This is a genomic window from Streptacidiphilus jeojiense, assembly GCF_000719095.1.
GTDB classification, from domain to species: domain Bacteria; phylum Actinomycetota; class Actinomycetes; order Streptomycetales; family Streptomycetaceae; genus Streptacidiphilus; species Streptacidiphilus jeojiensis.
This window is the reverse complement of sequence record NZ_JOEH01000015.1, coordinates 1-57,392: the sequence shown is the minus strand read 5'-3', so window position 1 is coordinate 57,392 and position 57,392 is coordinate 1. Positions and strand designations below refer to the sequence as shown.

Genomic DNA, 57,392 nt, shown 5'->3' with positions numbered 1-57,392 from the left:
GCCTCCCCGGCCTTGCGCTCGCTCTCGCCGAACAGCTTCGGCCGCACGACGGTGGACAGCGCCATCGCGATCGGCGGGACCATGCCGGCCGCCATCACGGCGGCCATGACCTTGAGGTCGCCGCTGGCGAGGCTGCCGACACCGAAGGTGTAGGCGACCTTGTTGACCGGGCCACCGAGGTCGAAGGCCATCATCAGCCCCAGCAGCGCGCCCAGCAGGATCGCATTGGTGCCGGAGAGGCCGCCGAGCCAGTCGGTGAGCCCCCGCTGGGCCGCGGCGATCGGCTCGCCGATCACCACCAGCATCAGCACGCCCATGATCAGGGTGGAGACCAGTGGGATCACCACCACCGGCATGATGCCGGCGATCGCACGCGGCGGCTTGTACCTGGTCAGTGCCAGCACCAGGGCACCGGCCAGCAGGCCGCCGACCAGGCCGCCGAGGAAGCCGGCGCCGATCGCCGAGGCCAGCAGCCCGGAGACGATTCCGGGCACCAGGCCCTGACGGTCCGCCATGGCGTAGGCGATGAAGCCGGCCAGGACCGGCACCAGCATGGAGAACGCGGTGGAGCCGATCTTGAACAGCACCCCGGCGTACCCGGCCTGGTCGATGAGCTTGGACAGGTCGGTCACGCCCGGGTAGGTGTGGCCCTGGAACACGCCGCCGTTGACCTTCATGGCGACCTCGGCGCCGCCGAACATGAAGGCCAGCGCGATCAGGATGCCGCCCGCCGCGACGAACGGGATCATGTAGCTGACGCCGGTCATCATCCACTGGCGCAGATGGGTGCCGAAGCGGGCGGCCGAGGAGCGCTGGTCCGACGGGGCGGCTGCGCCGGCCGGGGCCGCCGGGGCCGGGGCCGGCGCGTCACCGGGAGCAGCCGCCGCGTTCGCGGGGGCGGCCTGCCGGACGGCCTCCTCGGCGCGGGCCAGCAGTTCGGCCGAGCCGCTGATGGCCTTCTTGACCGGCACCTCGACGGTCGGCTTGCCGGCGAACCGGTCCCGGCCGCGTACCTCGACGTCGACCGCGAAGATCACGGCGTCGGCCGCGGCGATCTGATCCGGCGTCAGTGGGACGGCGCCCGCCGCCCCCTGGGTCTCCACGCTGATCTGGTGGCCGGCGTCCTTGGCCGCCTGCTCCAGGGCCTCGGCGGCCATGTAGGTGTGGGCGATGCCGGTGGGGCATGCGGTGACGGCTACGAGTCTCATCTGCCCAGCACCTCCTTGTTGACGAGGTCGACGACGGCCTGCGGGTCGGATGCGTCGCGCAGCGCCTGCCGGAAGGAGGCGTGCACCAGGCGGCGGGCCAGCGAGGCCAGGATGGTGAGGTGGTCGGTGTCCCCGCCCGCCGGGGCGGCGATGAGGAACACCAGGTCGGCGGGGCCGTCCTCGGCGCCGAAGTCGACTCCGCCGGTGCTGCGGCCGAACGCCAGCGAGGGTTCGGTGACATGGGCGGAGCGGGCATGGGGGATGCCGATGCCGCCCTCGATGCCGGTGGGCATCTGCTCCTCGCGGGCCCGCACGTCGGCGAGGAACCCGGCGAGGTCGGTGACCCTGCCGTCGGACGCCAGCCGGGAGGCCAGGGAGAAGGCCACCTCATGGCGATCTGCGGCCCTGAGGTCGAGATCCACGAAATCGGGGGTGATCAGATCGGACATGGCGTCAGTTCCGTTCGGTGAGCGGGTGGTTGGGGTCGAAGTTCGGGTCGAGGTGGACGCCCGCCCGGTCCAGGTGTTCGCGGCCGGGCATCCGGCTGCCGGGGAGCGAGGTCGCGGCGGCGCCCCAGGCGACGGCCTCGGCCAGGGCCTCGGTACCGCCGTTACCGGCCGAGAGGTAGCCGGCGAGCAGCGCGTCGCCCGCGCCCACCGCGCTGCGGGGCTCGGCGACCCGGGCCCGGCCGTGCACCGCGCCCGAACCGTCCACCAGCAGCGCTCCGTCGGCGCCCAGGCTGGCCAGCACGGTGCGGGCACCGCGGTCGCGCAGCGCCAGCGCGGCGGTGACGGCCTCGCCGAGGGTGGTGACCGGCAGCCCCGACGCCTCGGCCAGCTCGGCGCGGTTGGGTTTGACCAGGTCCGGACCGGCGGCGAGGGCGGCGACCAGCGGCACGCCGCTGGAGTCGACGGCGATCAGCGGTCCGCCTGCCTCGCGGATCCGGGTGATCAGCCGGGCGTAGAGGTCGTCCGGCGCCCCCGGGGGGAGGCTGCCGCTGAGCGCGACCCAGGCGGCTCCCTGGCCGGCCCGGACGGCGGCCTCGGCGAGCGCGTCCAGTTCCTGCGGGGTGAGCACCGGGCCCGGCTCGTTGATCTTGGTGACCGTGCCGTCGGGTTCGACCACGCTGATGTTGACCCGGATCTCGCCGAGCACCGGCACCGCGAGGACCTCGACCCCCTGGGGCGCGAGCAGTTCGGCCAGCCGGCTGCCGACGATTCCGCCGCAGGGCAGCACCGCCACGGTCTTGCGGCCGTTGGCCGCCAGCGCCCGGGAGACGTTGACGCCCTTCCCGCCGGGATCGGTGCGCCGGGCCGTGGCCCGGAGTACGACGCCGCGGTGCAGGTCCGGGACCTCAAGGGTGCGGTCCAGGCTGGGGTTGGGGGTCAGCGTGACGATCATGCGCGCACCACCCGGGGGCCGGCGTCGGAGAGCTCGTCGGCGACCTCGGCGTCCAGGCCCGAATCGGTGATCACCACGTCGACCTCGTCCACCCGGCCGAAGCGGGCGAAGTGGTCGGCGGCGAACTTGGTGTGGTCGGCCAGCACCACCGTGCGTCGGGCGCTGGCCATCATCTGCCGCTTGACGTCGGCCTCGGCGGAGTCGGGCGTGGTCAGCCCGCGCTGCACGGAGATGCCGTTGGTGCCCATGAAGGCCACGTCGACATAGGTGTCGGCGAGCGGGTTCCGGGTCCATTCACCGACCATCGCGTGGGTGCGCGAACGCACCCGGCCGCCGACGATGAAGAGGTTGATGTTGGGGCGGTTGGCCAGCAGGGCCGCGATGGCCAGTCCGTTGGTGACCACGGTGAGTTCGCGGTCGGCGGGCAGTTGCTCGGCCAGTCGGGCGGTCGTGGTCCCCGCGTCCAGCAGGATCGACCCCTCGTCGGGAAGCTCGGCGACCGCCGCCTTGGCGATGCGCTCCTTCTCCCCGATCAGCGCGGCCGCCCGTTGGGCCAGACCGGGCTCGAACCCGAGCCGTTCGACCGGGATGGCCCCGCCGTGGACCCGGCGCAGCAGGCCCTGCCGCTCCAGCATGGTCAGATCGCGCCGGATGGTCTCGGTGGCGACGTCGAGCCCCGATGCGAGGGCTGTGACGTCGACCCGGCCGTCCCGCCGCGCCTGCTCCACGATGAGCTGGTGACGCTCCTCCGCGTACATGTGGTTTCACCGCCGTTAGAAGCTTGTTTCGAATGGTTTTACGCCCGGTTGCGAGGGCCGTCAAGGGTTTCGGGCAAGAAAACACACACTCGGGCATCAACCACAGGGATAACCACATGGGACGGCAGGGAGATCCCGTGCCTCCACGGGTGTGCGATGCTCGGGCGGTGATCCGTTCCACTCCACGCAACCCCGTCGGCGCGCATGTCCCGGTCGCCGGCCGGGGGCTGGCCGGTACCGGACTGGCCTACGCCGACAAGGTGGGGGCCGAGAGCGTGCAGGTCTTCGTCGCCAACCCGCGCGGCTGGGCCGCCCCGACCGGCAACCCGGAGCAGGACCGGGCCTTCCGCGCCGGCTGCGCCGAGCGCGGGATCTCCGCCTATGTGCACGCGCCGTACCTGATCAACTTCGGCTCCGACTCCGCGGCGACCCGCGAGCGCTCCGGCGAGTCGCTGCGCCACTCGCTGAGCCGCGGCCGTGCGATCGGCGCGGCGGGAGTGGTGGTGCACACCGGCTCGGCGGTGGGCGGCAGCCGGACGGCGGCACTGCGCCAGGTCCACGACGGCATGCTGCCGCTGCTGGACGAGCTGGACGGCTACGGCGAGGACGCGCCCTGGCTGCTGCTGGAACCCACGGCCGGGCAGGGCAGCTCACTGTGCTCGCGGATGGCGGACCTCGCCGAGTACGTCGACGCGCTGGAGCGCCACCCCAGGGTCGGCGTCTGCCTGGACACCTGCCACGCCTTCGCGGCCGGCCACGACCTGGCCGCCCCCGGCGGCACGGCGCGGATGCTGGACGAGCTGGTCGCCGCGGCCGGTCCCGGACGGCTGCGGCTGATCCACGCCAACGACTCCAAGGACGTGGCCGGAGCCCGCAAGGACCGCCACGCCAACATCGGCGCCGGTCACATCGGCGCGGAGCCCTTCGGCGAACTCCTCACCCACCCGGCCACCGACGGGGTCCCGCTGATCATCGAGACCCCGGACGACCGCCACGCCCCCGACCGGATCGAGGGCGCCCTGCACACCAGGGACATCGACCGCCTCAAGCAGCTGCGCCGAGGCCGCGACGCTCAGCCGGCGGCTGCCCCGACCGCCCCAGCGCTGACCGCACCGGCGCCCGGGGCGCCCGCAGCGCCGGCACGCAGTCCCGGCTGGGTGCTCTCGCGCACCTCCAGCTCGTAGCGGCAGAGGATGTCCCGGTGGCCGATCGGGACCGTCGACTCCATCCGCTCGATCAGCGCGTTCACCGCCAGCGCGGCCATGTCCGCGTAGTCCGGGGCGATGGTCGTCAGGGTGGGGATGGTGAACCGGCCCTCCTCGATGCCGTCGAACCCGGCCAGGCCGAAGTCCTCGGGGGCGTGCAGGCCCCGGCAGTGCGCGGCGCGCAGCGCGCCGATGGCGAGCACGTCGGCGAAGCAGTACAGCGCGTCCGGCTTCAGCCCCCGCGCGAAGATCTGCTCGGCCGCCTCGGCGCCGGCCGCCTTGCCGTAGGCGGTGGTGGCGATGACCGGGGCCAGCCGCTGGTCGTAGGCCAGACCCGCCTCGGTCAGCGCCCTGCGGTAGCCGTTGAACCGCATCGCGGCCATGGCCGCCGCCTGCGGCGGGGCGTCCTGCCGTCCGATCACCGCGATCCGCCGGTAGCCCTGCTCGATCAGGTGCGCGGTCATCCGCTGAGAGGCCGTCAGATTGTCGAACATGACGTGGTCGCAGTCGCCGTCGTAGTCGTGCTCGCCCAGCAGCACCAGCGGGACGGTCCGGCCGCGCCGGTCCAACTGCCGCGGGTCCAGGGCCAGCGGCGCCATGATGACGCCCTCGATCAGCGGATCGCGCAGCCCCTCGGCCGCGTTCAGCTCGTCCCCGGCGTTGCCGCCGGTCTCCTCGATCAGCAGGGTGTAGCCGGCCTGTCGGGCGGCGCTGATCATCGCGGTCGCGACCTCGGCGAAGTACGGGTTGCGCAGGTCGGGCACGGCGAGGGCGACCACGTTGGACCGGCCGCTGCGCAGCCGTCGGGCCGAGAGGTTGGGGCGGTAGCCGATCTCCTCGATGACCTGGAGCACCCGGGCCGAGGTCTCCGCCGACACCTTGCCGGTCACCCCGCGGAGCACATTGGAGACCGTCTTGATCGACACTCCGGCCCGGGCCGCGACGTCGTGCAAGGTGGGCTCGCCCACGGGGTTCCTCCAGATGTCGGTCCACTGAGACTTTGACGCCGCTGAGCATTTCGTGAGCGTTCTTCGGGCCCGACGTTATCCAATCGAGTCGGGCAGCCGCCGGACAACCGCTGACAGGCCTGCGAGGCCAAGGGTACAACGTGGGAACGGTTGTCACCGGTCGGTACGGCGGGGGTCGTTCGGCGAGGGGTGGTCCGGCCGGGGCGGCCCGGTCACGTCGGACCGCCCCCGCCGGCAGGGTCAGCCGCGGCCCGGTGCCAGCCGGATCATGCTCCAGGAGAGCGGCGGGAGTTCGCAGCGGAGCAGCTCCCCGTCGACGGTGGCGCCCTCGGCCGGCCGGGGGACGACCCGGTCGGGCTCGGCCAGGGTGTTGCGGGCGTCGGGGTCCTGGTCCGCCAGCACGCTGTGCTCGACCACCTCGGACACGCCGGTGCCGTGCAGGGCGACCTCCAGCGGCAGCGCCCGGGTCCGGCTGCGGTTGACCGCGAACACCGTCACCTCCCCGCTCTGCTCGTCCAGCACCGCCGTGGCGTGCAGCAGCGGCACCTCGCCGTACTTGGCGGTGGTGTACGCCGGGCTCTCCGCCTCGACCTGCAGCACCCGTCCGCGCCCGTACCGCGACGCCTGCGCGAAGGGGAAGAAGGTGGTCTGCCGCCAGGCCGGGCCGCCGGGCTCGGTCATGATCGGGGCGATCACGTTGACCAGCTGGGCCAGGCAGGCCACCCGGACCCGGTCGGCGTGGCGCAGCAGGGTGATCAGCAGCGAGCCGAAGACCACCGCGTCGGTCAGCGAGTAGCTGTCCTCCAGCTGCCGCGGCGCCTCGGGCCAGTCCGGCGGGTTCTCGTCGAAGTCCTGCTGGAAGCGGGCGTTGTACCAGATGTTCCACTCGTCGAAGGAGATGTTGATCTTCTTCGACGACTTCAGCCGGGCGCCCACGTGGTCGCAGGTGGCCACCACGTTCTCGATGAACGCCTCCATGTCCACCGCCGAGGCGAGGAAGGAGTCGCGGTCGCCGTCGAGCTCCTCGTAGTAGGCGTGCATGGAGATGTAGTCGACCAGGTCGTAGGTGTGCTCCAGAACGGTGGCCTCCCAGGCGCCGAAGGTCGGCATGCTCTGGCTGGAGCTGCCGCAGGCGACCAGTTCCACGTTCTTGTCGATCATGCGCATCGCGCGGGCGGTGGCGGCGGCCAGCTTGCCGTAGTCCTCGGCGTTCTTGTGGCCGATCTGCCAGGGGCCGTCCATCTCGTTGCCCAGGCACCAGAGCCCGATCCCGAACGGGTTCTTGTCGCCGTGCGCGGCGCGCAGGTCGGACAGCGCGGTGCCGGCCGGGTGGTTGGCGTACTCCTGCAGTTCGATCGCCTCGGCGGTGCCGCGGGTGCCGAGGTTGACCGCCATCATGGGTTCGGCCTCCGGCCCGAGCTTGCCCAGGAAGCCCATGAACTCGGACAGTCCGAAGGCGTTGGTCTCGGTGGCGCGCCAGGCCGGGTCGAGCCGGCGCGGACGCGATTCCACCGGACCCACGCTGTCCTCCCACTTGTAGCCGGAGACGAAGTTGCCGCCGGGGTAGCGGATCGTGGTCACCCCCAGCTCGCGGACCAGTTCCAGCACATCGGTGCGCAGGCCTGCCTCGTCGGCGGCGGGGTGGCCCGGCTCGTAGATGCCGGTGTAGACGCAGCGCCCCAGGTGTTCCACGAAGGAGCCGAACAGGCGCGGGTCGACCGTGCCGACGCTGAACGCCGGGTCGAGGGTGAAGCGGGCGGGGGCGGTGCGTTGGTGCGGCATGACTGCCTTTCACTGAAAGGTCGGAGCAGGCGGGCAGGCGGGCAGGCGGGCAGGCGGAGGGCCAGGGCAGGTGGGCGGCGGGCAGGCGGACCGGCTCAGGCTCGGGCGACGGCTTCGGCGAGGGTCCAGGACTCGGGCGGCAGCAGCAGCGTCGAGCTCCGGGCCCCCGGGTGGAACTGCTCCAGCGGGACCAGGGTGAGGTCGCCGGGGGAGCGGAGGTCGGCGGCGGTCAGGGTGTGCGCGGACTTGATGTCGAAGGCACCGAACGCGTTGTGGTCGATGGTGAGTTCGACCGGTTCGCTGCCGCGGTTGGTGGCGAACACCGCGGCCTGGCCGGTCGCCGGGTCGTGGGTGACCGCGGCCGCCACCTGCGGGACGTCGCCGTGGGTGGGCGTCGCGAACGCCGGCGCGGTGAGCCGGGCGCTCAGCGCGCGTCCGCGCGCGGTGTGCGCGGCGGCGGCGAAGGGGTGGAAGATCGCCTGCCTGCTCGCCCCGCCGCCGGGCTCGGTGAGGATCGGCGCGCTGACGTTGACCAGCAGCGAGAGGCAGCCGATCTTGACCCGGTCGGCGTGGTTGAGGATCCCGATGATCAGGTCGCCGAGGACGACGGCGTCCAGGGCCTGGTAGGGGTCCTCGGTGATCCGCGGGGCGTGGCTGATCTCGTGGTCCTGGCCCTCGCCGACGGGCGAGGAGGCGGCAGCGGACGACCACACGTTCCACTCGTCCAGCGAGATCATCATCCGGCGCGGGGAGCCCAGCCTGGCGCTGACGGCGTCGCAGGTGGCGACGACGTCGGTGATGAAGCGTTCCAGCCGCTGCCCCGAGGCGAGGTAGTCGCGGCGGTCGGCGGTGCCGTCGTAGTACGCGTGCATGGACATGTAGTCGGCGACGTCCAGGGTGAGCTCGGCGACGGTGTCCTCCCAGGCGCCGAAGGTCGGCATGTGGCGGAAGGAGGAGCCGCAGGCGACCAGTTCGATGCCCGGGTCGACCAGGCGCATGGCCTTACCGGCCTCGGCCGCGCGGCGGCCGTACTCGGCCGCGGTGGTGTGGCCGATCTGCCAGGGGCCGTCCATTTCGTTGCCCAGGCACCAGGTCCGCACCGCGTGCGGCGCGGGATGGCCGTTGGCGGCGCGCTCGGCCGCGGTGGCGGTGCCGCCGGCCAGGTTGCAGTACTCGACCAGCTCCGCCGCCTCCTTGGGTCCGGCAGTTCCGAGGTTGACGGCCATCATCGGCTCCAGGCCGTTCCGTCGCGCCCAGGGCAGGAACTCGTCGATACCGACCGTGTTCGGCTCCAGCGAGCGCCAGGCCAGGTCCAGCCGGGTCGGGCGGTCGCCGACCGGGCCGACGCCGTCGCGCCAGTCGTAGCCGGAGACGAAGTTGCCGCCCGGGTAGCGCACCACGCTGACGCCCAGTTCGCGGACCAGGTCGGTGACGTCGCCGCGGAAGCCGGCCGCGTCGGCGGTGGGGTGGCCGGGCTCGAAGACGCCCGAGTAGACGCAGCGTCCCATGTGCTCCACGAAGCTGCCGAAGATGCGCGGATCGATCTCGCCAATGTCGAACAGGGGGTGGACGGTGAGGTGGGCTTGCTGCCGTGCGGTCACGTGGAGGTCATTCCTTCGGCGGTCGGGCGGTGGCTGGCGCGGTCGGGGCTGGTGGCGGTCAGCGGCTGCTGCCCGCGAGCAGACCGCGGATGAAGTGGCGCTGCAGGAACACGAACAGCAGCACGGTCGGCACGGTCGCGAAGGTGCAGGCCGCCATCAGCTGGCCCCACAGGTCGGCGCTGCTGACGCCGGCCTGACCGCCCTGGATGTTCGAGGACATGCCCGCCAGCAGGACCGAGAGGGTCTCGTGCTGCTGGTCGTTGATGGCCACGATCGGCCAGACCAGGTCGTTGTAGATGTTGAACAGGGACAGCACGGCCAGCGCGGCCAGGCTGGGCCGCAGCACCGGGACGATCACCGACCAGAAGGCGCGCAGCGGCCCGCAGCCGTCGATCCGCGCGGCGTCCAGCAGTTCGTCCGGGATCTGACTGATGGTCTGCCGCATCCAGAACACGCTGAAGGCGTCGACCGCGCCGGGCAGGATCAGCGCCTGGTAGGTGTTCACCCAGTTCAGCTGGCTCATCTCCAGCAGCATCGGGATGATCAGCACCATCGTCGGCAGCATCAGGGTGAGCAGCACCAGCCCGAAGAACGCGCTCTTGAACGGGAAGTCGAACTTGGCGAACCCGTAGCCGGCCAGCGGGCTGAGGACCAGCAGCAGCGCGCCCTTGCCGACCACCACCAGGGCGGTGTTGTACAGGGCGTGCATGATCGGCGTGTTGTCGAGCATGCCGGTCCAGTTGCGCAGCGTCGCCGCGGACGGGTCGAAGCCCAGGGGGTCGTTGAGGATGCTCGCGCCCGGCCGGAAGGAGGACAGCACCATCCAGACGATGGGGTACAGGAAGACGATCGCGGCCAGCACCATGCAGGCGTAGCCGGCCACGGTGCGGACGGGCTGCCAGGCGGACCCGGCTCCCGCCGATGCGGTGGCGGCGGGCGGCCGCTCGGTCAGAGTGGTGGAGGTCACCGGCTCAGTCCTCCCTGGAGCGCAGGACGCGGACCGCGGCCAGGGACAGCAGCAGGACGAGGACCACCAGGAGGAAGGAGTTCGCCGCGCCGGTGCCCAGGTCGGAGGCCCGGATGTGGTTGTAGAGGTACATGCCCGACGTGGTCGAGGAGTTGTAGGGGCCGCCCTGGGTGATCATGAACGGCTCCAGGAACATCTGCGAGATGCCGAGGGTCGAGATGACCACGAAGAAGCCGACCGCGGGGCGCACCAGCGGGACCGTGACCGAGAAGAAGGTCCGCACCGGACCGGCTCCGTCGAGCGAGGCCGCCTCGTACACCTCGGGCGTGATGCCCTGGACCGCGGCGAGCATGATGATCAGGGCGAAGCCGCTGGTCTTCCAGATCACGAAGAGCGCGATGGCGGGCTTGGCCCAGGTGGTCGTGGTCAGCCAGCCGATGTTCGGCCCGCCGAGCGCGGTCAGCACCCGGTCCACCGCGCCGAAGTGGTCGTCGAAGAGCAGCACGAAGGCCTGCGCCATCGCCGCCAGCGGCGTCACGTAGGGCAGGATAACGACGGTGCGCAGGGTCTTCTTGAATCTCAGCCGCGAGCGGGTCAGCAGGCTGGCGACCGCGACCGCGCCGAGGGTCTGCACCGGGACGATCAGCAGCCACATCACCCCGGTGTTGCCGAGCGAGGCCCAGAAGTCGCCGTTGGTCAGCAGGTAGCTGTAGTTGGACCAGCCCACCCAGCGCAGCACGCCGGCGCCGTGCCAGTCGCTGAAGCTCAGCTCCAGGGCGTAGACCAGCGGGTAGGCGGTGAAGGCGGCGAAGATCAGCAGGAAGGGCGAGATCAGGGCCAGGCCCCACCACCGCTCCTGCCGGGCCCGGGACCCGCCGGACCCGGGGCGACGGCCCCGGACCCGGCGGGCGGGCGGCGAATCCTGCTGCGCCGACTGCGGCGCGCGTGTGTTCCAGGTCAGGTTCGCCATGGCGGTCAGGCCCGGTCGACGAGGTTGGTCTGGATGGCCGACACGGACTGCTTGATGACCGCGTCCACGCTCATCTTCCCGTCCATCAGCTTCTGCAGGTTGGCGCCCAGATAGGCGTCGGCCTGGTTGAACCAGGTCGGGATGCGGTAGCCCGGCGGGATGGCCAGCGAAGCCTGGGTGCCGACCTCCCACAGGTTCTCGTTGCCGAGCCCGGCCAGCGGCTTGAACAGCGAGTTCTGCGGGTTGAGCGCGGACTTGACCGACGGCAGCGCGGTGTTCAGCCCGTTGGGGTAGACGCTGTTGCTGCCGAACACGGCCTGGTAGCCCTCGGCGCTGTAGACCGCGTGCTCGTAGAAGAGCCAGGCCAGGTCCGGGTTGGCGGCCTTGGCTGGGATGACGAAGGAGCTGCCGCCCATCACGCCCGAGCGCGCCCCGCCGGTGGTCCACGCGGGCAGCTGCGCGGCCCGCCAGTGGCCCACGCTCTTCTTGAAGGTGCCCTGGACCAGAAAGTTGTACCAGATCGCCCACGGCACCAGGGAGACCGTGCCGCCGTCGGCCTGGGCGATCTGCGCGGTGCTCGCGAACTTGCTGCGGGCCCCCAGGCCCTCGTCGGCGACCTTCTTGATCCAGGTCAGCGCCGTGCGGAAGGCGTCGGTGTCGATGGTGAGCTTGCCGGCGGAGTCGACCATGCCGGTGCCCTGCTGCTGGTTGACCAGCATCATCAGCCACTGCATGGCCAGGTCGGGGTCCTGCTCCAGCGGGATCGGCTGGGCCTTGGGGTTGCGGCCCTTGATCTCCCGGGCGGCGTCCAGCAGGGCGTCGTAGGAGGTGAGCTGGGTGGGGTCGACCTTCGCGGCGGACAGGATGTCCTCGCGGTAGTAGAGCAGGCCGGGGTCGGTGTCCCAGGGGATGCCGACCAGGCGCTGGCCGTCGGTGTTCACGTCCAGCTTGTACTGCACGGTGTCGGCGCGGTACTTGGCCATCTGGGAGGTCAGGTCGGTCAGGTGCTCGGCCTGGCCCAGCACGCTGCCGTCGCCGAGGTAGGCGCCGTCGGGCACGCCGGCGCCGGAGATCAGCGCCGGGGCCAGCTTCTTGTCGATGTCGACGCCGACCAGGTTCACGGTCACCGCCGGGTACTTCTTGGTGAACGAGGGCACCACGCCGCGGAAGACCTTCAGGATGTCGTCGTCCTTGAACCAGAGCGTCGTGCTGCCCTTGGCCTGCGAGGGCGCGACCGAGCCCAGGGCCTTGGGGGCGGCGGAGGAGCCGGGAGCACAGGCGCTGAGCGCGCCGACGGCGGCGGCTCCGACACCGGCCGCGCCGAGCACACGGAGCAGTGAACGGCGGGACGGGCCGGCCACGGGCTGGTCGGCGGCGGATCTGTGCTCGGAGCTGTTCGACGACATGAGAGTCTCCCTTGACTGCTGCTGATGGCTGCCGCCGTGGAGTTCGGCGGGGCGGGCGAGCGGGGGGTGCGGCACACGCAGGGGGAGTGCCGCGGGTGGGGTGGGGCGGATGGGTGGCGCAGATGGGTGGCGCAGAGGGGGTGGAGCGGGCGAAGCTGGGGGCGGGCAGGCGCCGGCGAAGGTCCTGGGGGTGGTGCGGCTCCAAGCGCGGAGCACCGGCCCGTACCTGCGGGGTTCGCCGTCCGCAGTCCGCTGGTGGCGGTGGTCGGCTGATCAGGTTCTTACGTTGTACCCGTGGTACGGCGGTCGCGTCAATGGCCTGTCCGACATCCCGCCGTCGCCTCTTCGTAACACTGCGCCGGAGGCCGCCCCGGGGCGTGCGGGAGCCCGGCGGCGGGCCGTGCACGGCCCGCCGCCTCGACTGCTCCTGCTGGTCACGCTGCTGGTGGTGCGACGGCTACTGGATGCCTTCCTTGACCAGGAGCCACTGCTGGCAGTTGTAGCCGGTGGACGCCCACTGGTCGGCGATGGCACCGTCGGCCGTGGAGTTCGCGTAGATCTCCAACAGCTTGCTGCTGTTGGCGTTGGTCCAGGTCGCGTACCCGGAGTCGGTCGGCGTCAGGGTCCAGCGCTGGGAGGCCGAGCCGCTGGAGGCGTTCTGCACCACCGCGGCGCCGTTGGCGGTGGAGGCCCCGCTCACGGTCAGCAGCTTCCCGCTGTTGAGGTTGGTCAGCGTGTAGCCGCCGGCGGAGGCGGCGCTGATCCGCCAGGTCTGGGTGGGGTTGTTCGTGTCCCCCCACTGGCCTGCCGGCGCGCTCTCGGTGGTCAGCGCGGAGGTGATCTCCAGGTCCTTCGCGCTGTTGCGGTTGACCAGCTTGAACTCCCCGTCCGCGGCGACCCCGGCCTGGTAGACGTCGATGGCGTCGAGCTCCGCGTAGCTGCCGTTGTACCCGAAGGTGATCGTGTTGGACCCGGCGTTCAGGGTCGCGGTGAACTGCGCCCAGCCGTAGCGGTTCCAGTCGACGGTGGCCGGATAGCTCACCGTGGTGGCCGTGCCCCCGTTCACGCTCACGGTCTGGCTGCTGGTGGCGCCGCTGCCGTTGTCGTAGCGGACGTTCACCGTGTAGGTCCCCGCGGTGGGGACGTTGACGTGGGTGAACGCGACCTTGCTGTCGGAGTAGTTGATGTAGCCCACCTTGCTGCCGTTGTCCGCGTCGACCTGGGTGACCACGGAGGCGTCGGTCAGGGTGGCCCGTTCGGCCTCGTAGTGGTGGGCGTTGAGCGGGACGGAACCGACCCGGATGTCGTTGTACGTGGTGGTCAGGTTCTCCACGTCGGTCGCCTGGTACAACGTGTTCCCGTCCACGCTGGTGTCGAAGGCCTGGGCGAATCCGGCGAAGTAGCCGCCCTGGGTGTCACTGGCGTCGTAGGTCACCGCGTACGGCAGCCGCTCCCAGGGCCCCTGGCCGAGGTTGTAGTTGACGTAGAAGTTCTGGCCGCCGCTGATGTTCCCGGAGGAGTCCAGGGCCCACTTGGCGGAGACCACGACCATGCCGTTGGGCCCGCCGCCGGCCACCCACTTCACGAAGGGCGAGGAGCCGAGCCCCCGGCCGTTGGCCAGCTTGATCGGAGTGCCCAGGTCGGAGGCGGTCCAGGTGATGCCGTCGTCGGAGAACTTGTAGTACACCACCGCGGTGTTCAGCGTCGTCGAGGGGCGGTTGACCACCTCGTAGGTCGCCATGTACTTGCCGTTGGGCAGCGCGGTGACGGTGATCATGCCGGGGCGGTCGCTGTCGTTGGCGATCGCGGTGACGTTGCCCTCCGCGCCCCAGGTGGCCCCGCCGTCGGTGGACACGTGGTAGGAGACCGCCTGCAGGATGCCGCTCGCCTTCTGCCGTTCGTCGGAGAAGTAGCACACCAGCGCCCCGGCCGAGTCCAGGCCGAGCGAGGGCTCCCAGACCGCGGTCGTGGTCGAGGTCGCGCTCGGGTCGTAGACGGCGGGGCCGCCGCTGTCCACGGTGCTCAGGTAGGACCAGGTGGCGCCGTGGTCGGTGCTCTTGTAGACCACGATCCGGGTGCTGGACTTGTCCGACGGCATGATGTTCCCCGCCAGCAGCAGCGTCCCGGCCGCGAGACCGCCGGTGGCCTGCGGCACCTCGTACAACGACGGCTGCGAGGTCTTGATCAGCGTGGAGAAGTCGTTCCCCGGCACCACGTCGCTGAGGTGCGTCCAGGTCGCGCCGTTGTCGCTGCTGGAGTAGATCGGGTACACCTGCTTGCCGTTCACCCAGACCAGCTGGTCGTAGGTCACCAGGATGCGCCCGTTGGCGGTGCCGCTGTGCTTCAGTACGACGATCTTCGCGTAGGTCGTCCCGGCCGGGTCGAAGGAGCTGCCGGCGGCGGGGGAGTACACCAGCGAGCCGTTGCCGGTGGTCACGGCGTGCGCGGTGCCGGGCGCGGCGACCAGCGCCAGGCAGGACAGCAGCAGGAGCAGGGCCCGGAGGGCGGCACGCCCCGGGCGGCGGGGCGGACGTTCGAGCAGGCGCATACGACATCCTCGGTGGGTGGGTGGAGCACGGTGGGACCGCACTGCGGGAGCGGCGGGCGGCATCACGCGCCGGCCGCGCCGAAGGGGGCGTGCGGGCGGGGATCACCCGCTGCACGCCATGCGGTGCCATCGTTGTACCTACCGGCCTGCCCGGCGTCAATAGAACGGACCTGTGGTCCTGCCCCGGCCCGTTCCGGGGTCAGGAGCGGCGCTGCGGCTTGCCGCGCTTGCCGGGCTTCGGCTTCCCGCCCTTACCGGCGCCGGAGCCCGAGCCGCCGCCGGTGCGCGGACGTCCGCCACCGGTCCTGGCCGTCCCGCCCTTCTGCCCGCGCCGGTCGCCCGCCTTGGCTCCTGCCTTGTCGCCCGCCTTGTCGCCCGCCTTGGTGCGCTGCTGCTTGGGCTGCGGCGCGGTCTCGCCCGCGCGGCCCCGGGTGCTGTTGACCGTCCGGCCGCGGACGATGCCGATGAACTCCTCCACCAGGTCCGTGGTCCGGTCCTCCGGCCAGGCGAGCGCCACCTGCGACTGGGGCGCGTCGGTGACCGGGCGGTAGGTCAGGTCCTTGCGGTGGTGCAGCCGGGCGAGCGACTGCGGGACGACCAGGACCCCGATCCCCGCGGCCACCAGCTGGACCGCGTCCGCCGTCGTGGCCGGGCGCTCCTTGGCGGGCACCCCGGGACGCCGCTCCCACTCCAGGACGTCGTCCAGGGGGTGCAGCACGATCTCCTCGGCCAGCTCGGCGGCGGTCAGCTCGGCCGCCTCGGTCAGCCGGTGCTCCTTGGGGACCACGACCACCGTGGTCTCGGTGTAGAGCGGGATGGCGCTGAGGACGGTCCGGTCGACCGGGAGCCGGACCAGCCCGGCGTCCGCGCCGCCCTGCCGCAGGGTCGGGTCGCCCTCGGCCGCGGGCAGTCCCACCAGGGTGAGCGGGACCTGCGGCAGCCGCTCGTTCCAGACCTTCACCCACTTGGTGGGGGTCACTCCGGGAACGTATGCGAGCCGGAACGGCGAGGTCACCTGCGTCTCTGTCACGGAGCCAGGCTACCGGCCGTGACCTGGACAGGCTCCCGCGCTGGTTACCCTTGACCCCATGACGACGCTCAAGCCGAAGACCCCCCAGACGATGAAGCCCGCGACCGCGGCGAAGAAACTGGGTGTCCACCTCCAGGCCACTCCTGCGGAATTCCAGGAGGGCGTCGTCTCCCGCGACGAGCTCAACGCCCTGCAGGCCGATCCGCCGCAGTGGCTGGCGGACCTGCGCCGCAACGGTCCGCACCCCAGGCCGGTGGTCGCCGACAAGCTGGGCGTCTCCATCTCGGGGCTGGCCCGCGGCGGCATCACCGAGGCGCTCACCACCGAGCAGATCGACGAGCTGAAGGCCGCCGCCCCGGAGTGGCTGCAGCGCGAGCGCGCCACCCAGGCGGAGGTGCGCAAGGAGACCGTGCGCATCAAGGAGAAGCACAAGCAGGAGGCGGCCAAGCAGCGGGACCGCGGCTGATCCGCAGCCCCACCCTCACGGCGCCGGCGTCGGCGTGTCGGCGCCGGTCCTCGTACCCGGATGCCACTCCGCCGTCCGGCGGAGACCATTCTGTGACACAGGCATTGACGCGTGTGCATGCCAAGGTCGATAGTTCCAAGAGATCCTTGTGAGAGCGCTCTCACTGCGGCACTCCCCTGCCGCCGCTGTTTCGGAACCGTGCCGGAGCTCCCGTCCCCACACGGCAGTTCGCGGCGCACTCTTGGGAGTTGTAGATGACCGGTACACACGCACGAAGCCCGCGCTCCCCACGGCGTGGGCTCTCCCTGCTCCGCTTCCTGCGCCGGACCCGCTCCGCCGTGCTGCTGGCGACGATCGCGCTGGTCGCGGCGTACATGACCTTCCCCAGTGCCGCCAACGCGGTCACCGTGCCCGCGCCGCCCGCGGGTTGGACCACGGCGTTCAGCGACAGCTTCGCCGGTGCGTCCGGCAGCGCGCCGTCGTCCTCGAACTGGATCTACGACACCGGCCCCGGGTCGAACTTCGGGACCGGCGAGATCGAGACCATGACCAACTCGACCAGCAACGTCCACCTCGACGGCAGCGGTCACCTGGACATCACCGCGATCAACAACGGCGGCAACTGGACCTCGGGCCGGATCCAGACGCCGAGCGCCAACGTCGGCGCGCCGGCCGGCGGCAAGCTGCAGGTCACCGCGTCGATCCAGCAGCCCAACCCGGGCAGCGGCCTCGGCTACTGGCCGGCGTTCTGGATGCTGGGCCCGGGCCAGTGGCCCGAGAACGGCGAGGTCGACATCATGGAGGACGTCAACGCCCTCTCCCAGGTGGCCGGGACGATCCACTGCGGCACCTACCCCGGCGGGGTGTGCAACGAGGGCAACGGCATCGGCAGCGGGCTGCGCGCCTGCTCCGGCTGCCAGACCGGATACCACACCTACTCGATGATCCTGGACCGCACCAACACCTCGGCCGAGACCATCACCTGGTACCTCGACGGCGCGCAGTACTTCAGCGTGAGTGAGAGTCAGGTCGGCGCCTCGACCTGGCAGGCGGCCTTCGACCACAACCTGTCGATCATCTTCGACCTGGCCATCGGCGGCGGATTCCCCAACGGCGTCTGCGGCTGCACCACCCCGACCTCGGCCACCAGCTCCGGTGCCACCATGAGCGTCGGCTACGTCGCGGCCTACACCACCACCGGAGGCGGCACCACGCCGCCGCCCACCGGCGGCAGCGCCGTCACCGGCTACAACGGCCTGTGCCTGGACGACCGTTCGGCCAGCACCGCCAACTTCAACCCGGTCCAGGTCTACACCTGCAACGGCACCGCCGCGCAGCAGTGGACCTACGTCGCGGCCGGTACCACCCTGCACGTCCTGGGCAAGTGCCTGGACGTCAACGGCGGCGGCACGGCCAACGGTACGCTCGTGGATCTCTACGACTGCAACAACACCGGGTCCCAGGTCTGGATCCACGAGTCCAACGGGGAGTACTACAACCCGCAGTCCAACAGGTGCCTGGACGACACCGGGTACGGCGGCTCCGGCACCCAGGTGCAGATCTGGGACTGCGCCGGCAGCGCCAACCAGCTGTGGTCACTGCCGGCCTGACGTCACGACAGTTGTGACCCCCAGTCAGCAGTGAAGGAACCATGACGGCCGGCGTCCCACCGGGAAACGGTGGGCGTCGGCCGTCCTGGCCGAGGGGCTCAGCCGAGCAGCCGCAGTCGGGTCGTGGCGACTCCGAGGTGGACCACCTGGCCCCAGGTCAGCTCCAGGGCGTCGGACTCGATGCCGTCGCCGAAGGCGACCAGGCGGTCGGACTCCACGGTGAGCGAGAGCCGCTGCTCCCCGGCCAGCAGGCCCTGGACCTGGTCGGTGCCGGTGGTGGGGGAGGGCCAGGCCTCGCGGACGAACCAGGCCAGTGCCGGGTCGTCGGGTGCCGGCAGCCGGAGCGGGCTCTGCCGCTCCAGCCAGGCGGAACGGCACCAGCCGGTGGCCCCGGTGCCGGTGCCGACCAGGACGCCGGAGCTGGCCTGCGGCTCCGGCGCCTCGCCGGTCGCGGTCCCGAGCCGGTAGCGGGCGGTCTGGTGGCCGGGCTGGCCCAGGTAGATCTCGTTCAGGGCCAGCAGCCGCTGGGTGTCGTCAGCCACCGCCTCCACCATGGTGCGCTGCTCCAGCCGCGCCTCCAGCCCGGGCTCGACGGCGGCCCGCAGCAGCTTGGCTGCGTCGGCGGCGCGGTGCCGGACCAGCACGCCCGGGTTGCGGCCGGGTTCGGCGTCGATGCCCAGCACCGGCTGTCCGGCCAGGTACTTGGCGGCGTTGGCGACCAGCCCGTCCTGGCCGACGACCACCACGACGTCGTCGGGGGCGAACAGGAAGCGGGACAGGTCGGTGCGCTCCACCCGGGCGTGCCGCCAGTCCGCCGGGACCGCGCCGGCGACCTGGGCCAGCGCGGCCTCGGCCAGCCGGTGCCGCCGCTCGACCTCACCGATCTCCCGGCCCCGGGTGCGCAGGAAGAACTCGGCCTGCCCCCGGGTGCTGTGACGGTCGATCAACTCCTGGTACTCGGTGCGCCGGTGGACCAGGACGGCGCGCGGGGCCAGGCTCACCGCGCCAGCCTGCCGAGCAGGTCGGTGAGCAGGTCCGGGGTGAGCGTCAGATGGTCCACCTTGGGCAGGTTCCCGGCCAGCTCCATCAGCGCCAGGGCGTGCAGCACGGCCGGGTCGACCTGCTGGTGCGCGGCCAGCCGGTCCGCCTCGGCGGCGGCGGTGGCGGCGCCGATGGTCCGGACCGCCTCGGCCTCGGCGGTGGCCAGGGTGGTGCGCCGGTCGGCCTCGGAGCCGGTGCGGACGGCCGCGGCGGCTGCCTCCTCCTCGGCCAGGCGGCGCGCGTTGGCGCCCTGCTGGGCCACCAACTGCTCCTCGCGGCGGGCCAGTTCGATCCTGCTCTCCAGCTCGTTCTCGGAGATGGCGCGCTCGTTCTCGACGGCGACGGCGCGGCGCTCGAAGGTGGCCCGGTCCGCCTCCTGCTGGATCTGCTCGCGGGCGGGGGTGCGCAGCGCCCGTTCCACCTCGGGCTCGGGGCGCAGCGCGACCACCCGTACCGCGATGACCTCCAGGCCGGTCTCGGCCAGCCGGGGCTCGGCGGCCAGCCCCTCGGCCATCCGGGTGCGCACCGAGGCGACCCCGTCGACCAGGGCCTCGGCCAGGGCGGTGCGGGCCAGCAGGTGCAGCGCGTGCTGCTGGGCGGTCTCGGTGAGCAGCGAGCCGATCTGCTCCAGTGGCGCGGCCCGCCACACCCCGGTGTCCGGGTCGATGCCGAAGTCCAGCCGGGTGGCGGCGGCCGCCGGGTCGGTGATCCGGAAGGTCACCGTGGCCTGCACGGTCACGTCCTGGAAGTCGGCGGTGCGGCCGTGGAACAGCATGGCCAGCTCGCGGTCGTCGACGGGTACCTCGGAGAGCGCGGCGACCAGCGGCCGGAACCAGAAGGCGATGCCGGCGCCCTCGTGGGCGATCTCGCCGCGGCGCAGGTGGCGGATGTGCGAGGTGGGTGCGGCGCGCAGGTGTCGCAGCCCGAAGCGCTTGTTGATGTCGGCCATGGCAGGCCCCCCTTGTCGTCAGATAGACGATATCGGGTAACCCAGTTATCGTCAAGGTGACCAAATGGGCTGGTGGGGCGGCTCGGACAGCTCGGGCAGCCCGGACAGATCGCCGCCCAGCAGCATCCGCAGCACCTGCTCGTCGTCGGCCGACAGTGACGCGACGAAGCGGGACAGCACGGCCGCCCGGTCCGGATCGGACTCCAGCTCCCGGCGCATCCGGCGGGCCGTCAGCCCGTGGGCGTCGGTGACCGGTGCGTAGGCGAAGGCCCGGCCGCGCTTGTCGCGCGTCAGCAGACCCTTGTCGTGCATCCGGGAGAGCACGGTCACCACCGTGGAGTAGGCCAGGGTGTCGCCGAGCCGCCGCAGCACCTCTCCCGGGACCAGTGGCTCCCGCGCTGCCAGCAGCAGCTCCAGGACCTCGGCCTCCAGTGTCCCCAGGGGTCTGCGCCCACCCGCGCCCCCGCTGTCGCCCCCGCCATTCACCTGTCGGTTCCTCATCGTCTACAGTCCACTAGAACTTCTACGAGTCCGTAGAAGCTGAGTCTGCCACGCCGCCAACCGTGACCCCGGAGCAAGGCCATGCCCGACATACCCAGCAACCGAAGCGGCTCCACCGGAACGCGCGGCTCCACCGGGTCACGCGCGGCGGGCGGCCCGCGCGGACCCCAGGGGCCGGGTGGCGTCAACGGACCCCAGGGCCCGGGCGGGCCGGGCGGCCAGGGTGGATCACGTCGGGCCGACGGCCGCGGTCGGGGTCCCGCACCCCGGCAGGCCGCCGCGCCCGCACCGCGCGGTGCCCGCGCCTTCGTGGTCCGGGTCGGCCAGCTCTCGGTGCTGGCGCTGGTCGTGCTGCCCTTCGCGCTGATCGTCGGCGGCGGGCTGCTCGCCCTGGTGGTCGTGCTGCTGACCAGCTTCGGCTGACCGGACAGGACGGGCCCCGTAAGGGGCGCGATAAGGTTGCGGTGGTGTGCCGGGAAGTCTGGTCGGCCCGGGGACGGACCGCGCGTTTCGCCGCGGTGGCCCCGGTGGTGAGCCGGAGTTCCCGAAATGCGCGCAGTGGGCACGATCCTCGTCCTGGTGGTCCTGGCGACCGTCGTGGCCACGGGTGCGCGCCGCTGGCGCATCCCGGCCCCCTCACTGCTGGTCCTGGCCGGGCTGGGGGTGGCCCTGGTACCGGGCACGCCGCCGCTGCACATCGCCCCGCAGACCATCGCGCTGGTGGTGCTGCCACCGCTGCTGTACGCCTCGGCCGAGGAACTGTCGATGCGCGACCTGCGGCTGGTGTGGCGGCCGGTGACGGTGCTGGCGCTGGGCCTGGTGCTGGCCTCCGCCGCGGCGGTCGGGGCGCTGGCGATCGCGGTGACCGGGCTGCCGGTGCCGATGGCGTTCGTGCTGGGGGCCGTGCTGGCCAGCACCGACCCGGTCGCGGTCACCGCGCTGGGCCGACGGTTGGCGCTGCCGGGCCGGGTGCAGGTGCTGGTGCAGGCCGAGAGCCTGTTCAACGACGCCACCTCGCTGGTGCTGTTCAAGGTCGCGGTGGGGGTGGCGGTCGCCGGTACCGCGGTGGACTGGCCGCACGCCGGGGGTGAGTTCCTGCTGCTGGCCGGCGGCGGCAGCGCGGTGGGCGCGGCGGTGGCGGCCGGGGTGGCGGTGGTGCGGCGGCGCACCGCCGACCCGGTGCTGGAGACGGTGATCGCCCTGGTCACCCCCTACAGCGCCTATGTGCTGGCGGAGAGCGTGCACACCTCGGGGGTGACCGCCGTGGTGGTGGCCGGCGTGGTGCTGGGACGGTCGGGGCACAAGCTGAGCGACGCCAGGATCAGGCTCCAGCTGCAGGCGGTGTACGGGGTCGTGGTCTTCCTGCTGGAGAGCGTGGTCTTCGCCATCGTCGGCCTGGAACTGCCCACGCTGGTACGGGAGCTGCCTGGCGGCACCGGCTGGTGGCCGCTGCAGGCGCTGGCCGTCGCCGCGCTGCTGATCGCGCTGCGGATCCTCTGGGTGCTGCCGCTGACCTCGGTGGTCAAACCGGTCGGCGGCACCGCCTCCTGGCGGGTGGCGGCGGTGGTGACCTGGGCCGGGACCCGCGGGGTGATGCCGCTGGCGGCCGCACTGTCGATCCCGCTGGTCGCCGCCGACGGCACCGAACTGCCCGGACGCTCGCTGGTGCTGGTGCTGACCACCGCCGTGGTGGTGGCCACCCTGGTCGCGCAGGGGCTGAGCCTGGCGCCGCTGGTGAACCGCTCCGGCATCGCGCTGGAGCCCGAGCACACGGCGCGCGAGGAGGCCTGGACCCGGCGGCGGCTGGCCGGTGTCGGCCTTGAGCACCTGGACCAGCTCGCCGACCTCGACGCCGCCCCCACCGCCGCGCTGGAGCAGGCCCGGCGCGCGCTGGACGCCCGGCTCCAGCACGACCAGCAGGAGGCCGGCGAACAGGGCCAGGGCGGGGGCGCCGGCTCGGTGCTGGCGGCCTACCGGCAGATCCGCCGCGAGGTGATAGCCCTTCAGGGCGGCGAGCTCCGGCGCCTGTACGAGGACCACCAGATCAGCGACACCACCCGGCGCCACCTCCAGTACGACCTGGACCGCGAGGAGTCCGCACTCGCCGAGGGGCCGTGAGAGCGGTACTGACCGGCCGTCAGGAGTAGTGCCGCAGCCGCTTCCAGAGATCCGGCCAGGGCAGCAGCCGATCGCGGCAGACCAGGACCTGCTTGTGCTGCTCCTGGTTGTCCAGGCCGCGGCCGTTGTCGATCCGGGCGGCCAGGGTGCAGCTGCCCCAGTAGCCGGTCAGCTGGTCCGGTTCGAAGCCGACCATGATCGAGGGGCCGTCGCCGGAGGGGGTGCCGAAGTCGGCGTAGCCGTCGTGGTCGGCGTACGGGGTGGGCAGGCCGAGCGGGCGGCCGTAGTGGTCCAGGGCCCCGGCCTCGCCGTAGTTCTCGGCGATCAGGGTGGCGCCGGAGCGGTCGGCGGCCGTCGGCAGCGCCCGGTACACCCCGGCGACGGTGGCGGTCAGGTCGGGCCAGCCGACGGTCTCGCCGTTCTCCGCGTTCAACGGCTGCACCAGGTGGTAGGTCGACACCGGCACCACGGGCAGCGCGGCGACCACCTCCACCAGCGAGAACACCACCCCCAGCACCGCCGCGAGCAGCACCGTGCCGGTGTGCCGCGCGGTCCGCGCCCGGTCCGGACGCCACAGCCAGTCCACCGCGGCCACCGAGCCCGCGGCCAGCAGCAGCGGGGCCCAGCCGGTCGCGTAGTAGGGCTTGCCGCCGGTGAGCAGCACCAGGGCCAGCGTCACCGGATAGCCCACCGCGAGCAGCCGGTACCCGTCGAACTCCCGGCGGCGGGCCAGGGCCCACCAGCCGGCGATCCACAGCAGCGGGAAGGACGCCTCGAACTGGAACGGCAGCAGCTGCACCCGCTCGGAGTTCGAGGAGATCTGCCGGGCCATGGTCAGCTGCGGCCAGCCGTGCCGCCACTGCCAGATCAGGTCGGGAGCCCAGATCAGCAGGGCGATCACGGCTCCCGCGTACAGCAGCGGACTGCGGAACAGCGCCCTCGGTCCCACCGCCGCCGCGCTCAGCACCAGCGCCAGGGCCAGCAGCGCCACCAGGTTGTTGACGAGCAGTCCGACCCCGGCGGCGGGTCCGGCGAGCAGCCAGAGCCGGTCGTCGCGGGTCCGCAGCCAGCGCAGCACCAGCCAGAGCAGCAGTGCCCAGACGCACAGGTCCACCCCGGAGGTGACGAAGAGGTGGCCGCTCACCAGCACCAGCGCCGAGAGCGCGGTGGCGACCGCGGCCAGCAGCTGGGAACGGCGGCTGCGCCGGGCGTCCGGCCCGGCCAACTCCCTGGCGCACAGCGCCGCGAGGAACACCGTGCAGAGCGCCACCAGCAGCGGCAGGGTCCGCAGCGCCCGCACCGAGTCGCCCAGCACCGCGGTGTCCAGCCGGACCAGTAGCGGCACCAGTGGCGGCTGGTCGGCGTAGCCCCAGGCCGGATGGTGGCCCGCCACCATGAAGTACAGCTCGTCGCGGTGGTATCCGTAGCGCCCGGCGGTGGCCTCCAGCAGCGCGGCCAGTACGGCCAGCACGGGCAGGACCTGGCGCCAGGCAATCCGTGGGAGCTGGACGGCCGCCATGGCGCGAGTGTGGCATGCGCGGTGCGGCCCGGACACCCCTCGAACGGTGCGGAACCGCGACGGACCGGTCGGTGGTGACGCACGGTCCGGGTGGGTGGACGGAGAGTTCGTACACCGTTTCTGCGCATAAATCACACACAAGTCCACTGTTCGATCATGTCCAGATCACCCTAGGCTGCGGGGATACCTTCTGGGCCGCAGGCTCAGCATCCTGCACGGAAGACCAAATGAACTACTGCTCGACGTGTCGGCGCCGGCTCAACGGCGCGCTGAACTGCCCTGGATGCGGCCGTCCCGCCGAGGAGTTGGCGCCGGAGGCGGTCGCCGGCGAGCAGGCCGCGCCGGACCGCCCGGCGGGTGACGGCCCCGGGGGCGACCGGCCCACGGCGGAACTGGTGATCCGGGAGCCCACCGCCGTCGCCCTGTACGGCGAGCTCTCGCCCGGGGACGGGCTCGAACCGCTGGTCCCGCTCGCCGCCCCCGCCCGCGGGCGCCGCCGCAACCGCTCCCGCGGCAGCCGGATGCTGGCGTTGAGCACGGTGGGCATCCTGGCCGTCGGCGGTCTCGGGGTGCTCGCCCTGACCACCGACAACGCCACCGCCCCGGCGACGCCGGGCGCCTCCAGCGCTCCGGCCACCGGTATCGCCGACCCGCAGACCTCGGCCTCGGCGGGCGACGGGAGCACCGGTGGCGCCGCCGGCGCCTCGTCCTCGGATCCGGCCTCGACCAGTCGCTCCGCGTCCGCGTCGGCCTCGGCGAGCCCCAGCGCCAGTTCCTCGTCGGCGCAGGCCTCGGCCTCGCACGCGGCAGCCGGCGGGTCCTCGCCCTCGCGGTCGGCCGCCAGCTCGGCGCCCGCGTCCGCCTCCGCCTCTCCGTCGGCCACCTCCTCCGCGGCCGCCTCCACCTCCCCCTCGGCCAGCCCCAAGCCGTCGGCCTCGGCCAGCTGCACCAGCCAGTTCCTGTGGTGGTGCACCAGCTGACGTACCGGGTCAGCGGCTGCGGTGCGGGTCGAAGTCGGGCAGCCAGGCCCCGGGGTCGTCCAGTCCGAGGCTGCCGACGCCGGCGGTGAGGGCGTCGACCGCGGCCAGCACCGCGGCGCGGGTCTCGTCGGCCCGCCGGACCAGGGACCAGGTCCAGTACGGCGCCGGGTCGGTCACCGGGCGGCGGACCAGATCCGGCGGCAGTGGCGCGGTCTGGCCCTTGGGCGAGTTGATGACGGGCCGTCGGCTGCGGCGGACGTGGTCGAAGAAGGCCGGGCCGGTGATCCCGCCGTCCCGGGTCCGCACCGCCCGGGCGCCGGTGTCGCGGGCCAACTGCTCGGCGTAGACGTTCCAGGACGACCAGGAGACGGTGTCGTCGTCCACCAGCACGGCGGTGGCGCGGGCCGGGACCGGGCCGGTGTCGTCGCCGACCGCGACCGCGTGCAGCCGGTCCGCGCCGATGAGCCGGGCCCGCAGGCCGTGCCGCTCCAGGTCCTCGTCGCGCACCCAGCACACCGCCAGGTCCAGACTGCCGTCGGCGACCCGGGCCGCCTGCGCGTGCGAGGGCGCCACCCAGGGGTCGACGTGCAGCTGGGCCACCCCGAGCAGACGGGCGGACAGGTCCGGCGGCAGCCAGTTGACGAACCCGAGCCGCACCGGTTCGGAGCCGGACAGCTCGGCGGCGCGGCGCCGCAGACCGTCGGCCCGTTCCAGCAGGTCCCGGGCCAGCGGCAGCAGGGCCGCGCCGTCCGCGGTGATCCGGACCGAGCGGCGGTCGCGGTCGAACAGCCGCACCCCCAGGTCCTGTTCCAACGACTTGATCTGCTGGGACAGCGACGGCCCGGCGATCAGCAGCTTCGCGGCGGCCCGCCCGAAGTTCAGCTCCTCGGCGACCGCCACGAAGTAGCGCAGCTGGCGCAGTTCCATTCCGCCGATGCTACGTCCGGCGCGGACCGCTCAGCTCACCGGCACGCTGAGGGTGCTGATCCGCTGGGCGGCGTCGGCTGCCGCCGGGTCGGCGGCGGCCAGGTCCAGCCGCAGCCGGGAGCCGCGGACCGGGTCGAAGGTGATCACGGTGGGCGCGTCGGAGGCGGTGGCCCAGCTGACCGAGGCCCCGCCCACCGGGACGTAGCGGTAGCCGTTCCAGACCGAGACGGTGACCCCGGCCGGCCGCGAGTGCACCGCGTCCACGGTGAACGACACCTCGACCCGGTCGAAGGTCTGCGGCCCCGCGTAGCTGAGGGACACCCAGCTCGCGGGCCCGGCACCGGAGAAGGCCGGCAGCAGCGCGGTGGCGCTCTTGGCGTAGTAGTTCGACCAGCCGGTCGCCGGGTTGCCGTCCAGCATCGCGGCGGGGACCGTGCTGGGCGAACCGGAGTAGCCCGCGTCCGCCAGCGGGTACACCGGCGCGGCCGGCCCCGGGTCCGGGACCAGTGCGGTCGGCGGGGTGACCGGCGCCGCGCCGACGCCGGTGGCGTGCACCAGGGCGCTGCCGGGGTGCAGCCCGGCCGAGGAGGCGCTGACGGCGAGCGTCCCCGGACGGGTGCCGGAGCGGACGACGGCGAGCGCCTTGCCGTGGAACGCGGCCCGGGTGCTGGCCTGGTAGCGCTCGGCGCTCTCCGGCCGGCCGCTGTCCACTCCGGCCAGCGAGCCGCCGCTGACCTGGAAGCGGATCAGGTTGTCCGCGCCGGGGACCACCGTTCCGTGCGCGTCCACGATCTCCGCGGTGACGTAGACCAGTGAGCGGCCGTCGGCGTCCACCGCGGTGCGGTCCGGGGTGAGCCGGACGGCGTGTGCGGCGTCGGCGGTGTGCAGCAGGTCGGTGGCGACGGTCCGGCCGCCGTGCCGGGCCACCGCCTTGAGCTCGCCCGGCGCGAACGGCACCTTCCAGGTCAGGTGCAGCTTGCCGGCGCTGCCGTTGGGGCTGGTGTAACTGCCGGGGTAGGGACCACCGGTGACGGTCCGGTCGTCCCCGGTGGGTTCGGTGGTCTCCAGGTAGCTGCGGCCGTCGGTGGTGGTCTTGACGTCGAAGCTGCGCACCCCGAGTGACCTGCCGTTGAGGTAGAGCTCCACGCTCTCGGTGTTGGCGTAGGCCCACACCTCGACGGTGTCGCCGGGCCGGTGGCCGGTCCAGTCCATCGGCACCAGGTGGACCATCGGCTCGCTGCTCCACTGGCTGCGGAACAGGTGGTAGGCGTCCTTGGGGAAGCCCGCGGTGTCGACCGCGCCGAAGAAGGAGGACTTGACCGGGAAGACGTCGTACGGGGTCGGCTCGCCGATGTAGTCCGTCCCGGACCAGAGGAACTGACCGGCGAAGTAGCGCCGGTCCCGGTCCTTCTTGAGGCCGTACTCGCCGCTGATGGTCCAGGAGGCCAGGTTGTTGTCGTAGGAGGAGGTCTCCCGGCGTCCGGGGGAGTAGTTCTCGCCGGTGTTGAGCTGGTCCGGCTGCTGGTAGAAGCCGCGGGTGGAGGTCTCCGAGGAGGACTCCGACTCGAACAGGAACAGGTGCGGGTAGCGGGCGTGCAGGGCGTCCACCGAGGCGGCGGTGTTGTAGTTGAGCCCCAGCCCGTCCAGCTTGGCGAGCATCAGGTCGGCGGCCGAGCCGACGGCCGGCAGGCTGCGGTACTTGTCGGAGCCGATCACGATCGGCCGGCTGTCGTCCAGCGCCCTGATGTCGTCGATCAGCCGCTGCCCCATCGCCAGCCCGGCGGTGCTGGTGGAGTCGGGGATCTCGTTGCCGATCGACCACATCAGCACGGCCGGGGAGTTGCGGTTGGCCAGCACCATCTCGGAGATGTCCGCGTCGGAGTACTGGTCGAAGAAGCGGTGGTAGTCGTAGGTGTTCTTGCCGGTGTGCCAGCAGTCGAAGGCCTCCACCATCATCAGGATGCCCAACTGCTCGCAGACCGCGACCATCTCCGGCGAGGGCGGGTTGTGGGAGGTGCGGAAGGCGTTGACGCCCATGCTCTTCATGATGCCCATCTGCCGGAGCAGGGCGTCGGAGTTGATGGCGGACCCGAGCGCGCCCTGGTCGTGGTGCAGGTCGACGCCCTGGAGCTTGGCGTACTTCCCGTTCAGGGAAAGGCCGTTGTCCGGGTCGACGGTGGCGTGGCGGATGCCGAAGGGGGTGCGGTAGCTGTCGGTGGTCGCCCCGCCGACCCGCAGCTCGGTCTCCAGGGTGTAGCGCCGGGGGGAGTCGAAGGACCACAACTGCGGCTTGGCGACGGCGATCTCCTGGGTGGCCGTCGCGGTCGCGCCCGCGTTCGCTCCGGTGCCGGAGCCCGCCGCGACCTGCACCGTCGAGCTGCTGCGGCCGGCCACCCGGCCCTCCGGGTCCTTGACCGTGGACAGGACGGTGACCTGCTGCGGGGTGCCCGAGTCGTTCACGACGGTGGTCTGCGCCCGCACCGTCGCGGTTCCGGAGGCGAGGGTGTCGGCGAGGCCCGGCGTGGTCACGTAGGTGCCCCAACGCTGGACGTGCACCGGGTCGGTGACGACCAGTCGGGCATGGCGGAAGATGCCGCTGCCGGAGTACCAGCGGCTGCTGGGCAGTTGGTTCTGGACCTTGACGGCGATGGTGTCGACCGTGCTGCCGTCGGTGTGCACCAGGTCGGTGATGTCCAGGGCGAAGCCGGTGTAGCCGTAGGGGTGGTTGCCCACCAGGGTGCCGTTGCAGTAGACGTACGAGTCCATGTAGACGCCGTCGAACTCCACCGAGATCCGCTTGCCGGCCAGTTCGGACGGCAGAGTGAAGCTGCGCCGGTACCAGCCGAGGCCGCCGGGAAGGAAGCCGGTGCCGCTGCTGGTGCCGGAGGCGGTGGTGGGGGTGAGTTCGATGCTCCAGTCGTGCGGCACGGCGACGGTGCGCCAGGCCGAGTCGTCGTACCCGGGCGCGGCCGCCCCGGCGTAGGCGCCGGTCGGGTCGGTCGCCGCGGCCGGGTTGACCAGGACGAAGCGCCAGTCGTCGGCCAGTTCGACGGTCCGGCCGCCCGAGGCGCGGGACGGGGTGGCGGAGACGGCGGCTGAGGCCGAGGCCGCAAGGGCGGGCAGGCCCCCGGCGACCGTCCCGGCCACCGAACCGACCGCACCTGCTACTAGGACTGATCTACGAGTGATCGCCACGGCGATCCCCTCTCCCGAGAGTCGGCGGCTCTGTTGAGTGAGGGGCGGTGGCCAGGCAGGCATGGTGGTGCCAACGGATCAGAAACGAACACGATCAACCACTGAACCCCCACTGTGCACCAGATTCTGACAGCGTTCGACGTACACCCGTCAAGGGTCGTGCACCGTGTTCCTCGGGGCACCGCGGTCACCTGGGAGGATGGCGGCACCTGGGAGGATGGAGCCATGGCAGAGCAGCAGCGCCCCGTGGGCCGGCGGCGCAGGGATCCGCAGTGGACCTACGACGTCCTGGTGGACGCGCTGCTGTCGCTGGTGACCGAGGAGAACCGGATCCCCACCGGCAAGGCGATCGCCGAGCGGGCCGGGGTGTCCGAGCGCAGCGTCTTCGTGCACTTCGCCGACCGGGAGGCGCTCTACGAGGCGGGCGCGCTGCGGCAGGCCGCGCGCTGGAAGGCGCTGGCCGAGCGGGTCCCGTCCGGGTGGACGACCAGCCGCAAGGTGGTGGCGCTGATGCGGCAGCGCGAGCGGATGTACGAGCTGATGACGCCGATCCGGCTGATCGGGCTGGGCCTGGAGCCGGAGTCGCCGGGGCTGCGCCGGGTGATGGCCCAGGGCGACCGGTGGTTCCGGGACGATCTGGCGGCGACCTTCGCCCCGGAACTGGCCGGGGTCCGTGGCGCCGGAGGAGCCGGCGGCCTGCTGGACGCCCTGGACGCGGCCGCCTCCTGGGCGTCCTGGAACCATCTGCGGGCCCGCCGGGGCCTGTCCGCCGCCCACGCCCGGCGGGCGGTCACCCGGACGCTGCTGGCCCTGCTGGGCTGACCCCGGCGGGGACGGCCACTACTCGAACTGCGCGTTCGAGGGCGCGGTCATCCGGCCCAGCAGCGGCAGTGCGGTCAGGATCGCGGCCACCGAGGCCAGCAGCCCCACGCCCATCAGGGCGAAGTAGGTACCGTCCGGCGGGGCGAGGTGGGCCCGCTGCGGCACCAGGGCCAGTACCAGCGGCAGTGAGGTGCCGAAGCCGATCAGGGCGGCCACCACCGTCGCGGTGAGCAGCGGCAGCATCGACTCCAGCACCACCACCCGGTACAGCGTCGGGGTCGGCGTGCCGCTCAGCCGCAGCAGGGTGAACGGCCGCCGGCGCTCGACCAGGCTCCCGCCGACGGACACCGCCAGGCTGCAGCCCGCCACCAGGACGGTCAGGCCGACCAGCACCTCGATGACCCGTTCCGCCGCCCGGAGTTCGCCCGCCCGGGCGTCGCCGACCTCGCCGAAGGTCTGCGGGGGCTGGGTCACGCCGTTGGCCGACAGGTAGGTGGACAGCAGGGTGCGGATCTGTTCCAGGGTTCCGGCGTTGTCCACCCGGACCAGCACGGTCTGCAGGTCCAGCGCCGAGAGGTCGATCGAACCGGTGGTGCTGGCGGCGGTCACCAGCGGCAACTGCCGTTCCAGCGACAGCAGGTTGTCGTCGAACAGGGCCGAGAACTGCGCCTTGACGTCCTGGGCGCCCGGCGCGCACCGGCCGATCGCGCTGACGGCCGCCAGGTCGGCGCAGGCGGCGATCTGTGCGCCGCGTCCGCCGGCGCCACCGGCGTCCGAGTAGATCGGTACGACGGAGACTCCCGGGAACGAGCGCAGTCGTCCCAGCAGCGCCGCCGCGGTCTGCGGCGGCAGGCCGGCGGTGCTCGTCGTGCGGTCCTTCGTGTGGTCCTGGGCGCCGGTGGCGAAACCGGCCTGCAGCACATGGGTCAGCGACCCGGCGGACCCGGCGTTCTGCCCGGCGACCACGGACGGCACCAGGCCGCCGATGGCGGTGCCGACCAGCACGGCCAGGACCAGCCCGCTCACCGCGCGGAAGGCGGCCTTGGGGTTGTCCGCCAGCCGTCGGGCGGCCAGCAGCGAGGCGGGCCCCTTGACGAACCTGGCGACGACCCGGGCGACCTGCATGGTGAGCCAGGAGCCGCTCAGGATCAGCCCGACCATGATCAGCAGCACCCCGAGCTCGGCCAGCGCCAGCGCCGAACTGCTGGGCCCGCTCGTCGACTTGTTCTGGAAACCGAGCACCGCCAGCGGCCCCACGTAGATCACCAGGCCGAGCAGCAGCGGTGCCAGCCGCCAGGCTCCGGGCGGTGGCGGCGTGGCCCGACGGCTGGTCCCCAGCGGGGAGATCCGCACCCGCCGCAGCGACCAGAGCGCGGCCAGCGCCGAGGCCAGCGGCACGACGAGGACCACGGCGGCGTAGTCGGCCGCCGAGGGGTCCACCACGGCGGGGAAGAACCGCGAGCCGGTGACGGCCAGGTCGTCGACGGGGGTGCGGAGCAGCTGGAACACGGCGATGCCCAGCAGGGTGCCCAGCAGTGCCCCGAGGGCGGAGTCCACCGACGCGATCACATTGATCTGCCGGGGTGTGGCGCCGACCAGCCGCATCGCCGCGTAGCGCTCCTCGCGCCGGGCGGCGGCGAGCCGGGTGGCGGTGCTGATCAGGATCAGCAGCGGGAACATCACCGCGATGGAGCCCAGGCCGAAGCCGTACTTGTAGACGTTGGAGGTGCTGATGTCGCTGTGCGCGGTGCTGACCCGGGTGACGTACTCGGTGCCCGAATCGGCGGCCAGCTGCGCCGGGGTGTGGCCGACGACCACCACCAGCTCGTCCGGTCCGGAGAGCGCGGCGTCACCGGCCAGGCCGGCCTGGGTGCCGGGGAAACGGTCGCCGAGCTGGTCGGCGGGGACCGTCCGGAGCAGTGCGGCCAGCGCCGGCGAGACGACGAACTGCCCGGCGGCGGGCAACTGCTGGAGGCCGGGGACGACCGGTTCGGCCGAGCCCAGGGCCGCCACGTCCAGCCGCTCGATCGTCCGGCCGCGGAAGTAGTCGTCACTGAGGTTCCACAGTGCGCCGGTGCCGGGCAGCGCCGTGCCGGCGGACTGCCCGGCGTTCAGCGGGGTCCCGTGGGTGCACTCCCAGCAGGGGCGGTCCAGCAGGGTCTGGTAGCCGTTGTAGTCGGCGAGGATGGACAGCACCACCGCGACGCCCAGGGCGACGGCGGCGACGATGGCGGCGAGGCGCACCAGCGCCTCCCGGCCGCCCTGCAGGGAGAGCCGCAGGCCGAGACGGAACATCAGCGGCCGCCTTCCACCGGATAGGGGCTGGTCACCAGGCCGTCGCGGACCATGACCTCGCGGTCGGCGTAGGCGGCGACCCGGGCGTCATGGGTCACCAGGACCACGGTGGTGCCCTCGGCCCGGGCCAGGTCGGTCAGCAGGTCCATGGCGCGCTCGCCGGTGAGTGAGTCCAGCGAGCCGGTCGGCTCGTCCGCGAACAGCACCCTGGGGTGGATCACCAGGGCCCGGGCTATCGCGACCCGTTGGGCCTGGCCGCCGGAGAGCTCGCCGGTGCGCCGGCCGCCCAGTCCGTCCAGCTCCAGCCGGGTCAGCCACTCGTCGGCCCTGCGGTAGGCGTCCTTACGGTCGTCCCGGTTGAACAGCAGCGGCAGGGCGATATTGTCGGCCACCGTCAACTCCGGTACCAGCTGGCCGAACTGGAACACGAAGCCGAAGGAGGTGCGGCGCAGCTCGGTGCGCCTGCTCTCGCTCAGCCGGTCCAGCCGTCCGCCGTCGAACCACACTTCACCGCGGTCCGGCGGGAAGATCCCGGCCAGGCAGTGCAGCAGCGTCGACTTGCCGGAACCGCTGGGGCCCATCACCGCCACGATCTCGCCCGCGTCGACGGACAGTTCGGCCCCGCGCAGCGCCGGGGTGCTGCCGAAGGAGCGGTGCAGGTCCCGGGCCCGGAGCAGCGGGCCCTTGGCCGTGGGGACGGCGGGGAGGTCCGCGGCGCTCATGAGGCAGCCACCAGATCCGCCAGGGAGGTCAGTCGGGCGGCGGTGAGGTCGATCCAGCGCAGGTCGGCCTCCAGATGGAACAGCCGGTGGTCGGCGAGCAGCGCGTCGACCGGGTCGCTGCTGCGCCGAAGCGTCGTCAGTTCCCGCATCCGCTGCAGGTGCGAGGCGCGCTGCCGGTCGAGGTAGCCCTCGGCGTCGCGTCCCAGCATCAGCGCCAGCACGACCTTGACGAACAGCACGGTCTGCAGGTTGGGGTCGCTGTCCACCGGCTCGGCCAGCCAGGACTCCACCTCGGCCCGTCCGGTCGGGGTGATCGCGTACCGCCTGCGGTCCGGACCGCTGCCGGACTCGCTCTCCCCGGCGACCACCTTGCCGTCGCGGGCCAGCCGGCCGAGGGTCGAGTAGACCTGGCCCGGGGGCAGCGGCTTGCCCCGGACGAAGTAGGTGTCGTAGTCGCGCTTGAGGTCGTATCCATGGCTCGGCTCACGGTCGAGCAGCCCCAACAGGGTCAGTGGAACACTCATGCGGCCACGGTACGCCGGGGATAGATACCGCGTCTATACACTCGGTATCTATTGCTCGATTCCTGGCATGCCGCGCTGCCGACCGCATCGTGAAATCCCCCCGAGCGGTGGGGCGGGCCTTCGTAGGGTGGCGGGCATGACGACTCCTGCCGAGACCCGCGCCGCCGAAGCTCCGGCCCCCGTTCCTGCTCTTGCCGCCCGCACCGCGGAGGTCGGCGGGTCACCGGTCCGGGAGATCCTGGCGCTGACCGCCCGCCCCGAGGTGATCTCCTTCGCGGGCGGCCTGCCCGCTCCCGAGCTGTTCGACGCGGAGGGCATCCGCGCGGCCTACGACGCGGTGCTGCGGGAGTCGCCGCGGCGGGTGCTGCAGTACTCGACCACCGAGGGCGACCCGTCGCTGCGCGCGACCGTCGCGGACCGGCTCACCACCCGCGGCCTGCCCACCGGGCCGGAGGACCTGCTGATCACCGGCGGCTCGCAGCAGGGGCTCTCGCTGCTGGCCACGGCCCTGCTGGAGCCCGGCGACACCGTCCTGGTCGAGGACCCGACCTACCTGGCCGCGCTGCAGTGCTTCGCCCTGGCCGGCGCGCGCATCGTCCCGGTGCCGACCGACGCCGACGGCATCCTCCCGGACGCGTTGGACGCCCTGGTCGCGGCGGAGCGTCCCAAACTGCTGTACCTGGTGCCCAACTTCCAGAACCCGACCGGCCGGACGCTGCCACTGGCACGCAGGCGGGCGGTCGCGGAGGTGGCGGCACGGCGCGGGCTCTGGATCGTCGAGGACGACCCGTACGGCGAACTGCGCTTCGCCGGCGAACCGGTGCAGTGGATCTCGGGCTGCGCTGGTGCCGAGGACCGCACGGTGCTGCTGAGCAGCTTCTCCAAGGTGATGGCCCCCGGACTGCGGCTCGGCTGGCTGCGCGGCCCGGCCGCGCTCCGGCGCGCCTGCGTGATCGCCAAGCAGGCCGCCGACCTGCACACCTCCACGGTCGACCAGGCCGCCGCGGCCCGCTACCTCGCCGACCGCGACCTGGACGCCCACCTCGCCACCGTCCGCGACGCCTACCGCGAGCGCCGTGACGCCCTGCTCGCCGGACTGGCGGACGCACTCCCGCCCGGCAGCAGCTGGAACCGCCCCGACGGCGGCATGTTCCTCTGGGCCAGCCTCCCCGCCGGCCATGACGCGACCGCGCTGCTCCGGCAGGCGATCGCCCACAACGTGGCCTACGTCCCCGGCGCCCCCTTCTTCGCCGGCCGGCCCGACCCGGCGACGCTGCGGCTGTCGTTCACCACGCACACACCCGCGGAGATCGCGGACGGGCTGCTGCGGCTGGGGAAGGCCCTCGGCTGACGGGGGAGGGGGAGGGGGTGGAGGAGGCGAGACGCCGCCGCCCCCACCCCACGACCCGAACCTGTCCCCGAAATCGGGACAACAACCCGGTCCGGCGTTCGGCTACTTCACGGTGCGGGCGAGCACCACGCGGTCGATCTCGGCGCCGAAGCCGTCGATCGCACGGACCGTCAGCTTGGAGGTGCGGCCCCGGGTGGCCGGGGCGCTGTCGATGGCCAGCAGGCAGTAGCCGGTGTAGCGGACCCGGGACCAGGCCACCGACTCGGCGGTCTTGGCCTGGCCCGGCGAGTTCACGAAGGAGGCGATGGGGGAGACGTCGTCCACCGCGCCGTCGTAGCTGTCCTTGGCCGGGAAGGAGTACAGGCTGTTGCCGGCCCCGCCCGCCACCACGTAGGTGGTGCCCTGGGTGGCCGGGGTGACCGTGGCGCCGCTGGGGGCCGCCGTGGTCACGCTGCCGCCCTTGAGCGGGTCGGTGCGCTCGTAGACGTGGTTGTGGCCGTTGATCACCAGGTCGACGCCGTAGGCGTCGAACAGCGGGACCCAGTACTGGCGGACGCCGCCCTCGGACGCGTGCGAGGAGCAGGTGCTGTAGGCGCAGTGGTGGAACTGCACCACGATGAAGTCGATGTCGGAGCGCTTGCGCAGCGCGGCCAGCTCCTGCTTCAGCCAGGCGGTCTGCTTGCCGCCGCTGTAGCCGTTGTTCGCCGGGATCTCGTAGGAGACGTCGTTGGCGTCCAGCGTGATGACGGCGACGTTGCCGTAGCTGAAGGAGTAGTAGGTCTGCTGCTGCCCGGCGAAGTCGAAGCGGGCCGCCAGACCGCCGTTGCCGTCCGGCGAGTACCAGGGCTCCATCTCGTGGTTGCCCGCGGCGACCTGCCACGGCACCGTCGCGGCCACCGCCTCGACCTGCTGGAAGAAGGAGTCCCAGACCTTGGGGTCGTAGGAGTCGGTGATCAGGCCGTGGCCGGTGCCCTCGGCGTAGGAGACGTCGCCGGCGTGCAGGTGGAACGCCGGGTGCTGACCCGCGATCAGATGCGTGGTGGCCACCGCGTCGTAGCTGATGCCCTGGTCGCCGAAGGCGGTGAAGGTGAAGGCGCCGCGCTTGCTCGGGGCGGTGGTGAAGGAGTTCACCACGGCGAGGTTGGCGCGCGGGTCCCAGCCGTCGTGGCCGACCGTGTAGTAGTAGGTCTCGCCCGGGCGCAGCCCGTCGAGCTCCGCGTGCAGGTAGTACTGCTCGATGGTGGTGGGGGAGACCAGGGCCACCGAGTCGATCGGGCTGGTGTCGCTCGCCAGGGTGGACAGCACCCGCACATCGGCGTGGAGCTTCTGGCCGAGGTCCTGCGGGGAGCGTCCGATCCGGACGAAGGGATTGCGGACCGCGGCCCTCGCCTGCCAGGCGAGCGACATCTGCCGGGTCGGGTCGGCGCCGTAGGAGATGTGCCGCCCGAACGGGACCACGGTGGAGCCGTTCGGACGGTCGGCGGTGGGCAGCAGCGACGCTGCGGACCGCACCGGGGCTGCCGAGGCCGTGCCGGTCAGGCCCGCCGCGCCCACGATCGCGGTGCCGGCGCCGACCAGACCGCCGCGCAGCATCGACCGCCGCGAGGTCGCTCGACGGAACCACTCGTGCTGCTCGGCCATGCTCAGCTGGGCGGCCTGTTCGGGAGTCATGCCCTGTTTCGTCATGATGCGGAGGCTAGGAGGGCACCATGGCATCAAGGGAAACACCGTCTGAATCACCAGCCACCCGGTCCCGTGAGTTCATCTCCGGGGCCGGCACGGCCGCCCTGGCACCGCCGCCCCGAGCACCGCCGCTCAGGCGAGCCCGGCCATCTGCTCTGCGTAGAGCCGGGCGGAGGTGTCGCTGCCGGTGAGGCGGGCGAGCCGGGCCCGGGCCATGCCCCGGCGGTAGGCGGCCGACGGAGAGGTGTCCCCGGCCGCGTGGGTAGTCTCCATCAGCCAGTCGCAGAACTCCTGGCAGGCCCAGACGCGGGGCAGGCAGTCCCGGGAGTAGTCGCGCAGCCCGGACTCGTCACCGTCACGGGTGAAGCCGCGCAGCGCCCGGGCCAGCACGTCGGCGTCGTGCAGGGCCAGGTTCATGCCCTTGCCGCCCAGCGGGGAGATGATGTGGGCGGCGTCGCCGACCAGGAACAGCCGGCCGTGGCTCATCGGGTCGTGCACCACACCGCGGTGGGCGAACACCTCGGACTCGGTGACGGCGGCGGCCCGCAGCCCGGGGTCGCCCAGCCGGACCCGCAGTTGCTCCCAGATCCGCTCGTCCGGCCAGTCCTGCTCGGTGTCGCCGGGCGCGCACTGCAGGTAGAAGCGGCTCGCGGCGGGGCCGCGGGCGAACTGCGCGGCGAAGCCCCGGTCGCTCACCGCCATCAACGGGTGCCGGTACGGGGGCGCGTCGGCGAGCACGGTCAGCCAGCTGGCGCCGCCGTAGTCGTGGCCGAGGACCCGGACGGCGCCGGCCGGGACCGCGGCCCGTCCGGCGCCGTGGAACCCGTCGCAGCCGGCCACGAAGTCGCAGGCGATCTCGTGCTCCAGGCCCTCGGCGTCCCGGTAGCGGACGGTGGGCCGCTCGCCGGTGAGACCGTGCAGCGTCACCTCGGCCGCGCCGAAGCGCAGATCGACGCCCTCCTCCAGCAGCAGTTCGATCAGATTGCGCACCAGGACCTGTTGCGGGCACATGATGCCGCCGATGGCGTCGTCGCCGAGCTGGTGCGGGACCCCGTCCACCCGCAGCTCCAGCCGGCCGCCGACCGGCGCGTCGCCGAGCAGCCGGTCGGCCAGGCCCCAGCCGTCCAGCATCCGGGCGGCCTGGTACTCGACGATGCCGGCCCGCTGCCGCTTCTCGATGTGCTCGCGGTTGCGCACCTCCAGCACCACGCAGGGCACCTCGCAGCGCCGCAGCAGAGCGGCCAGGGTAAGTCCGGCCGGCCCCCCGCCGACGATCACCACGGCCGTCCGCTCCCGCACCATGTCCCCACCCCGTCCTTCCCCCGGCCCTCCCCGGCCCCCACGGCCACGGTCGCCGCCAACTCTGCGGCCCGGCCACCGACCCCGGCAAGGGGGCGATGACCGGGCCGAAGGGTGCTCCCGGGAACTGGCGGACCGTCAGCCCAGGGTCCAGGACTGGTTGCTGCCGCCGTTGGCCACCCACTGGTCGACGACCGCGCCGGACTTGGTGGACTGGCCGCTGACGTCGATGTTCCAGCCGCTCTTGAGGTTGACCAGTACGTAGGTGGCGTCGGAGGTACTGGTCCAGCTGCCCGCCGACTCCAGCGCCCACTGCTGGTTGGTCCCGCCGTTGCAGGTCCAGATGTCCAGTTGGACCCCCTGGACCAGCGAACTGCCCGGTACCTCCAGGCACTTGCCGGAGCCGGTGCCGGTCAGCGTGTAGACGTTGCCGGAGACCTGGGCCAGGGCCCACTTCTGGTTGCTGCCGCCGGTGGCGCTCCACTGGATGACGGCGGCGCCGTTGGCCGTGGAGGCGCCGCTGACGTCCAGCAGCAGGCCGCTGTTGCCGGCGGCCAGGGTGTGCGTGGCGGCCGTCGGGTTGGAGGTCCCGGACCAGGTGCCGGTGGTGAGGTCCAGGGTCCAGCTGTTCTGCCAGCCCACCGAGACGGTGGTGCCGCTGAGCGTCAGCGGCAGCCAGACCATGGGGGAGGCGCCCAGGTCGGCGGTGGTCCAGCGGTCGCCGGCGTAGATGTAGGTGGTCCCGGAGGAGCCCTGGACCGGGATGATGTTGGCGGTCTGGGTGCTGTAGGTCTTGGAGCCCACCGGGGCGAAGGTGCGGAACGCGGACCAGGTGCCGGTCAGCGAGGTGGCGGTGGCGTAGACGTTGTCGTTGGCACCCCAGCCGCTGAGGTGCGAGCCCAGCAGGTAGTAGGTGCCGTCAGCCTTCACCAGAGCCGGTGCCTCGTAGTCGGCGAAGACCTGGACCGAGCTGACCACGGTGAGGTAGTCGTTGGAGAGCTTGTCGATGCGCAGGCCGTTGGCGCGGTCCTCGCTGAGCAGGTAGCCGGTGCCGTCGGTGTCCTGGAACAGTCCGATGTCGCGGCTCTGGAAGCCCAGCGGCTGGAAGCTGTCCAGGTAGGTGTACCCGCCGCAGGGGGTGCTGCTGGTGGCCACGCCGACCTTGGCCTCGCTGTAACTGGCGTTGTCGATGTGCAGGTACATCACGTACAGCCCGGTGCTGCTGTTGTAGATGACCTTGGGCCGCTCCACCACCCGGTTCGGCCCCAGGTCGCCGCTGGCCTGCTCGGTCAGCGCGGCGCCCTGGTAGGTCCAGTGCGAGAGGTCGGTGGAGCTGTAGCAGTTGATGGACTGGAAGGGTGTGGCGGTCGAGTTCTCGCCCGACTTGTTCTCGCCGAAGCCGTACCAGGTGGAGCCGACCTTGATGATGCCCAGGCCGTGCATCTGCAGGGCGTTGCCGGAGGTGTCGGTCCAGGCGCTGCCGGGGGTGAAGGTGCTGCTGGTGTCCGCGAAGGCGGCCTGCGCCGGCAGGACCAGCGCGGCGAGGCCGCCGACGACGGCGGTGACGAGGGTGGTGACGAGGGTGCACAGGAGGGCGCGGTAGCGGCGCCGGGTGGGGCTCAGGACGTTCCTGAACATGACGGTCCCTCCGATGGTGTGCCGGGTGGGGTGGTTGGGCCTTGGCGCTACTCCTCGATGGGGCCGAGGTCGGGGACCTCGCGCAGGTCGACGGTGCGTCCGGTGGAGCCGTGGAGTTCGAGCAGGACGATCTCGTTGGCTCCCGGCCGCAGTACCGGGGCGGGCACGTAGAGCGACCGCTGCGGGCCGCGGGACCAGTAGCGGCCCAGGTTGAAGCCGTTGATCCAGGCGTTGCCCTTGGTCCAGCCGTCCAGGTGCAGATGGCTGTCGGCGGGCTCGTCGACCTGGAAGGTGCCGCGGTGCAGCACCGGGCCGGGGACGGCGGAATCGGTGCGGGCGAAGGCGAGCGGGCCGAGGTCCTCCAGCGGCAGCGGTAGACTTGACCACTCGTCAACTGCGCTGCCGTTGAGGGTGACCGGGCCGATCAGGCCCTTGCGGTCGTGCAGCGCGGCCCCGTAGTTGACCCGTCCCTGGTTCTCCACCAGCACCCGCAGCTCGGCCCCGCCGGCCGGCACCGTGAAGGTGAGGGTGTGCTCGTGGTTCTCCCGCTCCAGGACGCCGACCGGCTGCCCGTCCAGGAAGACCTGGGCGCGGTCGCGGACGGCGCCGACGGCGAGCCTGGTCGGGCCGGGGGTGTCCAGCCGGGTGGTGTAGAGGACGAAGCCGAAGTTCTGGCCGAGCTCCTCCATGGTCAGCGGGCGGTCCCCGGACGCCGGGCTGCCGAGCCCGGCCAGGTTGTCGAACAGCGGTGCCTGCTCCGACAGTTCGATGCCGGGGAGGGCGAACTTGGGGGCGCGGGCCGGGACCGGCTCGGCCGGCTCGGCGGCGTAGCGGGCGATGACCGAGCGGAAGGCCCGGTACTTGGGGGTGGCGTCGCCGGCCTCGTCCAGCGGCGCGTCGTAGTCGTAGGAGGTGACCGTGGCGCGGTAGTTACCCTTGTCGTTGGCGCCGTTGCTGAAGCCGAAGTTGGTGCCGCCGTGGAACATGTAGAAGTTCACCGAGGCGCCCGCCGCGAGCAGCTCGTCCAGGGCCCGGGCGGCGTCGTCGGGGTCGCGGACCACGTGCTTGCCGCCCCAGCGGTCGAACCAGCCGTTCCAGAACTCGGTGCACATCAGCGGTCCGGTCGGCTGCTGGGCGCGCAGCGCCTCCAGCCCGCGGCCCACCCCGGAGCCGAAGTTGACGGTCCGCAGCACCCCGTCCAGGCCGCCCCTGGCCAGGTCGCCGGGCTGGTCGGAGGTGAACAGCGGGACGTCGACGCCCCGTTTGACCAGCGACTGCGCCAGCCGGGTCAGATAGGCGGCGTCCTCGCCGAAGGCGCCGTACTCGTTCTCCAGCTGCACGGCCAGGACCGGGCCGCCGCGGCTGGCCAGGTACGGCAGGACGACGGGCAGCAGCCGGTCCAGGTAGTCGTCGACCGCGGCCAGGAAGCCGGGGTGGGTGGTGCGCAGCTCCATGGTGGGGTCGGCCAGCAGCCAGGAGGGCAGCCCGCCGCCCTCCCACTCGCCGCAGATGTAGGGCCCGGGGCGGAACAGCACGTGCAGGCCCTCGGCCGCGGCCAGCTCCAGGAAGCGCGGCAGGTCGAGGATGCCGTCCAGGTCGAACACGTCCGGTCGCGGGGCGTGCAGGTTCCACGGGACATAGGTGTCGACGGTGTTGAGGCCCATCAGCCGGGCCTTGTGCAGCCGGTCGGCCCACTGCTCGGGGTGGACCCGGAAGTAGTGCAGGCCGCCGGAGATGATGCGGAACGGCTGCCCGTCCAGGTGGAATCCGTCGTCGGTGATGTCGAGTATGGCCACGGTTGTCTGGCTCCGCTGTCGGTACGGGGTCCGGCCGCCCGGGGTCGGGCGGCCGGAGTCGGGCAAGGGTGCTGCGGCGCTCAGCCGTTGGCGACGGTGAAGCCCTGCTGGGTGCCGTACTGGGAGATGGCGGTCTGCCAACTGCCCAGCGCGGTGGACAGGTCACTGCCGTTGGTGATGGCCTGGCCGACGCTGTCCTTGAAGACCGAGTTGGCGTAGACCTGGTAGGGCAGGTACTGCCAGCCCGCGGTGACCGCCTTGGAGGAGGCCGCGAAGACCTGGTTGGCCTTCTGCCCGTTGAAGAAGGGGAAGGTCTGGTCCAGGAAGGCGGAGCTGTCGAGCAGGCCGGTGGTGGCCGGGAACAGCCCGATGCTGTTGAGCGAGGTGGCGCCCTCGGTGCTGGAGTTGAGCCAGGCGGCGAAGGCCGCGGCGGCGGCCTTGTGGGTGCTGGTGGAGACCACCGCGTCGGAGGAGCCGCCGTTCTCGGCCGAGGCGTTGGCGCCCGCGGTCCACTGCGGCACCGGTGCGGCGGCCCACTTGCCCTTGGTCGCGGCGATGGTGGTCTCCAGCGAGCCCGGGGCCCAGGCGCCGGCGATCCACATCGCGTACTTGCCGCTGCCCATGCTCTTCCACCAGTCGGTGGTCCAGCCGGGGGTCGGGTCGACCAGCTTCTTGGAGAGCAGCGAGGTCCACAGCGTGGCGAACTTGGCGGAGCCGCTGTCCTTGAGGTTGACGGTGACCGAGGTGGATCCGGTGGTCTGGTAGGGCTTGCCGCCGGCCTGCCAGATCAGGCTGTCGACGCCGCCGGCGTCACCGGGGTCGATCGAGGTGATGTAGTGGGTCGGGTCGGCGGCGTGGATCTTGGCCGCGTCCGCCGCGAACTCGTCCCAGGTGGTGGGGGCGGTCAGGCCGAGGCTCTTGAAGATGTCGGTGCGGTAGAACATCGTCAGCGGGCCGGTGTCCTGCGGGTAGCCGTAGATGCCGCCCTGCAGCGCGACCTGGTTCCAGGCCGACGGGGTGTAGCTGGACTTCAGCGAGGCGGCGCCGTACGCGGTGAGGTCGACGACCTGCTTGGACAGCGCGAACTGCGGCAGTGCGAAGTACTCGATCTGGGCGACGTCCGGGGCCCCGCTGCCGGCCTTGATCGCGGTCTGCAGCTTGGTGTACTCGGCGGCGGACTGGCCCGCGTTGACCACGTTGACCTTGATGTTGGGGTACTTCTTCTCGAAGGCGTCCACGGTCGTCTGGATGCTCGGCACCCAGGTCCAGAAGGTCAGCGTGGTCGGGGTGGTCAGGGCGTCGGCGGCGGAGGACTTGGCCGCGGCCGGGTTGGCGGCCCCGTTGCCGGAGGAGCTGCTGCTGCAGGCCGCGGTCAGCGAGAGGGTCAGCGCGGCGGACAGCGCCAGCACGGTGCGGGTGGCCGTGCGGGTCGAGGGCCGGAGGGATCTGCGCGAGGTGTCCATCGGGGGAGTCGTCTCCTGTCGTTGCGAGCGAGGGTTGTTGATGGTGCGTCAATGTGCAGTGGTGCGTCAGGGCGTGATGGTGCGTCAGGGCGTGCGGAACCACACCGGCGGCCGCCCGTGCGGGTGCGGGCCGGAGCGGGACGAGGGGCGGCCGGGGCGCTGCCGCGGGCGGGCTACTGCTTGACGCTGCCGGCGGCGAGTCCCGACTGCCAGTAGCGCTGGAGCAGCAGGAAAGCGACCACCAGGGGGACGATCGCCAGCAGGCTGCCGGTGATCACCATCGGGTAGAGGTCCAGGGTGGCGCCGGTCTGCGGCCCGGTGGTCTGGGTGTTCCACTGGCTCAGGCCCACCGTCAGCGGGAACCACTTGGGGTTGTTGAGCACGATCAGCGGCAGGAAGTAGTTGTTCCAGGTCGCCACGAGGGTGAACAGCAGCACCGTCACGAAACCGGGGGCCAGCAGCCGCAGCGAGATGGTGAAGAAGGTGCGCAGCTCGCTCGCCCCGTCGATCCGGGCGGCCTCCAGCAGCGAGTCGGGGACCGCCTCCAGCGCGTAGACCCGCATCAGGTAGAGCCCGAACGGGCTGGCCAGCGCCGGGATGATGACGGCCCACGGGGTGTTGACGATGCCGATCTTGCTGTACAGCAGGTACGTCGGCACCGCGAGCGCGGTCGCCGGGACCGTGATGGCGCCGATCACTGCGCCGAACACCGCCCGCTTGCCCCGGAACTCGTACTTGGCCAGCCCGTAGCCGCCCAGCGCGGCCAGCGCGGCCGCGCCGCCGGCCCCCACCACGGCGTACAGCACGGTGTTGCCGAGCCAGCGCACATAGATGCCGTTGTCGTAGGTCAGCACCTCGTGGACGTTGTGGAAGAACGAGAAGCCGTGCCCGAACCACAGGCCGAAGCTGTCGAACAGCGACTGGCTGTTCTTGGTGCTGCTCATCAGCAGCCACAGCAGCGGCACCAGGGTGTAGGCCAGCATCAGTCCCATGGCGACGGTCAGCGAGGTGCTGGCCCGGCTGCGGGGCCGGTCCGGACGGGGGCGGGACCGACGGGAGGGGGTCGCGCGGGGGCGCTCGGGGGAGCGGTCGGGGGCAGTCGTCGCGGTACTCACAACGCGCGCTCCTGTCGGTTGGTCCACAGCTGGACGGCGTAGGCGACCACGGCGGTGATCCCGCCCAGGACCACGGCGATGGCGGCGGAGTAGTTGAACTCCTGGCCGTTGAAGGCGAGGTTGAAGGCGTACATGTTGGGTGTGTAGTTGGTGGAGATCACGCCCGGGGCCAGCGCCTGGATCACATTGGGCTCGTTGAACAGCTGGAAGCTGCCGATGATCGAGAAGATGGTGCAGAGCAGCAGCGCCTGCCGCAGCGCGGGGATCTTTAGGCTGACCGCCTTGCGGATCTCGCCGGCCCCGTCCACCTCCGCCGCCTCGTAGAGCTCGTAGGGGACCGAGCGCAGCGCCGCGTAGAGGATCAGCATGTTGTAGCCGGTGTACTCCCAGGTGGTGATGTTGCCGAGGGAGGCCAGCATCCAGGAGTGCGAGAGCAGGTCGGGCAGCGGCAGGCCGAGGTGGGTGCCGATCTGGTGGACCAGGCCGAACCGCGGTCCGTAGAGGTAGCCCCACATCAGCGCGGCCACCACGCCGGGCACGGCGTAGGGGATGAAGATGCCGATCCGGAACAGGGCGGCCCAGCGCAGCCGGCCGCTGTCCAGTGCCAGCGCGGCCAGCAGGGCCAGCCCCAGCATGATCGGGACCTGGACCGCGAGGAACAGCGCCACCCTGATCAGCCCGGCGTGCAGCAGCGTGTCCGACAGGGCCCGGCGGTAGTTGTCCAGCCCCACGAACATGTTGCCGCCGACCAGCCCCTGCCGGAACAGGCTGAGGTAGGCCGCGTACGCCAGTGGTGCGGCGATCGCGAAGGCGAAGGCCAGCAGGAACGGGCTCACGAAGAGCATCCCGTACTTGCCGGGGCGTGGTGCCCTTCGGCGGCGGAGCCGGGGGTGGAGGGTTTCGCTGGTCACAGCTCGGTCCATTTCGCCGATGTTTACGCAAACACGGTCCGTGTGTCGATGAGTGTGTGTCAGCTGCATCCAGGGCGTCAAGGCTCGTTGCGGAAAAATTTCCAACAGGAGTCCAGCTGCGAAAAGGCGCGGAAGAACCATGCGAATACGGACCAATCGTCAGCTCTGGTGCCTGCGTCAGGGCATGGGATCGGCATTGCTCGCGGCGCTCGGCCCTGGCTACGATGTTGGCGTAAACATCACGAGAGGTGGGACGTGTGACCGAGACCTTCAAGCCGCCCTCCCAGGCGGACGTCGCGGCGTTGGCCGGGGTTTCGAGCCAGACCGTGTCCCGGGTCGCCAACGAGCGCAGCAACGTGGACGAGGAGACCCGGCAGCGGGTCCTGTCCGCGATGCAGGTGCTGGGATACCGGCCCAACAGCGCCGCGCGCGCTCTGGTGACCGGCCGGTTCCGGATGCTCGGCGTGATCAGTTTCAGTCTCAGCGCCCATGGCAACAGCCGTACCCTGCAGGCGATTTCGGAGGCCGCGCAGACCGCTGGCTACTCGGTGAACCTGGTCGGCCCGGAGTCGCAGACCGGGGGCGCGATGCGCAAGGCCTTCTCCAAGCTCACCGGGCAGGGCGTGGACGGCATCATCATGATCGAGGCGCAGATCCTGGACCACCCCGACCTGCGCCTGCCCAGTGGCGTCCCGGTGGTGGTCGCCGACGGCGACCCGGACCAGCTTCACCCCTCGGTGGACAACAACCAGGCCGTCGGCGCCGAGGCGGCCACCGCGCACCTGCTCGGTCTCGGCCACCGCACCGTGTGGCACCTGGCCGGACCGCAGGACTCCTACTCGGCCCGCCGCCGCGCGGCCGCCTGGTTCAGCACCCTCAAGCGCGCCGGGGCGCCGGTCCCGGCCGTGCTCTACGGCGACTGGTCGGCCGGCTCCGGTTATGCGATCGGCCGCAGGCTGGCCGAGGACAAGGACGTCACCGCGGTCTTCGTGGCCAACGACCACATGGCGCTGGGGCTGATCAAGGCGCTGCGCGAGGCCGGCCGGGAGGTCCCCCGCGACGTCAGCGTGATCGGCTACGACGACATCCCGGAGTCGGGCTTCTTCCATCCGCCGCTGACCACTGTGCACCAGGACTTCGAGGAGGTCGGACGGCTGTGCGTGTCCCTGCTGCTGGACCAGCTCGCCCACGGCCACCGGCCCGGGGGCGAGGAGCGCAGTATGGTGACTCCACAGCTGGTGGTGCGTGAGAGTACCGCACCGCCGCCCCGCTGACCTGCGGGGGAGTGTGGGTGTTGTGTGGGTCTTGGGGCGAATTGACGGGAACTTGACAATATGAGTTGATCAACTAGGGTAATCGGATTCGCGCCCTCCGGACCGCGAGGGCGACCGACCCCGGAGATCCCATGTCCGTCAAGGCTCTGTCTGTCAAGGCTCTGCCCGTCAAGGCTCTGCCCGCACTGGCTCTGACTGCTCATCACAGACACGCGTCCTTCGGATGCCCACTGTTTCCCAGCGGTCACAGTCGTCACCAGGAGATCCGTTGAGGCTCTCCGGACTGCGCTCCACCCTCCAGGACCGACGGACCCCGGTTCCGCCCTCGGCACCGTCCACGGTTCCCTCCTCGGCACCGTCCTCGGTTCCGAGGCAGGCCCGGGTTCCCGCTCCCGGCCACCCCTCCGCCGCCCCCGCGGCCTCCGCGTCGGATCCGCTGACGCCCCAACAGATCGCCCTGCTGCGAGCCAGCGTGGCCGCGGTGAGCCCGCAGGCCGGCGAGCTGACCGTGTACTTCTACGCCATCCTGTTCGCCCGCTACCCGGCCGTACGCGAGCTCTTCCCGGTGGACCTGGACGTGCAGCGCGACCGCCTGCTGCGCGGACTGCTGCGGATCGTCGACCTGGTGGACGACCCCGACAACCTGGTCCGCTTCTGCACCCATCTGGGCCGGGACCACCGCAAGTTCGGCGCCCTGAGCGGGCACTACCCCGCAGTCGGCGAATGCCTGCTGGCCTCGCTGGAGCGGTACGCCGGACCGGCCTGGACCCCCGAGCTGGCACAGATCTGGACCACGGCCTACGGGCTGGTCGCCCAGGTGATGTCCAAGGCCGCCGAGGACGACGCGCTGCTGGGCCCGGCCGTCTGGTACGCGGAGATCACCCGGCACGTCCACCGCGGCCACGGCATCGCCGAGATCACCGTGCAGCCGGAGACCCCGTACCCCTATCTGGCCGGCCAGTACGCCAGCATGGAGACGCCCTGGGCGCCGAGGGCCTGGCGCTACTACTCGCCGGCCCACGCCCCGCGCCCGGACGGGTCGTTGACCTTCCATGTGCGGGCCGTCCACGGCGGCCAGGTCAGCCCGGCCCTGGTGGAGCAGGCCGCAGCCGGCGACATGGTCAGGCTCGGCCCGGCGCAGGGAGGGATGACCTTGGACCCCGACAGCGGGCGTCCGCTGGTCTGCGTGGCGGGCGGGACCGGACTGGCGCCCATCCGGGCCCTGGTGGAACACGCGGCGCGCACCGGCTCGGAGCGGCAGACCAATGTCTTCGTCGGCGCCAGGACCGCGATGCAGCTCTACGGGCTGGACGACATGCTGCGGATGTCGCAGCGGCACCACTGGCTCTCGGTGCGGGCCGCCGTCTCCGACGAGCGGATCGCGGGCCTGGAGGGCACCCTGCCCCAGGTACTGGCCGAGTTCGGGCCCTGGTACCGGCACGAGGCGTACCTCTCCGGGCCGGTCGACATGGTCACCCAGGCTGCCTACACCCTGCTGCGCCAGGGCGTCCCGCAGCAGCGGATCCACCACGACCCCTTCGACGTCCCCGCGCTGGAAGCCGCCCTGCTGCCCAGACGCATGGCAGCGCACCTCGCCGCCGGCTGATCCGACCCCACCCCGCCGTCCGGACGCCGCCTCGCCGCAGCCGTCCGCGGCGGTGCTCCCCGCCGGCCCCCGAGCAGGAGAAACACCCTTGTCGTTCCCCCGTCCCCGCACCGCCCTGTCCCGATCTGCGCTGTCCCGAACCGCGCTGTCCCGCACGGCACTGGCCCGTACCCCCCTCATCCGTACCGCCACCGCTCCGGCCGGCCGGGCGGCCGTCCGCACCGCCGAGCAGGACACCCTGCTGCGGGAGGCCGCCGCGTTCGTCCGCCAGTTCGCGCAGGAGAACCCGGACAGCGCCCGGCCCGAGCAGCGCTTCGCGGAGATCGCGGCGGACGTCGCGGCGTACGGCAGCTACGAGCACACGCCCGAGGAACTGGCCTTCGGGGCGCGGGTCGCCTGGCGCAACGCGGATCGCTGCATCGGCCGGCTGTACTGGAACAACCTGACGGTGCGGGACCTGCGCCACCTGGAGCACCCCGACGACATCGCCCAGCACTGCTTCGAGCATCTGCGCACCGCCACCAACGGCGGCCGGATACGCCCGGTCATCACCGTCTTCGCCCCCGACCGGCCCGGCCGCCCCGCGCCCCGGCTGCTCGGCGAGCAGTTGGTGCGCTACGCGGACGACCCGCGCAGCGCCTCCCGCGCCCGACTCGCCGCCGACCTGGGCTGGAAGGGCGGCCGGGAGCGGTTCGAGGTGCTGCCGCTGCTGGTCCAGGCCGCCCCGGAGCAGGCCCCGCAGTTCTACGAGGTGCCCGAGGACGCCGTGCTGGAGGTGCCGCTGACCCACCCTCACCACCCGGGCTTCGCCGCGCTGGGCCTGCGCTGGTACGCGGTGCCGGCGGTGTCGGACATGACCCTGGAGATCGGCGGGATCAGCTACCCGGCGGCGCCGTTCAACGGCTGGTACATGGGCACCGAGATCGGCTCCCGCAACCTCGGCGACACCGAGCGCTACAACCTGCTCCCGGCGGTGGCGGACCTGTTCGGGCTCGACACCGGCAGCGAACGCACCCTGTGGCGGGACCGGGCCCTGGTGGAGCTGAACCTGGCGGTACTGCACTCCTTCGAGCGGACCGGGGTGACCATCGCCGACCACCACACCGAGTCGACCCGCTTCCTCACCCATGTCGAACGCGAACACGCCCGGGGCCGCGGCTGCCCGGTCGACTGGAGCTGGATCGTGCCGCCGCTGTCGGGATCGGCGACGGCCGTCTTCCACCGCTACTACGACGCCCCGGACGAGAACCTGCGACCGGCCTTCGTGCACCGGCGGAGCGTCTGGCCGGCACCTGTCGGCTGAGGAACGGGCCGATGAGTGACGGGCTGGTGAGTGACGGGACTTGAACCCGCCGCACGCCTGTGCCCCGGAGCCGGACCTCACTCCGGAGCACAGGCGTGCAGCTGAGCACCGGTCAGTTGACCGGAGCGTCCCAGTCGATGCGGTGGTCGAAGACCCAGGCCATCTTCTCCGGCTTGGCCAGTTTGTCGAAGATCCGCATCATCAGGGCGAAGACCACGCGTCCCACCGGCCCGGCGGCCTTGGCGCTGTTCTTGTGGGTGGTCTCCTTGATCACCCGCTCGACCCGGGGCCGGCGCAGCCTCTCGTAGGCGGCGAAGGCCTCCTGGTAGGGAAGGTCGCGCAGGCAGCGGGCCAGCTCCACGGCGCTCTCGATGGACAGTGAGGCGCCCTGCCCCGAGCTGGACGAGGGTGCGTGCGCCGAGTCGCCGACCAGCACCATCCGGCCCCGGCTCCACACCGGCACCCGCGGCGGCATGTTCTCCATGGACCCGACCACGATCAGGTCCTCCGGGGCGGTCCGGTCGATCAGCTCCCGTGCAGGGGTGCGGTCGTCGGCGAACTTCGAGCTCAGCAGCTTCAGCCACTCCTCGGACGGGGTCTTCTTCGCCTCGGCCGCCGACATCGGGGTCGGGTGCGGCAGGTTGACGAACCAGATGCCCGAGGCGTCGTCGAGCACCTGGTAGCCCAGGAAGGCCTGCTTGCCGAAGCTCATGTTCATCTTGGAGCGGGTGGACGGGGTGGTGGTCCCGGTCACCTGGGCGCCGAAGCTGATCAACCCGCCGTAGGAGGGGCCGGGAGCGTCCGGGTCGATCAGGGTGCGGACGGTGGAGCGGATGCCGTCCGCGCCTATCAGGATGTCCGCGGTGGCCTGCGAGCCGTCGGCGAAGTGCGCGGTGATGCCGTCGGCCGATTCCACCGCGTCGACCAGGCGTTTGCCGTGCTCGATCCGGATACCGCGGCGCTCGGTCTCGGTGTACAGCGCGCCGTAGAGGTCGGTGCGCCAGACCAGCTGCATGGGTGCGACCCCGGGTGGATTGCCGAACTCGGCGAGCCGTCGGCCGGCCCAGTCCTGCATGACGATGCCGGTCATCGGGACGCCGAACGGGCGGATCACGTCGCCGAGGCCGACGGCGTCCAGGGCGTCCTGGCCGTTGGGGGCGATGGTCATACCGCCGCCCTTGCCCTCGGCGGTGTCGGCGTAGGCCTCGTACACGGTGGCCTCGATGCCGGCCTGCTGCAGCGCCATGGCCGCGATCGGGCCTGCGATGCCTCCACCGATGACCAGGGCGGTGCGGATACGGGGGGTCATGGGATTCCTGCCTTTCGTCGGTGCGGTGGGAGCAGCGGGTGCGCCCTTGGCGATGGATTGATAGTTGCACTGAGACTAGTCTCAAGTCAACTAGTTCTAGGGTGGGTAGTCGCGGGTAGCATGGCCCCATGGACACACCCGTGCGCAGTTCGCCGCTGGCCCTCACCGTGCTGTCGCTGCTGAGCTATCAGCCGCTGCACCCTTACGGGGTCCAGCGGCTGATCAAGCAGTGGGGCAAGGACCAGGTCGTCAACGTCGGCCAGCGGGCCGGGCTCTACCGCACCATCGAGCGGCTGCTCGGCGCCGGACTGATCGCGGTCCGCGAGACCGGCCGGGACCAGCAGTACCCCGAGCGCACCGTCTACGAGGTCACCGAGGAGGGCCGGGCGACCGCCAGGGCCTGGTTGATCGAGATGCTGCGCACCCCCAAGCAGGAGTTCCCGGAGTTCCCCGCCGCGCTGTCGCAGCTGCTGCTGCTGGACCCCGCGGAGATGCTGGCGGCCCTGGAGGGGCGCCGCGAGGTGCTCGCGGCCTCGGTGGCGGGCCTGGACCGCGCCGCGGTCCAGGAGGCCGCGCGCGGTCTGCCCCGGATCACCATGCTGGAGAGCGAGTACCTGCGGGCCGTCACCGCGGCCGAGCTGAGCTGGCTGGACGGCGTGGTCGAGGACCTCCGGGCGGGTCGGCTGGTCTGGTCGACGGAGCAGCTGCTGGCCCTGGCGGGCGATGCGGAGCAGGAACCGGAGTAGCGGAGCAGGAGCAGGAGCAGGATCGGGAGCAGGACCGGGAGCAGGAGCAGGAGTGGGACCGGCGAAGGCGATGACGGTGATGCCCAACGACGAACGCGCGCACTACTGGACCCACCCGGCGCTGCCCGAGGTCGACCTGCTCGACGCCAGGTACGTCCGGCATACCTTCGGGAAGCACACCCATGCGACCTATGTGATCGCCGCGATCACCTCCGGGGTCGAGCTGTTCCACTGCCGGGGCAGCCTGGAGCGCGCGGCCGCCGGCAGCCTGGCCCTGGTCGACCCGGACACCCTGCACACCGGGCACGCGGGGGAGCCCGGCGGCTGGAGCTACCAGGTGATCTACCCGAGCGTGGCGACGATGGCCGCGGTCGCCGCCGACCTGGGCGCCGACCGCGGGACGTTGAGCTTCGCCGGCGCCGTCGCGGTCGACCCGGAGCTGACGCAGCTGGTCCAGCAGGTGCACCTGGCCGCCGAGCAGAACCAGGTCCTGGCCGCGAGCACGCTGCTGCGGCTGGCGCTCGCCCGGGTGGTCCGCGGCCATGCCCGGGGCCGCAGCCCGGACCGGCAGCCGGCCGCCGAAGGGCTGCGGGCCGCCCGCAGCGCCCGTGACCTGCTGGTGGTCCAGCTGGCCGACCCGCCCACCCTGGACGAGCTCGCCGCCGCGGTCGGCGCCCGTCCCTTCCCGCTGCTGCGGGCCTTCCGCAGTGTGTACGGGCTGCCGCCGCACGCCTGGCTGACCCAGCAGCGGGTCAGCACCGCCCGCCGACTGCTGGACGCCGGGACCGCCCCCGCCGACGCCGCCGTCACCGTCGGCTTCGTCGACCAGGCGCACCTGACCCGCCACTTCCGCCGGATCGTCGGGGTACCGCCCGGGGCCTACCAGCGGGCGCGCAGGAACGTACAAGCCCTGGGGCGGTGACCGGGGGCACCATGTCCGCATGATCGCCTCCCAACGCAACGGACCACCAGCCGCAGCGAACGCCCCCGCCCCGCCGAGGCCGCTGGACGGCGACCCGGCGGGCGGCCACCAGGCCCGGGCGGTGCCGGACCGCGCGGTGGTGCGGGACGCCCTGGGCGTCGGCCTGGCCGTCGGAGCGTCCGGGCTGGCCTTCGGCGTCGCCGGTGCCGCAGCGCATCTGACGGTCTGGCAGACCTGCGTGCTCAGCCTGCTGGTCTTCACCGGCGCCTCGCAGTTCGCCCTGACGGCGGCGCTGGCGGCCGGTGCCGCCCCGTTCGCCGCCATCGCCGGCGCGCTCTTCCTCGGCGTCCGCAACTCGCTGTACGGGCTGCGCCTCGGCCCCCGGCTGGAACTGCCCAGGCTGCTGCGCCCGCTCGCCGCCCACGCCGTGATCGACGAGACCACCGCGGTCGCCATGGTCCAGCCGGACCGGCGCTCCACCCGGATCGGCTTCGCCGTCACCGCCGTCAGCCTCTACCTGACCTGGAACCTGACCACCCTGGCCGGGGCGCTCGGCGCGGGCGCGCTCGGCGATCCGACCCGCCTGGGACTGGACGCCGCCGGACCGGCGGTCTTCCTGGCCCTGCTCGGCCCACGGCTGCGGGAGGCCGGGGAACAGCGCTCGGTGGCACTGCTGGGCGCGGTCCTGGCACTGGCCGCCACCCCCCTGCTGCCGGCCGGGATACCCGTGCTGCTCGCGGTCGTCGCGGTACCCGTCGTCGGGCTACTGCGCCGTAAGCGTCCGCTGGAGGAGTCATGAACGTCTGGACCGCCGTGCTGGTCACGGCCGCAGGCTGCTACCTGCTCAAGCTGATCGGCCTGTCCGTCCCGGCCGGGCTGCTGGACCGCCCTGCGGTGCGCCGCTTCGCCGCTCTCGCCCCGGTCGCCCTGCTCGCCGCCCTCACCGCACTGCAGACCTTCGGCCACGGCGCCCACGGCCTGGTCCTGGACGCCCGTGCGCTCGGCCTGGCCGCGGCCGGATTCGCGCTGTGGCGGCGGGCGCCGTTCCTGGTGGTGGTACTGGTGGCAGTGGTCGTCACCGCGCTGGTACGGCTGGTCGCCGGTTGAGCCTGCGTCAGGAGCTGGATCTGCCCACTCGGTGGTCAGGGGCCGGTCCGCAGCCGGATCCCCGCCTGCTCCTCCAACAGGGCCACCGCCAGCAGCTCGCCGTCGGCCGGGCCGTAGCGGTCCAGGGCGTCCTGGTGCAGTCGGCGGACCGTCTCGGTGATGGTGTGGGGCGTGCCCAGGTCGCGGGCCAGCGAGGTGACGACGGCGAGCTGCTCGTGGATGTGGTCCAGGCCGAACGAGGCGAGGTAGTCGCCGGCGAAGAGCGAGGGCAGGTCGCGGCGGATGAACTCGCTGCTCGCGGCGGACTCGGCCAGGGTGTGGTGCAGCGCGGCGAGGTCGACACCGGCGCTGCGGCCGATCAGCAGGGCCTCGGCCGTGGCTGCGGCCTGGCCGAACCACAGCAGGTTGACCAGCAGTTTGACGGTGTATCCGGTGCCGGGGCCGCCGAGGTGGGTGATTCGCTGCGGGTCGGCGACCACCTCCAGCAGCGGGCGGTGCCGGGCGAGCAGGTCGGCGTCGCCGCCGACGAACAGCCGCAGCGTGCCGGCCCGTGCGTCCTCCGGGCCGCCGCCGATCGGGGCTTCGAGCACGCCGATGCCCCGGGTCAGCGCACGTTCGCGGACCGGTGCGGCCGCGGCGGGGGAGTTGCTGCTCATGTCGATCCAGGTCGGATCGGGGGCGGCCGCGAGCGCGTCCAGGACGGCGTCGTCCAGCGCCGCCCCGACCTCGGCCGGGCCGGGGAGAACGGTGATCAGCACATCCGCGCCGTCCGCCACCTCGCGACCGGAGCGGCACCAGGCGGCGCCGCAGTCGTACGCGGCCGCGGCGCGATCGGGCCGGGCGTCGTGGACGGCCACCTGGTGGCCGGCGGCGACGAGGTTGGCGCAGATGGGGGTCCCCATCCGGCCCATACCGATGAGACCGATCTTCAGCACAGCCGGATCGTAGCCTGCCGCCGTGCGGTCGCCGGACCCCGGTCCCAGGAGCCTGGCCCCAAGCCCCAAGCCCCAAGCCCCAAGCCCCAAGCCCCAGGCCCCAGGCCCCTGGCCCCAAGCCCCCGGCCCCAAGCCTCGGGTCCCCGGCCTCAGTCCGCCAGCCCGACCCTGACCGCCAGCAGTGCCGCCTGCACCCTGCTCTCCGTGCCGGTCTTCGCCAGGACCTCGCTGACCAGGGTCTTCACCGCGTCGGGGCCCAGTCCCAGGCGCAGGCTGAGCTCCAGATTGGGCATGCCCTGGCCCAGCATGGACAGCACCTGGCGCTCCTGTTCGGAGAGGGCGGCGACCTGCTGCTCCGGCGCCGGCTCGGCGTCTTCGGCGGCGGCGGTGGTGCCCCCGGCGCCGGGCCGGCTGCCGTCCAGCATCCGGCGCACCACCATGCCGGTCACCCCCGGCGAGAGCACCGCGTCGCCCTCGGCCGCCGCCCGCACCGCGCTGATCAGTTGCTGCGGTCCGTCGTCCTTGAGCAGGAAGCCACCGGCCCCGGCCTGCAGCGCCCGGGTGACATTGGCCTCGTCGCCGAAGGTGGTGAGCATGACCACGGCCGGGTGCGGGTCCAGCCGCAGCAACTGCTCGATGGCGGCCAGCCCGTCCAGCACCGGCATCCGGATGTCCACCAGCGCCACGTCCACCGGCGTGCGCGCGGCCAGCTCCACCGCCTCGGCCCCGTTCGATGCCTCGGCGACGACCTCGATGCCCTCGGCATGACGCAGGATCAGCCGCACCCCCGCTCGGACGGTCTCCTCGTCGTCGGCCAGCAGGACGCGGATCGGGGTGGTGGCGGCGCTGCTCTCGGTCATCGGTGCTCCCCGGGCGGGCCGCTCGGCTCGGCTCAGGAGGCCAGCGGCGTGGTGAAATTGGCAATATCGGTCAATTTGTCATCATTGAAACAGTAGCGAGTGATCATCAGCCGGTGCCGACCGTCCGTGGCGGAGGTGTACGGGAAGATGCACTCGGTTGCCCCGGCGGGACGCGAGGGCTCACGTCCGTCCGCCGCCGACCGCACCGCGGGACTGTCCGAGCCGACCAGCTGCTGCAGCTGACTCGGTGTCATACCTAGGTGCACCACGCTGTTCGGCGGCTCGCCCTCGAACGGGCGGGCCTGCTGCAGCAGGCTCAGGCCGACCAGCAGCACCGCGCCCAGCCCGGCGAGGCCCAGCACCGCGGCGACGGCACCGGCCAACCGGCTGCGCACCACCTCGTCGGTGCTGGGCGGCTCGACCGCATCGGGGGAGAGCGGTGGCTCCCAGGCCGGGGCCGCCCCCTCGGCACCGTGGCCGGCCCCGCCGCCGACGTCGCTGCCGGCCTCGCCGCCGACGTCGCTGCCGGCCTCGCCGCCTGGGCCGGCGTCCGGGTCGGTGGGCAGCACCGCGCGGATCAGGAAGCCGCCGTCCGGCTCGGGTCCCACGGTCAGTTCGCCGCCCAGCAGGGTGACCCGCTCGCGCAGTCCGGCCAGCCCGCGGCCGGTGCCCAGCCCGGTGGTCGCGGCCGGTGGACGCGGTGGCGCGCCGTTGCGGACCTCGGCGGAGACCCGGCCGGCTTCGTGATGCACCGTCACAGTGACGGCCGCGCCGGAGGCATAGCGGTGCACATTGGTCAGCCCCTCCCGGACCACCCGGTTCACCGCCCGGCGCACCCGTGGCTGGGAGGCCGTCAGATCGTCGCCCCGCCAGGAGAACGCGACCCGGATCCCGGCCGCACGGGACTCGTCGACCAGCGCCAGTACGTCCGCTCTGGTGCCGGTGGCCTCGGTGAGCGCGTCGGTGCCGGTGTCCCGCCCCAGCGGGCCGAGCACCCCCAGCACCTGGCGCAGCTCGTCCATCGCGTCCCGCCCGGCCAGGCGTACCTGGGCGGCCTCGTCGACGAGGTCAGGGGCCTGCTCGGCCAGGGCCATCTCCAGTCCGCCCGCGTGCAGGGCGATCAGGCTGAGCCGGTGGCCGACCAGATCGTGCATCTCGGCGGCGATCCGGGACCGCTCCTCGGTCCGCGACTCGCTCTCCACCAGCCGCTTGGCCCGCTCGGCCGCCGCGGTGCGCTCGCGCAGCGCGCGGACCAGCCGGTCCTGCTGGCCGGCGGCGGTGCCGACCAGTCCCGGGACGACCACGCCCACGACGGCCAGCACCGCGCCCAGTTCCACCGCGTACTGCCAGCGGGCGCCCTGCCACAGCACCAGCCGCACCACGCTGACCAGCACCGGCAGCACGGCCGAGGCCAGCAGCACCAGGTCCCGCCGGCGCGGGGCGCCGACCCGCCGGGTCGTGCTGTAGCTGACCGCCGCACAGAGCATGGCCAGCGACGGCATCACCCCCAGCAGCGCGGCCAGCGCAGCCATCGCCACCTGAGGGAAACGGTGCCGGGCAATGAGCAGCGCCAGCGCGAGCAGCCCGAGCAGCACCAGCTGCCACGAGCGCAGCAGCCCGGAGTACCCGGCCGAGGCCAGCACCCAGTAGGTGACCAGCAGCACCACCCCGCCGACCAGCGCCTCGACCAGCGCCAACGCCGCCGAGGTCGGTCCCCGCTGCGCCCCCGCGCCCCCGCCGCCCGACGGCACCTGGGGATCAGCGGGCAGCACCGGGGCGAGGGACATGGCGCCGATTGTCTCCCCAGTGAGGACAAGTTCTCCGGACCCCACGACGCAGTACACCCAGGTGGCGGCTACACCCGGGGGATTGGGCCGGGGCCACGCCGGTCAGTGCACCGCCGGGGTGGGTGAGGCGGCAGCTGTGGGTGGCTTACATGGCGGGTTCGTTGCCGCCCTCCGCCGTCCGTGGCTTGTTGCTGTTGCTCGCTTCGCTCGCGGCGACAGGGGCGGGGGAGGGGTGCGGGGTCTCGCCGTTGCCGGGTGGCGGGCGGTCAGTGGTGGGGCTGGAGAAACGATTCGCCAGGTAGATGCCCTCTACACTTTGGGTCAATCTTCGGACATTGGGTCACTTGATCTACATGAATGCCCGGATATGTCCGACATCTCCGTACGACGAGTGACCCCATGTACGAGAAGTGACCCGGGTTCAGGCAACTCGGCCCACCGCACGCCCCCTGCCCCGCCCCCACGCCCCCGCCACGGGCCTACGGCGCCCAACCAGGGCGCCCCCTCCCGCAGTTGGCCAGCGAGCGTAGCGAGCAACAGCAACAAGCCACGGACGGCGGAGGGCGGCAACGGACCCGCCATGTAAGCCACTCACAGTTGCCGTAAGCAACCCGCTACGGCATCGCCTCATTCGTCAACTTGATGGGGTGACATTTCCCCCTTGGGGGTGATGGTGGGGTTGGGGGTGGTGGGGGAGAATGGGGTTATGGACGCCCTGGTCTTCGGGGGCGAGGCGATGGTTGACGCGGCGTCCGGTGCTGGCCCTTCGGTCGG

45 protein-coding genes and 1 pseudogene (1 of these 46 running past the window's edge) are annotated in these 57,392 nt (G+C 72.3%); 15 read left to right on the top strand and 31 right to left on the bottom strand.

The window, feature by feature from the left end; translation table 11 throughout:
* The 3 genes and pseudogenes from IF29_RS0120455 to IF29_RS0120440 form a co-directional block, all read right to left on the bottom strand.
* Positions 1-1,657 (bottom strand): annotated as a pseudogene (locus IF29_RS0120455) (PTS fructose transporter subunit IIABC) (it extends 385 nt beyond the left edge of the window).
* Between the two features lie 4 nt (positions 1,658-1,661).
* Entirely contained in the window at positions 1,662-2,609 is a 948-nt protein-coding gene (locus IF29_RS0120445) for a 1-phosphofructokinase family hexose kinase (RefSeq protein WP_030256922.1), read from the bottom strand.
* Positions 2,606-3,367, bottom strand: coding sequence for a DeoR/GlpR family DNA-binding transcription regulator (locus tag IF29_RS0120440; RefSeq protein WP_030256920.1), 762 nt, complete (start codon positions 3,365-3,367; stop codon positions 2,606-2,608). Before IF29_RS0120440 ends, IF29_RS0120445 begins: the two co-directional genes overlap by 4 nt.
* A 116-nt stretch (positions 3,368-3,483) precedes the next feature.
* On the opposite strand from IF29_RS0120440, the gene IF29_RS0120435 reads away from it, so the two are divergent.
* On the top strand, positions 3,484-4,551 hold the full coding sequence (locus IF29_RS0120435; protein ID WP_084714660.1) for a deoxyribonuclease IV: 1,068 nt from the start codon (positions 3,484-3,486) through the stop codon (positions 4,549-4,551).
* On the opposite strand, the gene IF29_RS0120430 is transcribed toward IF29_RS0120435, so the two are convergent.
* From IF29_RS0120430 to IF29_RS0120395, 8 genes are all read right to left on the bottom strand, one after another.
* A complete protein-coding gene (locus IF29_RS0120430; RefSeq protein WP_063757547.1) occupies positions 4,440-5,540 on the bottom strand; it encodes a LacI family DNA-binding transcriptional regulator in 1,101 nt (366 codons plus the stop codon). The genes IF29_RS0120435 and IF29_RS0120430 overlap by 112 nt on opposite strands.
* A gap of 240 nt (positions 5,541-5,780) precedes the next feature.
* Positions 5,781-7,322, bottom strand: coding sequence for an arabinosylfuranosidase ArfA (gene arfA / locus IF29_RS0120425; protein WP_030256912.1), 1,542 nt, complete (start codon positions 7,320-7,322; stop codon positions 5,781-5,783).
* Between the two features lie 95 nt (positions 7,323-7,417).
* Entirely contained in the window at positions 7,418-8,923 is a 1,506-nt protein-coding gene (locus IF29_RS0120420; protein WP_037595952.1) for an alpha-N-arabinofuranosidase, read from the bottom strand.
* A 58-nt stretch (positions 8,924-8,981) separates the two neighbouring features.
* Positions 8,982-9,890: a carbohydrate ABC transporter permease gene (locus IF29_RS0120415; RefSeq protein WP_030256909.1), complete on the bottom strand. Its 909-nt coding sequence runs from the start codon at positions 9,888-9,890 to the stop codon at positions 8,982-8,984.
* A gap of 4 nt (positions 9,891-9,894) precedes the next feature.
* Entirely contained in the window at positions 9,895-10,860 is a 966-nt protein-coding gene (locus IF29_RS0120410) for a carbohydrate ABC transporter permease (RefSeq protein ID WP_030256906.1), read from the bottom strand.
* 5 nt (positions 10,861-10,865) lie between these two features.
* The gene (locus IF29_RS0120405) at positions 10,866-12,266 is read right to left on the bottom strand and encodes an ABC transporter substrate-binding protein (protein ID WP_051725567.1); all 1,401 of its coding nucleotides are present in this window, start codon (positions 12,264-12,266) and stop codon (positions 10,866-10,868) included.
* A 457-nt stretch (positions 12,267-12,723) separates the two neighbouring features.
* The gene (locus IF29_RS0120400; protein WP_084714658.1) at positions 12,724-14,814 is read right to left on the bottom strand and encodes an RICIN domain-containing protein; all 2,091 of its coding nucleotides are present in this window, start codon (positions 14,812-14,814) and stop codon (positions 12,724-12,726) included.
* A gap of 199 nt (positions 14,815-15,013) precedes the next feature.
* Entirely contained in the window at positions 15,014-15,844 is an 831-nt protein-coding gene (locus tag IF29_RS0120395; protein ID WP_030256898.1) for a LysR substrate-binding domain-containing protein, read from the bottom strand.
* A gap of 58 nt (positions 15,845-15,902) precedes the next feature.
* Between IF29_RS0120395 and IF29_RS0120390 the strand changes: the two genes are divergently transcribed.
* Together IF29_RS0120390 and IF29_RS0120385 are read left to right on the top strand one after the other, a co-directional pair.
* A complete protein-coding gene (locus tag IF29_RS0120390) occupies positions 15,903-16,310 on the top strand; it encodes a DUF5997 family protein (protein WP_030256895.1) in 408 nt (135 codons plus the stop codon).
* A 254-nt stretch (positions 16,311-16,564) separates the two neighbouring features.
* The gene (locus IF29_RS0120385) at positions 16,565-17,920 is read left to right on the top strand and encodes a ricin-type beta-trefoil lectin domain protein (RefSeq protein ID WP_084714656.1); all 1,356 of its coding nucleotides are present in this window, start codon (positions 16,565-16,567) and stop codon (positions 17,918-17,920) included.
* 98 nt (positions 17,921-18,018) lie between these two features.
* Here the strand turns inward: IF29_RS0120385 and IF29_RS0120380 are convergent, their stop codons facing one another.
* The 3 genes from IF29_RS0120380 to IF29_RS42210 are packed head-to-tail and all read right to left on the bottom strand — an operon-like array spanning position 18,019 to position 20,411.
* Positions 18,019-18,921, bottom strand: coding sequence for an NAD(+)/NADH kinase (locus IF29_RS0120380; RefSeq protein ID WP_030256890.1), 903 nt, complete (start codon positions 18,919-18,921; stop codon positions 18,019-18,021).
* Positions 18,918-19,910, bottom strand: coding sequence for an SPFH domain-containing protein (locus IF29_RS0120375; protein ID WP_030256886.1), 993 nt, complete (start codon positions 19,908-19,910; stop codon positions 18,918-18,920). Before IF29_RS0120375 ends, IF29_RS0120380 begins: the two co-directional genes overlap by 4 nt.
* Before the next feature lie 51 nt (positions 19,911-19,961).
* Positions 19,962-20,411: a BlaI/MecI/CopY family transcriptional regulator gene (locus IF29_RS42210; RefSeq protein WP_051725566.1), complete on the bottom strand. Its 450-nt coding sequence runs from the start codon at positions 20,409-20,411 to the stop codon at positions 19,962-19,964.
* Positions 20,412-20,492: 81 nt separating this feature from the next.
* Here IF29_RS42210 and IF29_RS45120 point away from each other — a divergent pair, with 81 nt between their 5' ends.
* Both IF29_RS45120 and IF29_RS0120360 read left to right on the top strand, forming a co-directional pair.
* Positions 20,493-20,834, top strand: a complete 342-nt coding sequence (locus IF29_RS45120; protein WP_084714654.1) for a hypothetical protein — start codon at positions 20,493-20,495, stop codon at positions 20,832-20,834.
* Positions 20,835-20,960: 126 nt separating this feature from the next.
* The gene (locus IF29_RS0120360; protein ID WP_030256881.1) at positions 20,961-22,529 is read left to right on the top strand and encodes a Na+/H+ antiporter; all 1,569 of its coding nucleotides are present in this window, start codon (positions 20,961-20,963) and stop codon (positions 22,527-22,529) included.
* A gap of 19 nt (positions 22,530-22,548) precedes the next feature.
* Here IF29_RS0120360 and IF29_RS0120355 read toward each other — a convergent pair whose 3' ends face one another.
* Positions 22,549-24,048, bottom strand: coding sequence for a glycosyltransferase family 39 protein (locus IF29_RS0120355; protein WP_030256879.1), 1,500 nt, complete (start codon positions 24,046-24,048; stop codon positions 22,549-22,551).
* A 227-nt stretch (positions 24,049-24,275) separates the two neighbouring features.
* On the opposite strand from IF29_RS0120355, the gene IF29_RS42200 reads away from it, so the two are divergent.
* Positions 24,276-25,028 carry an SCO2400 family protein gene (locus tag IF29_RS42200; RefSeq protein WP_157623840.1) on the top strand — a complete coding sequence of 251 codons (753 nt, stop codon included), beginning with the start codon at positions 24,276-24,278 and terminating at the stop codon, positions 25,026-25,028.
* Positions 25,029-25,037: 9 nt separating this feature from the next.
* Here the strand turns inward: IF29_RS42200 and IF29_RS0120345 are convergent, their stop codons facing one another.
* On the bottom strand, positions 25,038-25,955 hold the full coding sequence (locus IF29_RS0120345) for a LysR family transcriptional regulator (RefSeq protein WP_030256876.1): 918 nt from the start codon (positions 25,953-25,955) through the stop codon (positions 25,038-25,040).
* Positions 25,956-25,985: 30 nt separating this feature from the next.
* On the bottom strand, positions 25,986-29,150 hold the full coding sequence (locus IF29_RS0120340) for a glycoside hydrolase family 2 TIM barrel-domain containing protein (protein WP_030256875.1): 3,165 nt from the start codon (positions 29,148-29,150) through the stop codon (positions 25,986-25,988).
* Between the two features lie 225 nt (positions 29,151-29,375).
* Between IF29_RS0120340 and IF29_RS0120335 the strand changes: the two genes are divergently transcribed.
* A complete protein-coding gene (locus IF29_RS0120335; RefSeq protein WP_030256872.1) occupies positions 29,376-29,972 on the top strand; it encodes a TetR/AcrR family transcriptional regulator in 597 nt (198 codons plus the stop codon).
* 18 nt (positions 29,973-29,990) lie between these two features.
* Here IF29_RS0120335 and IF29_RS0120330 read toward each other — a convergent pair whose 3' ends face one another.
* The 3 genes from IF29_RS0120330 to IF29_RS0120320 are packed head-to-tail and all read right to left on the bottom strand — an operon-like array spanning position 29,991 to position 33,513.
* Positions 29,991-32,267: an FtsX-like permease family protein gene (locus IF29_RS0120330; protein WP_030256870.1), complete on the bottom strand. Its 2,277-nt coding sequence runs from the start codon at positions 32,265-32,267 to the stop codon at positions 29,991-29,993.
* On the bottom strand, positions 32,267-32,989 hold the full coding sequence (locus IF29_RS0120325) for an ABC transporter ATP-binding protein (RefSeq protein WP_051725565.1): 723 nt from the start codon (positions 32,987-32,989) through the stop codon (positions 32,267-32,269). Before IF29_RS0120325 ends, IF29_RS0120330 begins: the two co-directional genes overlap by 1 nt.
* The gene (locus tag IF29_RS0120320; RefSeq protein WP_030256867.1) at positions 32,986-33,513 is read right to left on the bottom strand and encodes a PadR family transcriptional regulator; all 528 of its coding nucleotides are present in this window, start codon (positions 33,511-33,513) and stop codon (positions 32,986-32,988) included. The genes IF29_RS0120325 and IF29_RS0120320 overlap by 4 nt, the downstream gene beginning before the upstream one ends.
* A gap of 136 nt (positions 33,514-33,649) precedes the next feature.
* On the opposite strand from IF29_RS0120320, the gene IF29_RS0120315 reads away from it, so the two are divergent.
* The gene (locus IF29_RS0120315; RefSeq protein WP_030256865.1) at positions 33,650-34,864 is read left to right on the top strand and encodes an aminotransferase-like domain-containing protein; all 1,215 of its coding nucleotides are present in this window, start codon (positions 33,650-33,652) and stop codon (positions 34,862-34,864) included.
* A 102-nt stretch (positions 34,865-34,966) separates the two neighbouring features.
* On the opposite strand, the gene IF29_RS0120310 is transcribed toward IF29_RS0120315, so the two are convergent.
* The 7 genes from IF29_RS0120310 to IF29_RS0120280 all read right to left on the bottom strand — a co-directional run bounded on the left by IF29_RS0120310 (position 34,967) and on the right by IF29_RS0120280 (position 44,781).
* Complete coding sequence (locus IF29_RS0120310) at positions 34,967-36,550, bottom strand: purple acid phosphatase family protein (RefSeq protein WP_030256863.1); 1,584 nt, start codon at positions 36,548-36,550, stop codon at positions 34,967-34,969.
* A gap of 129 nt (positions 36,551-36,679) precedes the next feature.
* Positions 36,680-37,849, bottom strand: coding sequence for a 4-hydroxybenzoate 3-monooxygenase (locus IF29_RS0120305; RefSeq protein WP_030256861.1), 1,170 nt, complete (start codon positions 37,847-37,849; stop codon positions 36,680-36,682).
* 135 nt (positions 37,850-37,984) lie between these two features.
* On the bottom strand, positions 37,985-39,484 hold the full coding sequence (locus tag IF29_RS0120300) for an RICIN domain-containing protein (protein WP_084714652.1): 1,500 nt from the start codon (positions 39,482-39,484) through the stop codon (positions 37,985-37,987).
* A gap of 47 nt (positions 39,485-39,531) precedes the next feature.
* A complete protein-coding gene (locus IF29_RS0120295; protein WP_030256858.1) occupies positions 39,532-41,280 on the bottom strand; it encodes a glycoside hydrolase family 35 protein in 1,749 nt (582 codons plus the stop codon).
* An 80-nt stretch (positions 41,281-41,360) separates the two neighbouring features.
* Positions 41,361-42,743, bottom strand: a complete 1,383-nt coding sequence (locus tag IF29_RS0120290) for an extracellular solute-binding protein (RefSeq protein ID WP_051725564.1) — start codon at positions 42,741-42,743, stop codon at positions 41,361-41,363.
* Between the two features lie 173 nt (positions 42,744-42,916).
* Positions 42,917-43,858 (bottom strand): carbohydrate ABC transporter permease, encoded by a 942-nt coding sequence (locus IF29_RS0120285; RefSeq protein WP_030256854.1) that lies wholly within the window; start codon positions 43,856-43,858, stop codon positions 42,917-42,919.
* Positions 43,855-44,781 (bottom strand): carbohydrate ABC transporter permease, encoded by a 927-nt coding sequence (locus tag IF29_RS0120280; RefSeq protein WP_051725563.1) that lies wholly within the window; start codon positions 44,779-44,781, stop codon positions 43,855-43,857. Before IF29_RS0120280 ends, IF29_RS0120285 begins: the two co-directional genes overlap by 4 nt.
* 245 nt (positions 44,782-45,026) lie before the next feature.
* Here IF29_RS0120280 and IF29_RS0120275 point away from each other — a divergent pair, with 245 nt between their 5' ends.
* From IF29_RS0120275 to IF29_RS0120265, 3 genes are all read left to right on the top strand, one after another.
* The gene (locus tag IF29_RS0120275; protein WP_030256849.1) at positions 45,027-46,043 is read left to right on the top strand and encodes a LacI family DNA-binding transcriptional regulator; all 1,017 of its coding nucleotides are present in this window, start codon (positions 45,027-45,029) and stop codon (positions 46,041-46,043) included.
* A 268-nt stretch (positions 46,044-46,311) separates the two neighbouring features.
* A complete protein-coding gene (locus tag IF29_RS0120270) occupies positions 46,312-47,649 on the top strand; it encodes a globin domain-containing protein (RefSeq protein WP_232242243.1) in 1,338 nt (445 codons plus the stop codon).
* 88 nt (positions 47,650-47,737) lie between these two features.
* The gene (locus IF29_RS0120265) at positions 47,738-48,952 is read left to right on the top strand and encodes a nitric oxide synthase oxygenase (protein ID WP_380521603.1); all 1,215 of its coding nucleotides are present in this window, start codon (positions 47,738-47,740) and stop codon (positions 48,950-48,952) included.
* 112 nt (positions 48,953-49,064) lie between these two features.
* Here the strand turns inward: IF29_RS0120265 and IF29_RS0120260 are convergent, their stop codons facing one another.
* Positions 49,065-50,261 carry an FAD-dependent oxidoreductase gene (locus tag IF29_RS0120260; protein WP_030256840.1) on the bottom strand — a complete coding sequence of 399 codons (1,197 nt, stop codon included), beginning with the start codon at positions 50,259-50,261 and terminating at the stop codon, positions 49,065-49,067.
* Positions 50,262-50,389: 128 nt separating this feature from the next.
* On the opposite strand from IF29_RS0120260, the gene IF29_RS0120255 reads away from it, so the two are divergent.
* Genes IF29_RS0120255 through IF29_RS0120240 form a run of 4 tightly spaced genes read left to right on the top strand, consistent with a single transcriptional unit; the run spans position 50,390 to position 53,036 of the window.
* Positions 50,390-51,007 carry a PadR family transcriptional regulator gene (locus tag IF29_RS0120255; RefSeq protein WP_030256838.1) on the top strand — a complete coding sequence of 206 codons (618 nt, stop codon included), beginning with the start codon at positions 50,390-50,392 and terminating at the stop codon, positions 51,005-51,007.
* A gap of 52 nt (positions 51,008-51,059) precedes the next feature.
* Positions 51,060-51,929: an AraC family transcriptional regulator gene (locus IF29_RS0120250; RefSeq protein WP_232242235.1), complete on the top strand. Its 870-nt coding sequence runs from the start codon at positions 51,060-51,062 to the stop codon at positions 51,927-51,929.
* Positions 51,930-51,948: 19 nt separating this feature from the next.
* On the top strand, positions 51,949-52,728 hold the full coding sequence (locus IF29_RS0120245; RefSeq protein ID WP_084714648.1) for an AzlC family ABC transporter permease: 780 nt from the start codon (positions 51,949-51,951) through the stop codon (positions 52,726-52,728).
* Positions 52,725-53,036, top strand: a complete 312-nt coding sequence (locus IF29_RS0120240; RefSeq protein WP_030256829.1) for an AzlD domain-containing protein — start codon at positions 52,725-52,727, stop codon at positions 53,034-53,036. Before IF29_RS0120245 ends, IF29_RS0120240 begins: the two co-directional genes overlap by 4 nt.
* 35 nt (positions 53,037-53,071) lie before the next feature.
* Here the strand turns inward: IF29_RS0120240 and IF29_RS0120235 are convergent, their stop codons facing one another.
* The 3 genes from IF29_RS0120235 to IF29_RS0120225 all read right to left on the bottom strand — a co-directional run bounded on the left by IF29_RS0120235 (position 53,072) and on the right by IF29_RS0120225 (position 56,618).
* Entirely contained in the window at positions 53,072-54,040 is a 969-nt protein-coding gene (locus IF29_RS0120235; protein ID WP_332262552.1) for an NAD(P)-dependent oxidoreductase, read from the bottom strand.
* An 80-nt stretch (positions 54,041-54,120) separates the two neighbouring features.
* Positions 54,121-54,831: a response regulator transcription factor gene (locus IF29_RS0120230; RefSeq protein WP_030256821.1), complete on the bottom strand. Its 711-nt coding sequence runs from the start codon at positions 54,829-54,831 to the stop codon at positions 54,121-54,123.
* A 32-nt stretch (positions 54,832-54,863) separates the two neighbouring features.
* A complete protein-coding gene (locus tag IF29_RS0120225) occupies positions 54,864-56,618 on the bottom strand; it encodes a sensor histidine kinase (RefSeq protein ID WP_051725562.1) in 1,755 nt (584 codons plus the stop codon).
* Positions 56,619-57,392 lie beyond the last annotated feature (774 nt).

Coding starts and splice junctions, on each gene's coding strand:
- IF29_RS0120445 (WP_030256922.1), bottom strand. CDS start 2,609: ATGATCGTCACGCTGACCCCCAACCCCAGCCTGGACCGCACCCTTGAG.
- IF29_RS0120440 (WP_030256920.1), bottom strand. CDS start 3,367: ATGTACGCGGAGGAGCGTCACCAGCTCATCGTGGAGCAGGCGCGGCGG.
- IF29_RS0120435 (WP_084714660.1), top strand. CDS start 3,484: ATGGGACGGCAGGGAGATCCCGTGCCTCCACGGGTGTGCGATGCTCGG.
- arfA (WP_030256912.1), bottom strand. CDS start 7,322: ATGCCGCACCAACGCACCGCCCCCGCCCGCTTCACCCTCGACCCGGCG.
- IF29_RS0120410 (WP_030256906.1), bottom strand. CDS start 10,860: ATGGCGAACCTGACCTGGAACACACGCGCGCCGCAGTCGGCGCAGCAG.
- IF29_RS0120405 (WP_051725567.1), bottom strand. CDS start 12,266: ATGTCGTCGAACAGCTCCGAGCACAGATCCGCCGCCGACCAGCCCGTG.
- IF29_RS0120400 (WP_084714658.1), bottom strand. CDS start 14,814: ATGCGCCTGCTCGAACGTCCGCCCCGCCGCCCGGGGCGTGCCGCCCTC.
- IF29_RS0120390 (WP_030256895.1), top strand. CDS start 15,903: ATGACGACGCTCAAGCCGAAGACCCCCCAGACGATGAAGCCCGCGACC.
- IF29_RS0120385 (WP_084714656.1), top strand. CDS start 16,565: ATGACCGGTACACACGCACGAAGCCCGCGCTCCCCACGGCGTGGGCTC.
- IF29_RS0120375 (WP_030256886.1), bottom strand. CDS start 19,910: ATGGCCGACATCAACAAGCGCTTCGGGCTGCGACACCTGCGCGCCGCA.
- IF29_RS42210 (WP_051725566.1), bottom strand. CDS start 20,411: ATGAGGAACCGACAGGTGAATGGCGGGGGCGACAGCGGGGGCGCGGGT.
- IF29_RS45120 (WP_084714654.1), top strand. CDS start 20,493: ATGCCCGACATACCCAGCAACCGAAGCGGCTCCACCGGAACGCGCGGC.
- IF29_RS0120360 (WP_030256881.1), top strand. CDS start 20,961: ATGCGCGCAGTGGGCACGATCCTCGTCCTGGTGGTCCTGGCGACCGTC.
- IF29_RS0120355 (WP_030256879.1), bottom strand. CDS start 24,048: ATGGCGGCCGTCCAGCTCCCACGGATTGCCTGGCGCCAGGTCCTGCCC.
- IF29_RS42200 (WP_157623840.1), top strand. CDS start 24,276: ATGAACTACTGCTCGACGTGTCGGCGCCGGCTCAACGGCGCGCTGAAC.
- IF29_RS0120345 (WP_030256876.1), bottom strand. CDS start 25,955: ATGGAACTGCGCCAGCTGCGCTACTTCGTGGCGGTCGCCGAGGAGCTG.
- IF29_RS0120335 (WP_030256872.1), top strand. CDS start 29,376: ATGGCAGAGCAGCAGCGCCCCGTGGGCCGGCGGCGCAGGGATCCGCAG.
- IF29_RS0120330 (WP_030256870.1), bottom strand. CDS start 32,267: ATGTTCCGTCTCGGCCTGCGGCTCTCCCTGCAGGGCGGCCGGGAGGCG.
- IF29_RS0120325 (WP_051725565.1), bottom strand. CDS start 32,989: ATGAGCGCCGCGGACCTCCCCGCCGTCCCCACGGCCAAGGGCCCGCTG.
- IF29_RS0120320 (WP_030256867.1), bottom strand. CDS start 33,513: ATGAGTGTTCCACTGACCCTGTTGGGGCTGCTCGACCGTGAGCCGAGC.
- IF29_RS0120315 (WP_030256865.1), top strand. CDS start 33,650: ATGACGACTCCTGCCGAGACCCGCGCCGCCGAAGCTCCGGCCCCCGTT.
- IF29_RS0120310 (WP_030256863.1), bottom strand. CDS start 36,550: ATGACGAAACAGGGCATGACTCCCGAACAGGCCGCCCAGCTGAGCATG.
- IF29_RS0120305 (WP_030256861.1), bottom strand. CDS start 37,849: ATGGTGCGGGAGCGGACGGCCGTGGTGATCGTCGGCGGGGGGCCGGCC.
- IF29_RS0120300 (WP_084714652.1), bottom strand. CDS start 39,484: ATGTTCAGGAACGTCCTGAGCCCCACCCGGCGCCGCTACCGCGCCCTC.
- IF29_RS0120290 (WP_051725564.1), bottom strand. CDS start 42,743: ATGGACACCTCGCGCAGATCCCTCCGGCCCTCGACCCGCACGGCCACC.
- IF29_RS0120280 (WP_051725563.1), bottom strand. CDS start 44,781: ATGGACCGAGCTGTGACCAGCGAAACCCTCCACCCCCGGCTCCGCCGC.
- IF29_RS0120260 (WP_030256840.1), bottom strand. CDS start 50,261: ATGACCCCCCGTATCCGCACCGCCCTGGTCATCGGTGGAGGCATCGCA.
- IF29_RS0120255 (WP_030256838.1), top strand. CDS start 50,390: ATGGACACACCCGTGCGCAGTTCGCCGCTGGCCCTCACCGTGCTGTCG.
- IF29_RS0120245 (WP_084714648.1), top strand. CDS start 51,949: ATGATCGCCTCCCAACGCAACGGACCACCAGCCGCAGCGAACGCCCCC.
- IF29_RS0120240 (WP_030256829.1), top strand. CDS start 52,725: ATGAACGTCTGGACCGCCGTGCTGGTCACGGCCGCAGGCTGCTACCTG.
- IF29_RS0120230 (WP_030256821.1), bottom strand. CDS start 54,831: ATGACCGAGAGCAGCGCCGCCACCACCCCGATCCGCGTCCTGCTGGCC.
- IF29_RS0120225 (WP_051725562.1), bottom strand. CDS start 56,618: ATGTCCCTCGCCCCGGTGCTGCCCGCTGATCCCCAGGTGCCGTCGGGC.